At 55.9% G+C, this 57288-nt stretch carries 54 protein-coding genes, 1 tRNA gene and 2 pseudogenes (1 of these 57 only partly in view); 28 read left to right on the top strand and 29 right to left on the bottom strand.

Annotated features, from left to right (window positions below; genetic code table 11):
- The 9 genes from CU103_RS02800 to CU103_RS02840 all read left to right on the top strand — a co-directional run.
- Positions 1–243, top strand: partial view of an enoyl-CoA hydratase/isomerase family protein gene (locus tag CU103_RS02800; RefSeq protein WP_106662367.1) — the 3' end only. 537 nt of this gene lie to the left of the window's left edge; only the last 243 of its 780 coding nucleotides appear in the window; the start codon falls outside the window, past its left edge; it ends in the stop codon at positions 241–243.
- Complete coding sequence (locus tag CU103_RS02805) at positions 243–1751, top strand: aldehyde dehydrogenase family protein (protein WP_106662368.1); 1509 nt, start codon at positions 243–245, stop codon at positions 1749–1751. Before CU103_RS02800 ends, CU103_RS02805 begins: the two co-directional genes overlap by 1 nt.
- A 106-nt stretch (positions 1752–1857) precedes the next feature.
- A complete protein-coding gene (locus CU103_RS02810; protein ID WP_106662369.1) occupies positions 1858–3105 on the top strand; it encodes an ABC transporter substrate-binding protein in 1248 nt (415 codons plus the stop codon).
- Positions 3106–3203: 98 nt separating this feature from the next.
- On the top strand, positions 3204–4082 hold the full coding sequence (locus CU103_RS02815) for a carbohydrate ABC transporter permease (RefSeq protein ID WP_106662370.1): 879 nt from the start codon (positions 3204–3206) through the stop codon (positions 4080–4082).
- Positions 4079–4960, top strand: coding sequence for a carbohydrate ABC transporter permease (locus CU103_RS02820; protein WP_106662371.1), 882 nt, complete (start codon positions 4079–4081; stop codon positions 4958–4960). Before CU103_RS02815 ends, CU103_RS02820 begins: the two co-directional genes overlap by 4 nt.
- Positions 4961–4964: 4 nt before the next feature.
- A complete protein-coding gene (locus tag CU103_RS02825) occupies positions 4965–6083 on the top strand; it encodes an ABC transporter ATP-binding protein (protein WP_106662372.1) in 1119 nt (372 codons plus the stop codon).
- A 27-nt stretch (positions 6084–6110) separates the two neighbouring features.
- A complete protein-coding gene (locus tag CU103_RS02830) occupies positions 6111–7637 on the top strand; it encodes a GMC oxidoreductase (protein ID WP_106662631.1) in 1527 nt (508 codons plus the stop codon).
- Positions 7634–8398, top strand: coding sequence for a 3-ketoacyl-ACP reductase (locus CU103_RS02835; RefSeq protein WP_106662373.1), 765 nt, complete (start codon positions 7634–7636; stop codon positions 8396–8398). Before CU103_RS02830 ends, CU103_RS02835 begins: the two co-directional genes overlap by 4 nt.
- 1 nt (position 8399) lies before the next feature.
- The gene (locus CU103_RS02840) at positions 8400–10055 is read left to right on the top strand and encodes a GMC family oxidoreductase (RefSeq protein ID WP_106662374.1); all 1656 of its coding nucleotides are present in this window, start codon (positions 8400–8402) and stop codon (positions 10053–10055) included.
- Between the two features lie 40 nt (positions 10056–10095).
- On the opposite strand, the gene CU103_RS02845 is transcribed toward CU103_RS02840, so the two are convergent.
- Both CU103_RS02845 and CU103_RS02850 read right to left on the bottom strand, forming a co-directional pair.
- A complete protein-coding gene (locus CU103_RS02845) occupies positions 10096–10350 on the bottom strand; it encodes a DUF982 domain-containing protein (RefSeq protein ID WP_106662375.1) in 255 nt (84 codons plus the stop codon).
- A gap of 154 nt (positions 10351–10504) precedes the next feature.
- Positions 10505–11721: pseudogene (locus CU103_RS02850) on the bottom strand (MFS transporter).
- Positions 11722–12189: 468 nt separating this feature from the next.
- On the opposite strand from CU103_RS02850, the gene CU103_RS02855 reads away from it, so the two are divergent.
- Positions 12190–12573, top strand: a complete 384-nt coding sequence (locus tag CU103_RS02855) for a DUF4864 domain-containing protein (protein ID WP_106662632.1) — start codon at positions 12190–12192, stop codon at positions 12571–12573.
- Here the strand turns inward: CU103_RS02855 and CU103_RS02860 are convergent.
- Positions 12527–13198, bottom strand: a complete 672-nt coding sequence (locus CU103_RS02860; RefSeq protein ID WP_106662376.1) for a transglutaminase-like cysteine peptidase — start codon at positions 13196–13198, stop codon at positions 12527–12529. The two genes, CU103_RS02855 and CU103_RS02860, sit on opposite strands and share 47 nt — an antisense overlap.
- Positions 13199–13893: 695 nt before the next feature.
- Here CU103_RS02860 and CU103_RS02865 point away from each other — a divergent pair.
- The 3 genes from CU103_RS02865 to CU103_RS02875 all read left to right on the top strand — a co-directional run bounded on the left by CU103_RS02865 (position 13894) and on the right by CU103_RS02875 (position 15932).
- A complete protein-coding gene (locus CU103_RS02865) occupies positions 13894–14682 on the top strand; it encodes a hypothetical protein (RefSeq protein WP_106662377.1) in 789 nt (262 codons plus the stop codon).
- A 453-nt stretch (positions 14683–15135) separates the two neighbouring features.
- Entirely contained in the window at positions 15136–15582 is a 447-nt protein-coding gene (locus CU103_RS02870; protein ID WP_106662378.1) for a DUF1810 domain-containing protein, read from the top strand.
- A gap of 140 nt (positions 15583–15722) precedes the next feature.
- The gene (locus CU103_RS02875; protein WP_106662379.1) at positions 15723–15932 is read left to right on the top strand and encodes a cold-shock protein; all 210 of its coding nucleotides are present in this window, start codon (positions 15723–15725) and stop codon (positions 15930–15932) included.
- A gap of 42 nt (positions 15933–15974) precedes the next feature.
- Here CU103_RS02875 and CU103_RS02880 read toward each other — a convergent pair whose 3' ends face one another.
- The 14 genes from CU103_RS02880 to CU103_RS02945 all read right to left on the bottom strand — a co-directional run bounded on the left by CU103_RS02880 (position 15975) and on the right by CU103_RS02945 (position 31801).
- Complete coding sequence (locus CU103_RS02880; protein WP_106662380.1) at positions 15975–16616, bottom strand: alpha/beta hydrolase family protein; 642 nt, start codon at positions 16614–16616, stop codon at positions 15975–15977.
- Positions 16617–17155: 539 nt separating this feature from the next.
- On the bottom strand, positions 17156–18142 hold the full coding sequence (locus CU103_RS02885) for an ABC transporter permease (RefSeq protein WP_106662381.1): 987 nt from the start codon (positions 18140–18142) through the stop codon (positions 17156–17158).
- The gene (locus CU103_RS02890) at positions 18139–19119 is read right to left on the bottom strand and encodes an ABC transporter permease (RefSeq protein WP_106662382.1); all 981 of its coding nucleotides are present in this window, start codon (positions 19117–19119) and stop codon (positions 18139–18141) included. Before CU103_RS02890 ends, CU103_RS02885 begins: the two co-directional genes overlap by 4 nt.
- Positions 19116–20615, bottom strand: coding sequence for a sugar ABC transporter ATP-binding protein (locus CU103_RS02895; RefSeq protein ID WP_106662633.1), 1500 nt, complete (start codon positions 20613–20615; stop codon positions 19116–19118). Before CU103_RS02895 ends, CU103_RS02890 begins: the two co-directional genes overlap by 4 nt.
- A gap of 87 nt (positions 20616–20702) precedes the next feature.
- Positions 20703–21833: a sugar ABC transporter substrate-binding protein gene (locus tag CU103_RS02900; RefSeq protein ID WP_106662383.1), complete on the bottom strand. Its 1131-nt coding sequence runs from the start codon at positions 21831–21833 to the stop codon at positions 20703–20705.
- A gap of 42 nt (positions 21834–21875) precedes the next feature.
- On the bottom strand, positions 21876–22808 hold the full coding sequence (locus CU103_RS02905) for an SMP-30/gluconolactonase/LRE family protein (RefSeq protein ID WP_106662384.1): 933 nt from the start codon (positions 22806–22808) through the stop codon (positions 21876–21878).
- Between the two features lie 42 nt (positions 22809–22850).
- Positions 22851–23567 carry a GntR family transcriptional regulator gene (locus tag CU103_RS02910; RefSeq protein WP_162707179.1) on the bottom strand — a complete coding sequence of 239 codons (717 nt, stop codon included), beginning with the start codon at positions 23565–23567 and terminating at the stop codon, positions 22851–22853.
- 92 nt (positions 23568–23659) lie between these two features.
- Positions 23660–24376, bottom strand: a complete 717-nt coding sequence (locus CU103_RS02915) for a DUF899 family protein (protein ID WP_106662386.1) — start codon at positions 24374–24376, stop codon at positions 23660–23662.
- Positions 24377–24659: 283 nt separating this feature from the next.
- Positions 24660–26282 carry an ABC transporter ATP-binding protein gene (locus tag CU103_RS02920; RefSeq protein WP_146147742.1) on the bottom strand — a complete coding sequence of 541 codons (1623 nt, stop codon included), beginning with the start codon at positions 26280–26282 and terminating at the stop codon, positions 24660–24662.
- Positions 26279–27199: a serine hydrolase gene (locus CU103_RS02925; protein WP_162707180.1), complete on the bottom strand. Its 921-nt coding sequence runs from the start codon at positions 27197–27199 to the stop codon at positions 26279–26281. Before CU103_RS02925 ends, CU103_RS02920 begins: the two co-directional genes overlap by 4 nt.
- A 14-nt stretch (positions 27200–27213) precedes the next feature.
- On the bottom strand, positions 27214–28344 hold the full coding sequence (locus tag CU103_RS02930) for an ABC transporter permease (RefSeq protein WP_162707181.1): 1131 nt from the start codon (positions 28342–28344) through the stop codon (positions 27214–27216).
- Complete coding sequence (locus CU103_RS02935) at positions 28337–29278, bottom strand: ABC transporter permease (RefSeq protein ID WP_106662390.1); 942 nt, start codon at positions 29276–29278, stop codon at positions 28337–28339. Before CU103_RS02935 ends, CU103_RS02930 begins: the two co-directional genes overlap by 8 nt.
- 85 nt (positions 29279–29363) lie before the next feature.
- Positions 29364–30995, bottom strand: coding sequence for a peptide ABC transporter substrate-binding protein (locus tag CU103_RS02940; protein WP_106662391.1), 1632 nt, complete (start codon positions 30993–30995; stop codon positions 29364–29366).
- 2 nt (positions 30996–30997) lie between these two features.
- Positions 30998–31801: a gamma-glutamyl-gamma-aminobutyrate hydrolase family protein gene (locus CU103_RS02945; RefSeq protein ID WP_106662634.1), complete on the bottom strand. Its 804-nt coding sequence runs from the start codon at positions 31799–31801 to the stop codon at positions 30998–31000.
- A gap of 150 nt (positions 31802–31951) precedes the next feature.
- Here CU103_RS02945 and CU103_RS02950 point away from each other — a divergent pair, with 150 nt between their 5' ends.
- Positions 31952–32875: a LysR family transcriptional regulator gene (locus CU103_RS02950; RefSeq protein ID WP_170116980.1), complete on the top strand. Its 924-nt coding sequence runs from the start codon at positions 31952–31954 to the stop codon at positions 32873–32875.
- Between the two features lie 6 nt (positions 32876–32881).
- Here the strand turns inward: CU103_RS02950 and pepT (CU103_RS02955) are convergent, their stop codons facing one another.
- Together pepT (CU103_RS02955) and CU103_RS02960 are read right to left on the bottom strand one after the other, a co-directional pair.
- A complete protein-coding gene (pepT, locus tag CU103_RS02955; RefSeq protein ID WP_106662393.1) occupies positions 32882–34114 on the bottom strand; it encodes a peptidase T in 1233 nt (410 codons plus the stop codon).
- Between the two features lie 118 nt (positions 34115–34232).
- Positions 34233–35837 carry an ABC transporter substrate-binding protein gene (locus CU103_RS02960; RefSeq protein WP_106662394.1) on the bottom strand — a complete coding sequence of 535 codons (1605 nt, stop codon included), beginning with the start codon at positions 35835–35837 and terminating at the stop codon, positions 34233–34235.
- A gap of 149 nt (positions 35838–35986) precedes the next feature.
- On the opposite strand from CU103_RS02960, the gene pepT (CU103_RS02965) reads away from it, so the two are divergent.
- The gene (pepT, locus tag CU103_RS02965; protein WP_106662395.1) at positions 35987–37219 is read left to right on the top strand and encodes a peptidase T; all 1233 of its coding nucleotides are present in this window, start codon (positions 35987–35989) and stop codon (positions 37217–37219) included.
- A 41-nt stretch (positions 37220–37260) separates the two neighbouring features.
- Here the strand turns inward: pepT (CU103_RS02965) and CU103_RS02970 are convergent, their stop codons facing one another.
- A complete protein-coding gene (locus CU103_RS02970) occupies positions 37261–38130 on the bottom strand; it encodes a LysR family transcriptional regulator (RefSeq protein WP_106662396.1) in 870 nt (289 codons plus the stop codon).
- A 205-nt stretch (positions 38131–38335) separates the two neighbouring features.
- Between CU103_RS02970 and ampC the strand changes: the two genes are divergently transcribed.
- Complete coding sequence (gene ampC / locus CU103_RS02975) at positions 38336–39514, top strand: class C beta-lactamase (RefSeq protein WP_106662397.1); 1179 nt, start codon at positions 38336–38338, stop codon at positions 39512–39514.
- 94 nt (positions 39515–39608) lie between these two features.
- Here the strand turns inward: ampC and CU103_RS02980 are convergent, their stop codons facing one another.
- Complete coding sequence (locus CU103_RS02980) at positions 39609–40541, bottom strand: SDR family NAD(P)-dependent oxidoreductase (RefSeq protein ID WP_106662398.1); 933 nt, start codon at positions 40539–40541, stop codon at positions 39609–39611.
- Positions 40542–41100: 559 nt separating this feature from the next.
- On the opposite strand from CU103_RS02980, the gene CU103_RS02985 reads away from it, so the two are divergent.
- Entirely contained in the window at positions 41101–41820 is a 720-nt protein-coding gene (locus CU103_RS02985) for a hypothetical protein (protein ID WP_106662635.1), read from the top strand.
- Between the two features lie 221 nt (positions 41821–42041).
- Here the strand turns inward: CU103_RS02985 and CU103_RS02990 are convergent, their stop codons facing one another.
- Positions 42042–42200, bottom strand: a complete 159-nt coding sequence (locus CU103_RS02990) for a DUF1127 domain-containing protein (RefSeq protein WP_106662399.1) — start codon at positions 42198–42200, stop codon at positions 42042–42044.
- Between the two features lie 108 nt (positions 42201–42308).
- Positions 42309–42842 (bottom strand): YkgB family protein, encoded by a 534-nt coding sequence (locus CU103_RS02995; RefSeq protein WP_106662400.1) that lies wholly within the window; start codon positions 42840–42842, stop codon positions 42309–42311.
- Positions 42843–43358: 516 nt separating this feature from the next.
- Between CU103_RS02995 and CU103_RS03000 the strand changes: the two genes are divergently transcribed.
- The 4 genes from CU103_RS03000 (at position 43359) to CU103_RS03020 (ending at position 47224) form a co-directional block, all read left to right on the top strand.
- The gene (locus CU103_RS03000) at positions 43359–43964 is read left to right on the top strand and encodes a TetR/AcrR family transcriptional regulator (protein ID WP_106662401.1); all 606 of its coding nucleotides are present in this window, start codon (positions 43359–43361) and stop codon (positions 43962–43964) included.
- A 418-nt stretch (positions 43965–44382) separates the two neighbouring features.
- Positions 44383–44787 (top strand): VOC family protein, encoded by a 405-nt coding sequence (locus tag CU103_RS03005; RefSeq protein WP_106662402.1) that lies wholly within the window; start codon positions 44383–44385, stop codon positions 44785–44787.
- 677 nt (positions 44788–45464) lie between these two features.
- Positions 45465–45866: a cupin domain-containing protein gene (locus CU103_RS03015; RefSeq protein ID WP_106662403.1), complete on the top strand. Its 402-nt coding sequence runs from the start codon at positions 45465–45467 to the stop codon at positions 45864–45866.
- A gap of 47 nt (positions 45867–45913) precedes the next feature.
- A complete protein-coding gene (locus CU103_RS03020; RefSeq protein ID WP_106662404.1) occupies positions 45914–47224 on the top strand; it encodes an epoxide hydrolase family protein in 1311 nt (436 codons plus the stop codon).
- An 84-nt stretch (positions 47225–47308) separates the two neighbouring features.
- Here the strand turns inward: CU103_RS03020 and CU103_RS03025 are convergent, their stop codons facing one another.
- From CU103_RS03025 to CU103_RS03035, 3 genes and pseudogenes are all read right to left on the bottom strand, one after another.
- Positions 47309–48280 (bottom strand): NADP-dependent oxidoreductase, encoded by a 972-nt coding sequence (locus CU103_RS03025; protein ID WP_106662405.1) that lies wholly within the window; start codon positions 48278–48280, stop codon positions 47309–47311.
- A gap of 331 nt (positions 48281–48611) precedes the next feature.
- The gene (locus CU103_RS03030; RefSeq protein WP_106662406.1) at positions 48612–49067 is read right to left on the bottom strand and encodes a carboxymuconolactone decarboxylase family protein; all 456 of its coding nucleotides are present in this window, start codon (positions 49065–49067) and stop codon (positions 48612–48614) included.
- Positions 49068–49071: 4 nt separating this feature from the next.
- A pseudogene (locus tag CU103_RS03035) lies at positions 49072–49490 on the bottom strand (cupin domain-containing protein).
- Here CU103_RS03035 and CU103_RS31930 point away from each other — a divergent pair.
- Both CU103_RS31930 and pdxR read left to right on the top strand, forming a co-directional pair.
- Complete coding sequence (locus CU103_RS31930; RefSeq protein WP_245448590.1) at positions 49381–49605, top strand: hypothetical protein; 225 nt, start codon at positions 49381–49383, stop codon at positions 49603–49605. The pseudogene CU103_RS03035 and the gene CU103_RS31930 sit on opposite strands and share 110 nt — an antisense overlap.
- A complete protein-coding gene (gene pdxR / locus CU103_RS03040; RefSeq protein WP_106662636.1) occupies positions 49602–51023 on the top strand; it encodes a MocR-like pyridoxine biosynthesis transcription factor PdxR in 1422 nt (473 codons plus the stop codon). The genes CU103_RS31930 and pdxR overlap by 4 nt, the downstream gene beginning before the upstream one ends.
- 24 nt (positions 51024–51047) lie before the next feature.
- Here the strand turns inward: pdxR and CU103_RS03045 are convergent, their stop codons facing one another.
- The gene (locus CU103_RS03045; RefSeq protein ID WP_106662407.1) at positions 51048–52298 is read right to left on the bottom strand and encodes a bifunctional alpha/beta hydrolase/OsmC family protein; all 1251 of its coding nucleotides are present in this window, start codon (positions 52296–52298) and stop codon (positions 51048–51050) included.
- A 42-nt stretch (positions 52299–52340) separates the two neighbouring features.
- Complete coding sequence (locus CU103_RS03050; RefSeq protein ID WP_106662408.1) at positions 52341–53297, bottom strand: DMT family transporter; 957 nt, start codon at positions 53295–53297, stop codon at positions 52341–52343.
- A gap of 156 nt (positions 53298–53453) precedes the next feature.
- Here CU103_RS03050 and CU103_RS32715 point away from each other — a divergent pair, with 156 nt between their 5' ends.
- The 5 genes from CU103_RS32715 to CU103_RS03075 all read left to right on the top strand — a co-directional run bounded on the left by CU103_RS32715 (position 53454) and on the right by CU103_RS03075 (position 56918).
- Positions 53454–53642 (top strand): LysR family transcriptional regulator, encoded by a 189-nt coding sequence (locus tag CU103_RS32715; RefSeq protein ID WP_106662409.1) that lies wholly within the window; start codon positions 53454–53456, stop codon positions 53640–53642.
- A 76-nt stretch (positions 53643–53718) separates the two neighbouring features.
- Positions 53719–54594 (top strand): LysR family transcriptional regulator, encoded by an 876-nt coding sequence (locus CU103_RS03060; protein ID WP_106662410.1) that lies wholly within the window; start codon positions 53719–53721, stop codon positions 54592–54594.
- A gap of 110 nt (positions 54595–54704) precedes the next feature.
- Positions 54705–55148, top strand: a complete 444-nt coding sequence (gene msrB / locus CU103_RS03065) for a peptide-methionine (R)-S-oxide reductase MsrB (RefSeq protein ID WP_106662411.1) — start codon at positions 54705–54707, stop codon at positions 55146–55148.
- Positions 55149–55655: a peptide-methionine (S)-S-oxide reductase MsrA gene (msrA, locus tag CU103_RS03070; RefSeq protein WP_106662412.1), complete on the top strand. Its 507-nt coding sequence runs from the start codon at positions 55149–55151 to the stop codon at positions 55653–55655. It begins immediately after the preceding gene.
- A gap of 309 nt (positions 55656–55964) precedes the next feature.
- Positions 55965–56918 (top strand): YeeE/YedE thiosulfate transporter family protein, encoded by a 954-nt coding sequence (locus CU103_RS03075; RefSeq protein ID WP_106662413.1) that lies wholly within the window; start codon positions 55965–55967, stop codon positions 56916–56918.
- Positions 56919–57052: 134 nt separating this feature from the next.
- Here the strand turns inward: CU103_RS03075 and CU103_RS03080 are convergent.
- Positions 57053–57143: transfer RNA gene (locus CU103_RS03080), tRNA-Ser, on the bottom strand.
- Positions 57144–57288 lie beyond the last annotated feature (145 nt).

Consider the following 57288-nt stretch of genomic DNA (forward strand, 5'->3'; position numbering starts at 1 on the left):
GACCATGTCGTCGAGACGGGTGCCGCCGTTGCCACGGCGCAGGCCTACGCAGAGCGGATCGCCAAGCGTGGCCCGGCAGCCGTCGAAGTGGCAAAACTGATGATCGCCTCGGCCAATGGCGAAGATAATGGGACGGCGGTCGAGGCTTTGGGCTCGATCCTCGTCGCAAAAACAGCGGACCTGAAGGAAGGTGTTTCGGCCTTTGCCGAAAAGCGCGAGCCCGTGTTCAAGGGAGAATGGTAATGACAGTTCTGGTACGTCCACAAGCGCTCGATAATTTCAATGTGCGTGAATTCCAGATGCTGATCGGCGGTAAATGGGCCGACGGCGCTGAAGGTGGCGTGATCGAGCGCAAGAGCCCCGGACATGGCGTCGTGGTTTCGCGTTATCAGGCAGGAACGAAGGTCGATGCCGAGCGGGCAATCGCCGCTGCGCGCAATGCTTTCGACAACGGTCCATGGTCGCACATGACCGGTGCCGAAAGATCAAACATCATTTTGAAGGCAGCAGATCTAATCGCGGCCCGCTCCGATGAGCTCGCCTATCTCGACTGTATCGAATCCGGAAAGCCGATTTCGCAGGCGAAAGCCGAACTTGGCGGTGCCGTCGATATCTGGCGGTATGCCGCAGCTCTCGGGCGCGACCTGCACGGCGAAAGCTACAACACCCTGGGCGATGGAACGCTGGGCGTCGTGCTGCGTGAGGCAATCGGTGTTGTCTCGATTATCACGCCGTGGAATTTCCCGTTTCTCATTGTAAGTCAAAAGTTACCATTTGCGCTTGCTGCCGGTTGTACCACTGTCGTCAAGCCATCAGAACTCACGTCCGGGTCTACGCTGTTGCTCGGTGAAATTCTAATCGAAGCCGGTGTTCCGCCTGGTGTAGTCAATATTGTCGTTGGAACGGGCGCCGAGGTCGGTGCACCAATGACGACACATCCCGATGTCGACATGATATCTTTCACGGGCTCGACGCTGGTCGGCAAGCTTACCATGGCCAATGCAGCCCAGACTTTGAAAAAGGTTTCGCTCGAACTCGGGGGCAAAAACCCACAAATCGTTTTTCCCGATGCGGAGCTGGATGACTTCATCGATGCCGCCGTATTCGGGGCCTATTTCAATGCCGGTGAATGCTGCAATGCGGGGTCCCGCCTGATCGTTCACCGCGATATTGCGGACGACGTGGTTGCGCGTGTTGCGGCGCTCTCCGCCAAAGTGAAGGTTGGCGATCCGCTCGATCCCCAAACCAAGGTTGGTGCAATCATCACGCCTGAACACCTGAAGAAGATCGATACCTATGTGCGTCAGGCTGCATCGGCAGGTGCAAATGTCAGCCATGGTGGCGAACCGCTTGATCTCGGCATGGGGCAATTCATGTCGCCGACGATCCTTTCTTCGATTCAGCCGGAAATGGCTGTGGCGCGTGAAGAAGTATTCGGACCGGTGCTGTCTGTGCTAACATTCGAAACCCTGGAAGACGCCGTCCGTATCGCCAATTCCATAGATTATGGCTTGTCGGCCGGCGTGTGGAGCCGCGACTTCGACACGTGCCTGACAATCGGCAGACGGGTGCGTGCCGGAACGGTCTGGATGAATACATTCATGGACGGTGCATCAGAGTTGCCGTTCGGCGGATACAAGCAGTCCGGACTTGGCCGCGAGCTCGGCAGGCATGCAGTGGAGGACTATACCGAGACCAAGACGTTGAACATGCACATCGGTAGGAGGAAAGTAGTATGGTCAGGGAATTAAATCGATTGTAATAGCCATTCTGCATACTGTAAGAATGCTCCGGACTTGGGGAAACTTCGGTCGGATTTTGTCAAATTTTTCTCTTTTTTCACGTGGGAGGCATGAAATGAAAAAGTGGATGAATACGGTTGCTGCAGCAGCAATGTTGCTGGGTACCGCAACAATGGCGCACGCAGCCGAAAACGTCGAGGTCCTGCACTGGTGGACGTCCGGCGGTGAAGCAACGGCGCTGGAGGTTCTGAAGAAGGATCTGGAAACCAAGGGTATTACCTGGTCCGACATGCCGGTTTCTGGTGGTGGCGGCACCGAAGCAATGACCGTTTTGCGTGCTCGTGTAACCGCTGGCAACCCGCCAACGGCCGTGCAGATGCTCGGTTTCGACATTCTCGATTGGGCGAAGCAGGGTGCGCTTGGCAATCTGGACGATATTGCAGCGAAGGAAAAGTGGGATGACGTCATCCCGACAGCCTTGCAGGGTTTCTCCAAATATGATGGTCACTGGATCGCAGCGCCGGTCAATGTTCACTCGACCAACTGGATCTGGATCAACAAGGCTGCTCTCGACAAGGCTGGCGGTAAGGAGCCTGCGAACTGGGATGAGCTGATCGCCCTTCTCGACAAGTTCAAGGAGCAGGGTATTACGCCGATCGCCCATGGTGGCCAGCCGTGGCAGGATGCAACGATTTTCGACGCCGTCGTTCTGTCCCTTGGCAATGACTTCTACAAGGCGGCTTTCATCGATCTCGATCCCAAGGCTTTGGGTAGCGACAAGATGAAGGAAGCCTTCGACCGCATGACCAAGCTGCGCACTTATGTGGACGACAATTTCTCCGGTCGTGACTGGAATCTTGCCTCCGCAATGGTCATAGAGAACAAGGCTGGTTTGCAGTTCATGGGCGATTGGGCCAAGGGCGAATTCGTCAAGGCCAAGAAGGAGCCGGGCAAGGACTTCGTTTGCATGCGCTTCCCGGGCACTCAGGGCTCCGTCACGTTCAACTCTGACCAGTTCGCCATGTTCAAGGTCAGTGATGCACAACGGGCCCCACAGCTGGTCATGGCATCGGCCATTGAAAGCCCGACTTTCCAGTCGGCGTTCAATGTGGTGAAGGGCTCCGCCCCGGCACGCACGGATGTTCCGGACACCGCCTTCGATGCTTGCGGCAAGAAGGCCATCAAGGACCTTGCCGAGGCCAACAAGGCCGGCACGCTCTATGGATCCATGGCTCATGGCCATGCCAATCCGGCTGCCGTCAAGAACGCGATCTATGACGTGGTTACGCGTGAGTTCAACGGTGAGTTGAGCTCCGACGAAGCGGTGAAGGAACTCGTTTCCGCTGTTGCTGCCGCGCAGTAAGTTTCGCTTTCCTGTCCGGGGTCAAATCAGCCCCGGACAGGTTACCCGCGACACTTCGCGGCAACCATAAGAATTAAAATAGTTGGAGGGGTGAGGCTATGGATACCCGCAGCCGCATACAGGACCTGATACCAAAATTGGTGTTGGGGCCGAGCTTTCTCATCGTTCTGATCTTCGTTTATGGCTTCATCGTCTACACGGGAATCCTGTCCTTCACGGACAGCAAGATGCTGCCTTCCTACGGCTTTGTCGGTCTTGAAAATTACCGCAAGCTCTGGGCCTTGCCGCATTGGTGGCGCGCGATCACGAATCTCGGTATTTTTGCCTCGCTCTATATCATCATTTGTACGGTCATTGGCCTCGGCCTCGCTATCCTGCTCGACCAGAAGATCCGCATCGAAGGGTTTCTGCGTCCGATCTATCTCTATCCTATGGCGCTTTCCTTCATTGTAACCGGCGTGGCCTGGAAATGGTTTCTCGACCCCGGTATCGGATTGGAAAACACCATGCATCAATGGGGTTGGGAGAGTTTCACGTTCAACTGGATCAAGGATCGCAACATGGCGATCTATACGGTGGTGATCGCCGCCGTCTGGCAGTCGTCGGGCTTTGTCATGGCCATGTTTCTTGCGGGGCTCCGCGGGGTCGACAATGAGATCATCAAGGCAGCCCAGATCGACGGCGCCTCGACCGGGATGATCTACCGGCGCATCATCATCCCGCTGATGCGCCCGGTTTTCCTCTCTGCCTTTGTCGTGCTCGCCCATCTTGCTATCAAGGCCTATGACCTTGTGATTGCGCTGACCGGCGGTGGACCGGGCCAGGCAACCGAGTTGCCGGCGACCTTCATGTATTCCTATACGTTTACACGAAATTCCATGGGTATCGGCGCATCCTCGGCGATCATCATGTTGATCATGATCTTCTCGATCATCATTCCATATCTCTATTCTGAAGTCCGGGGAGACAGGAAATGAGTGCCCAGAGCCCAGACAATGCAATTTCCAGCGGCAAGCTCACGCGTGCGCTGATCTATACCGCACTCTTGTTCTTCGCGTTCTACTATCTGTTGCCGCTCTACGTAATGGTGGTCAATTCGCTGAAGACACTCGATGAGATCCGCCAAGGCGGCATGCTTTCTCCACCGCGCGAATGGACGATCGAACCCTGGCTTTCCGCGTGGTCTACGGCACAGATCGGTGTACAGCCGACCGGGCTTAGGCCTTATTTCATCAATTCGATCCTCATGGTGGTCCCGGCTGTTGCCATATCGACCATCGTCGGGGCTCTGAATGGCTATGTCCTGACCAAGTGGCGGTTCCCGGGTTCCAACCTCATGTTCGGCATGCTCTTGCTGGGCTGTTTCATTCCTTTCCAGATCGTGCTTATTCCGATGGCACGCATGCTGGGGTTATTCGGTATGGCGGGCACGATTCAGGGCCTTATCCTGGTCCATGTGATCTATGGCCTCGGATTCACGACGCTATATTTCCGCAACTATTATGAAGCGTTTCCGACGGAGCTTGTCCGTGCGGCGCAAATTGACGGCGCCAGCTTCTTCCAGATATTCCGGCGAATCCTCTTGCCTTCATCGGGCCCAATCATCGTTGTTTCCGTCATCTGGCAGTTCACCAACATCTGGAACGACTTCCTGTTTGGTGCCTCCTTCTCCGGTTTCAACAGCACGCCGATGACAGTTGCGCTCAATAATCTCGTCAACTCCTCGACGGGCGTGAAGGAATACAACGTGCATTTCGCCGGCGCGATCCTGGCCGCGCTGCCAACTCTCATCGTCTACATCGTTTCCGGACGCTATTTCGTCCGCGGCCTCATGTCCGGCGCCGTGAAGGGATAAATCAATGTCATTTCTCCAGATCAAAGACCTGCACAAATCCTACGGCAATGTGCCGATCCTCAAGGATATCAACATCGAGATCGACGAGGGCGGATTTCTCGTGCTCGTCGGACCTTCCGGTTGCGGCAAATCTACATTGCTCAACACGATTGCCGGACTGGAGCCGATCACCTCCGGCGATATCTCCATCAAGGGCAAATCGATCAGCGGACTGCACCCCTCCAAACGCGACATCGCCATGGTGTTCCAGTCTTATGCGCTCTACCCGAACATGACCGTTGGCGGGAATATTGCTTTCGGCATGGAAATCCGCGGCGTCCCGAAGCCCGAACGCGACAAGGCGATCAAACAGGTGGCGGACATGCTGCAGATCGGCCACCTGCTCGATCGTAAGCCGAGCCAGCTATCGGGCGGCCAGCGTCAGCGCGTCGCCATGGGCCGGGCACTTGTGCGCAACCCGCAAGTGTTCCTGTTCGACGAGCCGCTGTCCAATCTCGACGCCAAGCTGCGCGTCGACATGCGCACGGAAATCAAGCGCCTGCACCAGCGCATGAAGACGACGATCGTTTACGTTACGCACGATCAGATCGAGGCCATGACGCTCGCCAGCAAGATTGCGGTGCTCAAGGATGGGGTGCTGCAGCAGTTCGGCACGCCGGCTGAGATCTATAACAATCCGACCAACCTCTTCGTTGCTGATTTCATGGGCTCGCCCGCCATGAACCTGTTGAAGGCCAAGATCGATGGCGGACCGTCCGACCTGCGGGTCGTACTCGAGCGTCCCGACGCAGTGCCTCTGCACCTGCCGATCAAGAAGACCAATAGCGCGCTTGCCTTATACGCGGGCAAAGACGTGATTTTCGGCATTCGGCCCGAAGCCCTGACTGATCCCGATGGGGCAGACCGCAATGCGGGGTCGCTCGTCGAAGGCGAATGCCTGATCGAAGTGGTTGAGCCGGCGGGTTCCGACACCTTCGCCGTAACCAAGCTGGGCGGCAAGGAAGTGGTTGCCCGTTTACGTGCCGATGCACAAATCGTTGCGGGACAGAAGACCCAACTCGCCTTCAATCTGGACAAGGCCGTATTCTTCGATCCGCAGTCGCAATTGCGCATTGGCGCCTGAAACATAACTCATGAACGGTAGATGCTCATGAGCCAAGAGATACAACCGGCCACAGCAGCAGATATCGTCATCATTGGCTCAGGCATCGGCGGCGCGACGATGGCAGCAGGGCTTGCCGCCTCGGGAGCCGATATTCTCATCCTCGAGGCTGGCGATCATCTGCCTGATCGCCCGGAAAACCGCGATCCCCGGGCAATCTTCCAGCACGGCTTTTTCCGGCCAAAGGAAAACTGGTACGACGAAAACGGCAGTGCCTTCAATCCGGGCAATTATTACAATGTAGGCGGCAATTCAAAATTCTACGGAGCGGTGCTGACACGCTATCGCGCCGAGGATTTTGTGGAGATGCAGCATCTTGAGGGGGTGTCCCCTGCCTGGCCCTTTGCTTATGAGGAACTTGAACCATGGTACGGCAAAGCGGAGACCCTGTTTCAGGTTCGCGGGACGTTGGGCGAAGATCCGACGGAGCCGCACCACTCGACACCGTATAAGTTTTCGGCTGTTCCCGATGAACCGCCGATTGGTGCTTTGCGGACACGGCTGAGCGCCGTCGGTGTCCATCCATCGTCGCTGCCGCTTGGCGTCGATATCGACACGTGGCTTTCGCATGGCAAGACACCCTGGGATGCGCATCCCAATAGTTTTAGTGGCAAAATGGATGCTGAAACGACCGCACTCGCATCAGCGCTGAGGCATGGGAATGTCCGGCTCCAAATCAACTCGCGGGTTACGCGGCTTGAAACCGCGCCCGGTGGCAAGACCATCACAGCGGTGCATTACGAGAAGGACGGCGGAAGCTTTCTCATTAAGCCGAAGCTTGTCATTCTTTCGGCTGGTGCTGTGCAGTCTGCGGTTTTGCTGCTGCGCTCGGCCAATGATTCAAATCCACGCGGTCTTGCCAATCGTTCCGATCAGGTTGGCCGCAACTTCATGAACCACAATTTGTCCGCGGTCATTGGCTTCGATCCCCGCTTCAGGAACGATTCCATCTACCAGAAGACTTTCGGCTTCAACGATTTCTACCTGTCCGATGGAAATGGTGGTGCTCCGCTCGGCAATGTTCAACTGCTCGGACGCATCAGCGGACCGGTCCTTAAATCTGACCTGAAGCTGGTGCCGGAATGGGTGCTTGATCGCTTCTGCGCCCATACCGTGGATTTTCTGGCGATGAGCGAAGACATGCCGAAGCCCGAGAGCCGAGTTCGCGTCGATGGGGACAGGATCATCCTGCAATGGATCCGAAGCAACTGGCCGGCGCATCAAAAGCTGGTCGCACAGATCAAGACCGTATTGCGCGCTGCCGGATTTCCGCTGGTTCTCTCCAAGGCCTTCGATCGCAAGACGCCATCCCATCAATGCGGCACGGTCCGCATGGGTACCGATCCCGCTCAGGCGCCGCTCGATGTCTATTGCCGTGCTTTTGATCACCCTAATCTGTTTGTGGTCGATGCGGCGTTTCTGCCGACGTCCGCGGCCGTCAATCCGGCACTCACTATCGCAGCGCAGGCGTTGCGAGTCGCTGATCATATTGTGTCAAAGGACCTTGCCCAATGAAGCCGGTCGCCCTCGTCACAGGAGCCCGGCGTGGCATCGGGCTTGGTATCGCCAAAGCACTTGCCGCCAAGGGCTTTGATCTGGCGATTACCGACATCGTCCGCGATGGAGCAAGTGATGCGGCTGTTCGGACACTTGAAGCCTTGGGCGCAAAAACGTCGTTCATGCAAGCGGACATTGCCGAAGTGGCAGGTCATGAACACACCATTCAGGCAGTCATGGATGTTCATGGCCGGATTGATTGCCTAGCAAACAATGCCGGTATTGGGTCCAAAGTGCGTGGCGATTTTCTGGATCTTAAGCCAGCTAATTATGACGACATCTTCGCGATCAATTTGCGGGGAACGGTTTTTTTCACGCAGGCGGCGCTAAGAGTAATGTTAAAGCGGAAGCACGAAAAGGCGCCGCGCACGATCATCAATGTCACTTCAGTTTCTGCCGAAATGACCTCGCCGGAACGACTCGACTATTGCATGACCAAGGCAGCTCTGGCGGCCTTCACGCAAGGTCTGGCATTGCGATTGGCCGATCAGGGTATCAGTGTTTTCGATGTACGCCCGGGCATAATTCGCTCCGATATGACTTCGGCGGCTGTTGCGAAATATGACAAGCTGATCGCCGAAGGTCTTGTGCCGATGAAGCGCTGGGGTGAACCTGATGATCTCGGTCGCATCGTGGCTGCACTTGCCAGCGGCGATTTCAATTTTGCCACTGGCTCCGTCATCAATGCGGATGGCGCCCTATCGATAAGCAGGCTGTAGAATGACTTATGACTATATCATTACAGGTGCGGGACCAGCGGGCTGTGTGCTCGCAAACCGCCTGAGCGAGGATCCCAGCGTCACGGTGCTTCTGTTGGAAGCAGGCGGGAGCGACTGGAATCCTCTGTTTCACATGCCCGCTGGCTTTGCCAAGATGACCAAAGGCGTCGCCAGTTGGGGATGGGAAACGGTGCCGCAGAAACACATGAAGAACCGCATTCTCCGCTACACGCAGGCCAAGGTCATCGGTGGCGGCTCGAGCATCAATGCGCAGCTTTATACGCGCGGAAATGCAACCGATTACGATTTGTGGGCGAAGGAAGACGGATGCGCTGGCTGGAGCTACCGTGATGTCCTGCCCTATTTCAAACGCGCCGAGGACAATCAGCGTTTCGCTGACGACTACCACTCCTATGGCGGGCCTCTCGGCGTGTCGATGCCTGCCGCGACACTGCCCATTTGCGATGCCTATATCAGGGCGGGGCAGGAACTTGGAATTCCTTATAACCATGACTTCAACGGCCAGCAGCAGGCAGGTGTTGGCTTTTACCAGCTGACTCAGCGCGATCGCCGTCGGTCTTCGGCGTCGATGGCCTATCTTGCACCGATCAGGGATCGGAAGAATCTGACGGTGCGCATGGGCGCGCAGGTTTCAAAAATAGTGGTGGACGGCAGGCGCGCCACTGGTGTCGAGATCATGCATGGCAATTCGCGCGAGATTATTCGAGCGAACCGCGAAGTTCTGGTGAGTTCCGGCGCAATAGGCTCACCCAAGCTGCTGTTGCAGTCCGGCATAGGTTCTGCCGATCATCTCAGAAGCCTCGGCGTACCTGTTGTGCATGATCTGCCGGGCGTCGGCGAAAACTTGCAGGATCACCTCGATCTGTTCGTCATTTGCGAATGCACAGGCGACCATACCTATGATGGCGTCGCCAAGTTGCATCGGACCTTGTGGGCCGGTCTGCAATATGTGCTGTTCCGGTCGGGTCCTGTGGCATCAAGCCTGTTCGAAACCGGGGGCTTCTGGTATGCCGAACCAGAAGCGCGTTCGCCGGATGTCCAGTTTCATCTGGGGCTCGGCTCCGGCATCGAGGCAGGTGTTGAACGGTTGAAAAATGCCGGCGTAACGCTGAACTCCGCCTATCTGCATCCGCGCTCGCGCGGCACTGTCCGCCTCCGTTCAAATGATCCCGCCGCGGCGCCCCTGATCGATCCGAACTACTGGAGCGATCCGCACGATCGCAAGATGTCGATAGAAGGTTTGAAAATTGCACGGGAGATCATGGGCCAGGCGGCCCTGAAGCCTTTTGTGATGGCCGAGCGGCTACCCGGACCAAAGTATAATTCCGATGAGGAACTGTTCGACTATGGCTGCGCCAATGCCAAGACTGACCACCATCCGGTGGGAACGTGCAAGATGGGCACGGACGCCATGGCAGTCGTTGACCTTGAATTGAAAGTTCGCGGACTTGAAGGGTTACGCGTATGCGACAGCTCAGTGATGCCCCGCGTGCCATCGTGCAATACAAATGCGCCAACGGTCATGATGGGCGAAAAGGGTGCAGACATAATCCGTCAGGTGGCACCTTTGCCGCCGACGATCTTCAGCCATGAAATGAATGAGAGGCGTCCGCGGGCACGCGCTTATATCCGCTGAACCGAACGAGAGGGCGGCGACCGTCGCCGCCCGATTCCTGTTAATGCAATCTTGTGTCGAGAAAGACGCCTGCTTCACGCGCGGCGCTGATAAAGGCATGCCGCGCCTTGTGCGCGGGTTTCCAGCCGTCAAGTGCATCGAGACAAGTCTGCAAGGCTCGCCTGTAGCTTGGGCCCTTCTTTGAAGGCCAGTACGTTCGCAGGCATTCTATCGCTTCCCACACACTGGAGACCGCTCGTTGGCCGGTAGCTCCAAGAGTAACCATAACCGGAATGGGAAAACGCTTGTCGTTCATTACTTCCTCCATGAATGTCGGACAGTTCAGTTTCGCTCGGTCGCTCCGCTGAGCTGATCACAGTAATGCGTCGGGAGTCAGTCTGGTTCCATGACAATTTGGCGAAATATTCTTGATCATCGCTGTTGCGAATCACCTGCTGTCTTGAAGGTTATCACCGATCCCGCGGACGCACCAACCAGCCATAGGCGGCGCCACAGGCGAGCAGCACGCAGGTGCCCAGAAACACCGCGCGCATACCGAAATGGCCGCCGACAAATCCGCCCGCCAATGGCCCGACAACCTGTCCGATATATTGGGACGACGTTGCATATCCGAGAATGTTGCCAGCGATATTATCCGGAACATTGTGCCGGATCACGGCGGTGATGCAGGGCAGGAGTCCTCCGAGCGAAAGTCCCATCAGGAAACGCAGGACGATCAGCTGCCAGCTTTGTGTTACGAAAGCCTGTGGGATAAGAAGCAAGGCCGAGATCAAGAGCGCGACAATAATGACGTTCCAGTGACCGATCCGGTCTGCCAGCTTGCCGAGGCGCGAAGCAGAAAGGATGCTGCCAAGCGCCGCCGCGGACATGACGATACCGGAAACAAGCGTCACCTTGGTCGCATCGCCAACAATCTGTGCCACGTAGACGGTGATGATTGGTTCGATTGACATATTGGCGAGCATCAGCAGCATACCTGCGAGCAACATGACGATCACAGGACGTTTGTCGGGAATGGATGCCCATCCGCTCGCTTGGCTGCCGGCCTTGGTCTTGGGTGTACGCCGCTCTTCTTTGATGAAAAAGCTGGTTGCCAGAAAAGTGATGAAGATGACGCCTCCAGCCAGCCAGAACGTCTCGCGAATTCCGATCAATGGTGGCAATGCACCGCCGACGAGCGGTCCGACCAGATTGCCGGCCATAATGCCCGAAGACAGTGTTCCAAGCGCCCAGGCTATGCGTGCCTTTGGCGTCTGCGTTGCAACGAGTAGGGTTGAGCCCGATGCATACCCCCCAGCAACCCTGTGAGCAGACGCAAGAAGACCAACTGCCAGACGTCGGTTGCCATGCCGATAAGAGACATAGCGATCGCCATGCCAAGGCTGGCCCGTATCAGCATCAGCTTCCGCCCGTAGACGTCGGCAAGCCGTCCCCAGAGCGGGGCAACAAGCGCTGCTGTGAAAAAAGTGGCACCATAAGCGACGCCTGACCATTGCACGATCGCGGCATGATCCGTGATGCCCAATTGCTCCACATAGAGCGGCAGGAAGGGTAGAATGAGTGTCATCGCCACAATAGTAGTGAACGAACCAAGCAGGCAGACAATCAGGTTTTGTCGCCAGTAGGGCGATTGCGCCGAATTATCGGGTTGGTAAGCTGCGCTCATGTTCGTCCCGCCCGCCGGCTCTCGCCGCGCTGTGTCATGTTCATGGAAAGCCGGATTTCCGCATCCGCGATGCCGATGCGTCTCTCATTGCAAGGGCGTGGGTAAGGCGATATTTTTTCACCACTCTGCGGCAATAGCAATCTAGAGCAAAGTTTGTCTATAGAGAGTCGTTCCGACGGAGGGAATGGTTCAGGATCAAGGGATTGGCAAGGCCGGTGTCGATCCATCGGACGAAGGTAAGGCCCGCGGGATTTGGGCCAACTTCATCGGGCAATCCGGGAAACAGGATTTGGCATGGAGACGAAATTTGCTTTTGCCTCCGGGGAAAGCGGCAACGAGTCGTAAGGACATTGCCGGCCGTCCCATGACGATGAGTGGGCCGTTGATTGGTGAGCAGAGTTTCCATCACGGCGCGAGGACGACATCATGTTCAAGACTTCCTATGGATTGGCGGCGACCCTCTATTTGATGTTCGCGATCATTGCGCTTGGGCGTGCCGAGGAACCGGTGGACACTGCGCAAATAATCATCAGAAAACAGATCATGGCTTTCCTCAACGACGATGCGGCAGCCGCATACTCTTTTGCCTCACCTGAAATACAGGGCAAGTTTCGCAACGAGGATCTGTTTTTCGAAATGGTCAAGCGAACCTATCAGCCCGTTTACCGGCCCGGAAATTTTGCCTTTGGCCGCAACAAGGTGGTCGGTGATCAGGTGATCCAGGAAGTGTTGATTACCGGCCCGGACGGCAAAGACTGGACGGCCATCTATCAATTGGTGAAGCAGCCGGACGGCACATACAGGATCAACGGAGTGCGGATACTTCAATCAGCCCCTGGTCCGGCAATCTGACGCTGGCGGTTCGCTGGGCGGCATTCTTCAGCTTGGCGGTATTATTGACCGGAATAGCCTTACCGATACGGTCCCAACCCGCGGAATTCTGTGACTGCCGTGCATAATAGCGATACGAGGTGCTCGACCAGTCTTTCACAGAATTGCTGCGGCTGTCGAGAATGAGGTCGCCGGCAGATGTGCGGGCGGTCAGCACGACGTGCCCTTCATTGCTGAACGGCAACCGCGCCACCGTGAGGAGAAGCGACGCCGCCGGCCAGCCGCGCTTCATGAGTTCGCGCTTTTTCAGAATGGCAAAATCTTCACAGTCGCCAGTTTTTGTGGGGATCGTCCAGAGGTCTTCTACGCCGTTGGTCTGCATATCGCTTTGCTGCTTGATGCTCGAATTTACGCTGACATTGACCGATTGCAGCTGCTTGCGCCTGTCTTCCGTCAGTTGAACCACCTTGGCCCCGGAGCGAGTATTGCAAAGGCCAGCCAAGCGTCCGCAGAACGAACGAAAAGCTGGAGGACCGAAACCCTTGCCCTTGAGTTGCATTTCGGTCCCATCTGCAAAGGCTGGAACTGACACCATGGCTGTCACGAACAATGCCGTGAGAGCCAGCAGGGAATATTTGCGCAACATAGGGTGTTCTCCAAAGTCGAGGGGACGAACTGGCGCTTCAACTGGGTAAAATCGTGTCCAGAATCCTGAATTTATGAATCAATCGTTAACATGCTGTTACGGGCATTGAACATTGCGACACCGATGCCGTCGTTTCTGAGTTTTACTTATTTAGGGTTACGAAAGTATCTACTGGAACACACGGCGCCTCATTACCCGGCGCTTACTCTCGAATTAGATAATAGGGTATATCGGCAAATATTGCATCAATCTTTTTATATCAATTCTAAGCAGTATTGTGGCGTAGAAAACAAATAATCTTAAGTTTACATATTACGCAAGCAATAAAGCCATCAATGGCTAAGTGAAAAAATAGAACATTTTCCTGATGTGTGGAGTTGCTTAACAACCATAACATTTGGGGAAATGTAACATGCGTAAAATAACCAACAATAAAAATGGGAGCGGACGCAACGTTTTATTCGCCGTTTTGACGATTTCAACCTTGGGGCTAATATCAACAATCGTCCAAAGCGAGCCGGCATACGCCCAGACCAAGCGCTCGCTGTTTGCCAGTGCCGCCCAATGTAAGAGGCTAACTGAAGAAAATGCTGCACAGTGCTGTTTTGCGTTGAACAAAAGATTCGTCCTGACGCGCGCACAACTTGAGATGTGTCCGCCGCTGACAACTGCGGCAATCAGTCCGGCGTCGAGCGGTGATCGCGAAGCAGGTAGTGCTCGTTCTGGCCGCAGTGGTGGCCGCTCCAGCAATGGCAACTCAGGCGGCAGCACCGCTGGTGGCAGCACAGGCGGAACTTCCAGTGCTGACAATTCCGGTGGTGCCACGGGCGGCAATGGCGGTGCCCCAGGAGGTGGCGGCAGTCCTGGTGGTGGCAATCCTGGTGGCGGCAGTCCCGGTGGTGGCAATCCTGGTGGCGGCAGTCCCGGTGGTGGCAGTCCTGGTGGTGGTGGCAATCCCGGTGGCGGCAATCCCGGCGGTGGTGATCCAGGTGGCGGCAATCCCGGCGGCGGTGATCCTGGTGGCGGCAATCCCGGCGGTGGTGATCCCGGTGGCGGCAATCCCGGTGGCGGTGATCCTGGTGGCGGCAATCCCGGCGGTGGTGATCCCGGTGGCGGCAATCCCGGCGGTGGTGATCCCGGTGGCGGCAATCCCGGCGGTGGTGATCCCGGTGGCGGCAATCCCGGTGGCGGTGATCCAGGGAATTGCGGGCCTGGCGATGGAGGTCCAAAAGGCGGCGGTCACCATGGACACGGTCATGGCAAGGGTGATCATGGCAAAGGTGGCCATGGCAAGGGTGGCCATGGCAAGGGTGGCCACGGTAAGGGTGGTCAAGGCAATAACGGCCATGGGAATGATCCAGACGGAAACGACAGCTCCAACCCCGGTCAGAGTAACAATGGCGATGGAACTGACCATGATGGAAGTCCCGGAAATGGCAAAGGTGGCAAAGGCGGCGGCGACAAGAAATAACATGGTTTTCTGATCACTCGCTCGAAACACAAACAAGAAGAGGCTCCGCCTTCAAGAGGCGGGGCCTTTTTCGCATATCGATTTCCTAACTGTATGAGGAGCCTTTGCTATCGACAGTCAAGGCAAGCACACCACGATGTCGTGATGACGTGAACCGTCCAGGCGCATCGAAGTGAGGTACTTCCTGCGTCTGGAATTGCAGTGGACTTAGTTCATCCGATTGTTTTTGTGAGTGGTAAAGAGGCCCGGCCGGGCTTGGGGGTGGATGGGATAGCCGGGCCCCTGCTGGGGTCAATCAGCCTCTCCAGTCTGCACGGATGCGAGCCACCGTTCAATTAGCCGCTGGCTCGCTATAATTTCTTAGTGGGAGCTAACTTAGCGTCTGCAGAACGATTCCATTTGGATGTTCTCCGATCTAAGATATGGAGCGGGCACGGACGAGTCGGCCGCGTAGGAGAGTTCAGATATGTCTCCGGATGATCCCTTCGACCTCCAGCGTTTTGTGGTTGCGCAGGCGCCCGTTTACGAGAACGTGATAGAAGAGCTGCAAGGCGGGCGGAAGCAGAGCCATTGGATGTGGTTTATCTTTCCGCAGTTGCGTGGTCTCGGCCATTCGCCGAGAGCGAAGTTCTACGGCATTGCCTCATTGGACGAGGCGCGCGCGTATCTGGCGCATCCCCTGCTTGGATCACGTCTGGTTCTATGCACAAGCACGGTCCTCGAGATTAAGGGAGCTTCGCTGTATTCGATCTTCGGCTCACCCGATGACATGAAGTTCAGATCTTGTATGACATTGTTTTCGATGGTTGTACCGGAAACATATAATCCGTTCCGCGACGCATTGGATCATTGGTGCGGCGGAAACGCCGACCAACACACGCTCGCTCTGCTATCGCCCTCTACTCGGGGGTGACGATAGGTAAAAACCCGTGCTTTGTTCAGGGGTTCTACTGATTGACAATTCTGCCGCAGGCCATGAACTTGCAACCAGATTTGCAACGTCGACCGTTTGCAAATTTGCAAATGAGGCAGTTCTTACGAAGAAGGTTAAATATGGCCATCGGCACTGTTAAATGGTTTAATTCGACGAAGGGTTTTGGTTTCATTCAACCCCAGGATGGCGGCGCTGATGTGTTCGTGCATATCTCGGCGGTTGAGCGCGCCGGTATGCGCACCTTGGCTGAAAATCAAACGATCAACTACGAGCTGGTTCGCGACAAAAGATCCGGTAAAATGTCAGCCGATCAATTGAGCGCTGGCTGATCCCTAACGGAGAGCTCTAATAGCTCTGCAATTGCAGCGCTGTTAGAGTGCCAATCTGTCTGTCCACGCTTTGACCGTTTCGGCCATGGTTCTTAAGTGATCGGCAGGCGAAAGGCCGGATATCCTCTTGCGAGGCTTGAGGTCGTGATCGCCATCGTCAAGCCAGAGAATTTCGATCTTGTCCGAGAGTGTATAACCTGGAACTTCTTCCCGGGTACCGAACTCGTCACGTGTACCCTGACAAACCAACGTCGGCGTCATCAACCCTGCGAGATGCTTTGTACGAAGCTGCTCCGGCTTTCCGGGTGGATGAAATGGATAGCCCAGGCAGAGAAGCCCGGCGATTCTTTTGGCAGAATAAAGATCGTCGGCAATCATGCTGGCGACCCGTCCGCCCATTGACTTGCCGCCGATGACAAGGGCCCCTGTAGCACCAAGTTCAGCGACTGCCTTCATGTACTCCGGTTTGAGCACCTCGGCGCGGGGTGGCGGCTTGCGGCTATCGGATGTGCGACGTGCCGCCATATAACCGAATTCGAAACGCACGACGCGGAAATTGGCGGTGACAAGCGCCTTGGCTGTCGCTTCCATCGACATGGAATCCATCGGCGCGCCTGCACCATGAGCAAGAAGGATAGTGACGGGTGCATTATCCGCTCCGTCAAACAGAAAGCCTTCACGCATCAGCCTGCCTTCAAATGCGTTAGTAATTGACGAACTGCGAGAGGCACACGGCGGTTCGCCGGTTCCCAGCCTCTTTGTATGGCGAATCTGCTGTCAGTTACAAGTGCCGCATCTCGGAAGGGGACCGGATGTCAATAGCATTGGCCAGATTGCGCCTAACTCTAATTGGTTATCTATTTTTTTAGAAATTTGCTCACCAGCAGCGACTGAGTCACGCTGACGTAACGCTCTGTAACATAATTTTATGAAGTGGTCGTAAGTTTCAGCGCATGAAAAAACAACTTAAGAAGCATTCAAGCATGTGTGAGGGCGAGCGAGCGGCAGTGGGGGACCTAGGCCGAAATTCTATAGTTAGCTGAGTTAGAATATGGGCCTAGCACTGTGGTTTAAAGGGATGATGTCAAAAAGAGTCTAGAAAACGACAGGCGAAAGCCCATCTAATACGCGCTCCTCCGGGGCGCGTTTTGTTTTGGCGCCGCGATGAATTGATATACCCGCGGCCTGCGAAGGCTTCAATGTTTGCGACAGACTGTGCCGATCTACTTTCTGTCGATTTCACTTCGTCCATAGGAAAGCAGCATGGCCAGAATGACAACGCCATATATGATCTGGCGTCCGGCTTCCGGCATTTGCATGACCGCGAGAATAGACTGCAGCAGAGTGATCAGGATCACACCGGCGATCGTACCAAGATAGTTGCCGCGCCCACCAAGAATATTGGTTCCGCCCAGCACAACCGCTGCGATGGCAGGTAGCAAATAGGGGTCGCCCATGGCCTGATAGGCCTTGGTGGAATAGCCTGCCAGCAGCACGCCAGCAAAGGCGGCAGCTGCGCCCGAAAGAATGAAACACCAGATGATTACTGCATTGGTGTTAATTCCAGAGAGATAGGCGGCGGTTTCCCGGTTGCCGACAGCATAGACGCGGCGGCCAAACACTGTGCGAGTCAGGAGAAAAGTCGTGAATGCTCCGATAAGGATCCAAATAAACAGCGCATTGGGAAAACCAAAAATCGGACGGCCAACCGCCAGGAAATGCATTGCATCGGTAGCATGATCCTGTGGTGCGAAGCCGCCGGTGTGCAACACCATCAACCCTTGCACCACTGCATTCATGCCTAACGTGAAAATCATCGATGGCAAGCGCAGATAGGCGACACCGAGCCCGTTCAGAAGCCCCACCAGTGCGCCGCAAAGCACACCCGCCGGTATTGCAAACACGGCGCCGGCATCGCCATACCAGCCAGCCACTGCGGTTGCCATCATCGCTCCGAGGGTCACGGTCCAGGGAATGGACAGATCAATATGCCCAATTAGGATGACCATCATGGCGCCCGAGGCAATGATACCGAGGAACGCGCTGATCTGCAGCTGTTGCAACAGATATTCGGGGGACAGGAATTCGCGGGAATAAAGTGCTCCACCAAGGAGCATCAAAATGATGCAGCCGAATGCCGTCGCGACGGATCGGTCGAGTGAAAAACGAACCACGGGAATGGTGCTGACCTGCAGCTTGGGATCATTCATACGAAAAGTTCCAGGCGATTACGGATGCGCAAGACGCGAAGGGCTCCAAGACTGACAGCAGCAAGCAGCACCACTCCTTGAAACAACGGCTGCCAGAGCGGATCGAGATTGAATACAAACAGCAAATCCTCGATGGTGCGCAATACGAACGCACCAAAGATTGATCCGATCGCTGAGCCCCAACCGCCGAAGAGTGACGTTCCGCCGATCACGACAGCTGCGATCGAGTTGAGGGTGTAGTTTCCTGCGATTGGTGCGGAGGCCTCACCGGAATAGGTGTTGAAGGTCAGCATCAGGCCGCCGAAGGCGGCGAGAAATCCAGCAAGCGTATAGGCCAGCAGTTTGGCACGGTGCACCGGAACGCCCGACATATAAGCGGCCTGTTCGTTCGAACCCACGGCATAGGCCGCACGCCCCAGTACGCTGTTCCGGTAAGGCAACCAGACAAGCACGACGACCCCGAGGAGAATGATCAGCGCTGTGGGTACGACGCCGAATAGCTGACCGGTGGCAAGATCGGCGATATCGGATTGCACGTCGCCGCCGGGGCCCGGCCGGATGTAGAGCGCGATGCCATAGTAGATGGCGCCAGTAGCGAGTGTCGTGATGATCGGCTGAAGCCGGCCCCAGACGACAATTGCGCCGTTGAGAAATCCGGCCAGCGCACCCGCGCCCAGAACAGCGGCAATGCCAAGAAGACCTTCGCCGATGGTGCCAACCACGATTGCAGATGCCATGCAATTGGCGAGAATGAACACCATGCCGACCGAGAGATCGAGGCCGCGGGTCAGCACCGGTAACGTCTGCGCCATGGCGACAAGCGCCAATAGCACCGCCTTGTTCGCGGCAGTCGCCGCTACAGCTGCCGTAAGTCCCACGGGGTGATTGGCAACGTAGATGGTGAACATCAAGCCAAAAAGCCCGATCGCGGCGAGCAGGCCGCCATTGTGATAAAGACGATGGCGAAGATCACTCATGCCGCTTGCCCCTTGTCATCGACGTTGAGGGCAGTCTCGATCATCGTACGCTCATTGAGATCCGTCCCCGAGAGTTCACGTGCGATGCTGCCGCCATACATGACGAGCACGCGATCGCAACAGCCAATCAATTCGGCATAGTCTGTCGAGTAGAAGAGCACAGCTACTCCACTGTCCGCGAGGTCTCGTAGCAACCGGTAGACTTCCTGTTTGGTACCAACATCAATGCCGCGCGTGGGATCATTGAGAAGGATGATGCCCGGATCCGTCATCAACCATTTGGCCAGCACCACCTTTTGCTGATTGCCTCCCGAGAGCGTGGACACTGCCGCCGCGAGGTCGGAGATCTTTATACTCAGGCTTTCGATCATTCTTTCGACCGCGAAGTGTTCGCGGCCCCTGTCGAACCGCAATCCCTTTTGAAAACGGGACAGCGAGGCCAGGCTGATATTGTCCCGAATGTTCATTGACAACAAAAGCCCCTCAGTTTTCCGATCCTCGGGGATCAACGCCATGGGCAAGGCCGCACGCATCGCTGAACGCGGGCCCGACAGGCGAAGCGGTTTGCCAAGAACTTCAACAGTACCCGAAATCCCTTTAAGTACGCCAAAAAGTGCAAACAGCAAGGACCGCTGTCCCTGACCGTCGAGCCCGCCAAGTCCGACAATTTCACCCTTGCGGACATCAAACGAGATATCCCGCAATTGCTGGCCCCATGAGAGGTTTTTCACGGACAGGGCTACCCGCGCTCCGGAGTCAGGGGTTGGCTTCTCGGGGTAGTGGTGGATCAGCTCGCGGCCGATCATCATCTGGACGATTGCGCTGACCGATCGCTCACCTTTTCGGAAGGTCTCTATGCGCCGCCCGTTGCGAAAGACGGTTGCGCAATCGGCGAGAGCTTCGATTTCATGCATCCGGTGTGAGACGTAAAGTATGCCGGCCCCTTCTGAACGAAGCCGGCGGATGATGGCGTAGACGCGCTCGACATCGGCAGCGGTCAGCGCCGATGTCGCCTCGTCCAAAATGAGCAGCTTTGGTCGCTTTGCCAAGGCTTTGGCGATTTCTACCATTTGCCGCCGCGAGAGGGGGAGGTTACGCACGAGCTCGAGCGGATGGATATCCTCGCACCCGATCATTGCCAGGAGTTCGCGCGCGCGCTCGCGCTGTGCACGGCTATCGATCAGGCCGCCGCGGAGCGGTGGTGCGACAATTGAAAGGTTATCGGCAACGGTCATGTCGGGCAGGAGCGACAATTCCTGAAACACGCACACGACTCCCGCCGCCATCGCCTCGGTCGGATTGCGAAAATTGACGCGTTTGCCTGCAACGTAGAGTTCACCGGCACTCGGATCGGTGACCCCGGCCGCAATTTTGATCAACGTCGATTTGCCGGCACCGTTTTCGCCCAGAACAGCGTGGATCTCGCCCGGAAAGGCGACAAAATCGACGTCGCTCAGCGCGGCGATGCCTCCATAGTGTTTCGAAATGTGTTTCATTTCCAGAATTGGCGCGACGTCGGACACTAAAACTCCCTCCAAAAGCCCAAGACCGGGGCGAGGATTTTCGCCCCGGTCAAGCCAGGCTTACTGGTCAGCTTTGGTTTGGCCCATGATTTCCTGCGCACTGAAATTGATGCCACATGTGGGGAAGGAATTGCCGACGAAGAAGTTGTCGGTTTCCTTCGAATAGAAGCTATCGCCGTCCTTGAAATTGGGATCTTCCACAATTGAAAGGGGCAGCGTTATAGATTGCGGGACAACCTCGCCTTCAAGCGCAGCAATAGCGGTCTTTATGGCAACGGCAACCTGGGCAGGACCAGTGCCGGCAGAGGTGCATTTCAGTCCTTCCTTGGAGTACTCCGCACAGAGTTTGCGAAAGCCATTCTCCGTTTCGCCGCCCACGGGGACAAAGGGATGCTTGGCATCGATCATGGCGCGGATCGTTCCGGTCGACCCACCCTGTACTGATACCCCATCGAAATGCTTGTGCACCGCAATCGCATCAGCCACGACCTTTTGCGCGGTGCCGTCATCCCAGCGGCCGACGACTTCCACGGATTCCCAATTACCTCCCGATTTTTTCAGGACTTCCTGAATGCCTTCGTGACGGTCGCGATCGACCGATGTTCCGGTAACGCCCCGCACCTCAAGCAGTTTGCCCTTGTTACCGGGTATATTCTTGACCAGCCAGTTGCCCCAAAGCTCGCCAAGGCCTTTCTGGTCTACGTTCACATTGATAGCTTCGTCGGTGTCAAGCGTGTTGTCGAACGCCACCAGCACGATGCCGGCAGCGTTGGCACGCTTGATGACGGGTTTGAAAGCGGTCGGATTTTGCGCATTGACGACGATGGCATCGTAACCGGAATTGATGAAATTGTCGACCGCTGCAATCTGTGCGGCGACGTCGTCACCCGTCGAGACCACCTTGAATTCCTTGAGTTTCGCCTTCACTTCCGGCAGCGCAGCATATGCTTTTGCAGTCTGAATCATCTGGATACGCCAGGTGTTGCCGATGAAGCCGTTGGCAAGGGCTATCCGGTAGGGTCCTTCCTTCTTTGGCCACTGGAAAAACTTCGTTTCCGCCGCCAGCGGCTTGAAGCATTCAGCATCTTTGCTTGGGCCTTTCACAATTTCTGGTCCCGCCGCGTACGCGGCAACAGACATGGCTAGACTGGCAGCGGTAGCGACCAGCATGCTCCTGAGTGGCGTGTTCATTTCTGTTCCTCCTCCTTGTCTAGTTGTTATGCTTTTATGTCTCTAGGGGTGCCGTGCACCTTGCCTCGTGGTTTCGAGCGCGTAGATCGAGCTTGTCGCGCTTATGAAGAGACGCGATCTTTGCGGGCCTCCGAAAGTGAGATTGGCAACCACTTCCGGCACGAGGATCCGGCCGAGCCTCGTCCCGGAAGGTGTATAGCAGTGGACGCCGTCCTCCGCGGATATCCAGAGCAAGCCCTCAGTGTCGACACGCAGCCCATCAGGCACCATGTCGATTTCAGCAACGACACGGCTCTCGCCGAGTTTGCGTCCATCAATCACGTCGAGTGCGCGCACGTGATGAGGGCGTGTGTCGTCAAAGCCAAAGCTATGGCCGCGCGCCCTGCCGGAATCGGCGATGTAAAGCACCGATTCGTCGGGGGAAAATGCGAGGCCATTTGGTCTGTCGAAATCATTGGCAACCATGTCGACCCGCCGGGTTTCAGGGTCGATCCGGTAAATGTTATTGCTGCCGATCTCGCTTTCGGCGCGGATGCCTTCATAATCTGAAATGATGCCGTAGGGCGGGTCGGTGAACCAGATGGAACCATCGCCTTTCACCACGACATCATTGGGCGAATTCAATCGCCTGCCATTCCAGTGCGTGGCAAGAACCTCGTAGCTTCCATCGCTTGCGGTGCGGCTGATACAGCGCCCCCCGTGCTCGCAGGAGATCATCGCCCCCGTGCGGTCAAGGGTATTGCCGTTGGTACGCTGGGATGGTTGCCGGAAAACCCGAAGCCCTTTGTCTTGCGACCAGCTCATCATCCGGTTGTTGGGAATATCGGAAAAACGCAGTTCCCCTATGTCGTCGAGCCAGACTGGCCCCTCTGCCCAGATGAACCCCGTCGCGATCTGCTCCAGTATGGCGCTTTGAGGAAAGAACGACGCGAAACGTCGATCATCACCAACAAGAAAATCCTGACCTGCTCCCATGATCCGGCCCTCCCATGCCGATCGTGATTTTCTGCCCAATCCCTATGTTTTGCCCACCCTCTGGCGCCGTTCATAATTACGTGCCGTGATATCGTCGGCCACGGATACTTGCAGGAACTTGATATAGCGCTCGCGCGTCCATTCGATGTGCCAAACGAGCAACTTGATCGCCTCGTCCTTCTCACCGCGGCCGACATGCTTCAAAAGCCGTTGATGCTCGTCATAGGATGTTAGGTTCAGCTCCGGATTGAGCGACAGACGATTGCGAAGCGCCTGAATGCGGAATGCGACAACGGAGAAAGTCTCGGACAGAAACTGGTTTTCGGCAACATCGAACATCGCCTGGTGAAACGAGCCGTCGAGAACCCGGTAGTCTTCGGTGTTTCCTTTCGCCAAAGCGACGCCCATTGCGCGGACAATTTCGGACCAGCGGTGGCGCAAAGCGTCGCGATTGCGATCCATGGCCAGGCTCAGAGCGGCGAGTTCAAGAATGGATCGAACTTCAGCGAGTTGAACCACCTGATCGGCGCTCATTTCGAAAACAAATGTTCCGCGTTGGGGGTGGACCTCAACGAGGCCCTGTCGCTTCAACTCGAGGAGGGCCTCCCGCACGGGCGTCTTGCTGACCCCGAGTTCTTCCGCCAATGCCAGCTCGGAAAGGGATTCCCCACACTGCAATGCGCCATGAACGATACGGCCGCGAATATAGGCGGCAGCCTGTTCCGTCAATGAGGGTCCTCTTGCAACGGCCAGTGTCAAAATGCACCTCCCCGGCGTTATATCTAAGATATCATATATTGCGCGGGCCGTGCGATCTTTGTTGCCGGCAGGGATCTCGGTTTCTCTAAGCGTCACCCAGCCGTTTGGTACTCCAGTTTTGGATACCAGTCTGTCCCGCGGCCATCGGGAGTGGAATCGAGGATTGTCCAAAGCGGCATCAGATCCGGCGCCCCGCGCGGATCCTGTCCTGGATCAGACGTCGGTGAGCCCATCTCGGCGCTCCAGAAATGGCGGATGATTCCGTCGCGGCGCATGAAAACATTAAATGCTGCATCGTCTCCGCCCTCGGGCGGCAGCGCGTGATAGTCTCGGCTGAAGTCCCCGCTTGGATCGGAATATAGCCTGAGATTGCGCCAGCCGCGTTCCTTCTTGAAGGCGATCAGCCGCTGGATAGGCGAGCGCGCGATCACCGCAAGCGCGATGCGCTGTTCGACGTCACGAGCCTCGCCGTCCCAGGCACTCAGAAGCGAGGTGCACATTGGGCATGGCCGCTCGCGCTCTGGCCCGAACATGTAGCTATAGGCGGCAAGCGTTTGTTTGCCGCAGAACAGGTCGGAGAAACTAACGGGCCCATCCTCACTCTCAAACCGGTAGTTTTTGATAACTTCTCCCCCTGGCGGCAACGCCCGTCTTTGCGCCGCGACCCGTTCGATTTGGCGCCTCAATTCGATCTCTTCGGCCAGCAGCGCATCGCGTGCTTGCCGATATTCGCTACTCTCGTTTGGAAACCGAACTCCGTTTCGCTCTGCCAGCTCTGTAGCCGGCGTCAGGGAGACAGTAGTGTTCATGACCGGGTCCTCTCTTTGTTGCAGTTCTCACATGTGATGTCGGCTTCTCAAGCGTCTGCCGTTCACCCTTCTCTTGCCCCTTCAACTAACGTTGATATCAACATATTGTGCATATGGCAAACGGCGAAACGGCCAAATCGTTCCATTTCTTGGGACCTTCCAGTGCGATCATTCCTTTGGTGATCAATCCGCGGCGGCCCCGCCAGTGTGCCGTCGGCAACCAGACCTTTCGACAAACTATTCTTAGCCAAGCACGGAAAATGCTACTCCAGATAACGAGCGATCAAACGGCCATAGCTGCGCTGACCAGCCGACGCGTGTATTCCTGCTGAGGATCGTCCATGATTTGGCGAGTTGCACCCCGTTCGACTTCCCTGCCATCCTTGAGGACAAGTACTTCATCGGCCATCGCCGAAACCACCGCGAGATCATGCGTGATCAGGAGATAAGTCAGATTGTGCTGCTCCTGAAGGCGGCGCAGCAATTTCAGTACCTGTAGCTGCACCGAGACGTCGAGCGCTGACGTGGGCTCGTCCAGTATCAACATTTGCGGGTTCATAACCAAAGCTCGGGCAATTGCGATCCGCTGCCTTTGCCCGCCTGAAAAGGAATGCGGATATCGATGCATGTCCGCGCGGCCAAGACCTATCTCTTCAAGAAGTTCCGCAACCCTATGGCGACGTTCGTTTTGGCTCAGTTCCGGAAAGTGCGCGCGCAGGGGTTCTGCTATGAATTCACCGATGGTCATACGCGGCGAGAGAGCGCCGTAGGGATCCTGAAATACAACCTGCACCTGCTTTCGGAAAGCGATGAATCCCGGTGACGCCACCTTGCAGACGGGTTGACCAGCGAAGCGAATCTGCCCGTCATATGAGACGAGTTGCAGGATCGCACGTGCAAGGGTTGATTTCCCTGAACCTGATTCTCCGACGATACCCAGCGTCTGACCTGCCTTGACGCTCAGGTTCACGCCTTCCAAGGCGGTCGTCTTCGATCGCTTCGAAAACAAGCTCGATGATCGCGTGTAGTTTACTGTGAGGTTCTTGACGCCTAGCAATTCCGGACTACCGGAAGGAATTGGCTGTTTCGATCCGCTAGGCCTGCACGCGAGGAGGTATCGCGTATAGTCATGCTTTGGCGTCTGCATGACTTCGTTGGCGGGGCCCTGTTCGACCACCGCTCCGTTTTGCATCACCAGGACACGGTCAGCAATGCTTCGCACCAAAGTCAGGTCGTGCGTAACAAAGAGCAGTGCCATGCCTGTGTCATTGCGCAGCTGCTTCAACAACGTAATTATCTCGGCCTGAATGGTAACATCGAGCGCCGTTGTAGGTTCATCGGCAATGAGGAGATCGGGACTGTTGGACAGTGCCATGGCAATCATCACGCGCTGCCGTTGACCGCCAGAAAGCTGCCCGGGATAGGCATACATTTTTGCCTCCGGATCAGGTATCCTCACCCTTTTCAGGAGAGCCAATGCTTCATCCCATGCTGCAGCCTTGCTCATGAGCCGGTGCACGCGGATTGCTTCGACGATCTGCTTTCCGATTGGCATCACAGGGTTGAGCGAGGTCATTGGCTCTTGGAAGATTATTGAAATGCGAGCGCCACGGAGCCTGCGCCAGGAAGGTTCATCGAGGCCGATGAGGTTGGTCCTATCAAAAATGATCTCGCCATCGACGAAGGGAACAAGTCCCTTGGGCAGCAGACCGAGCAGGCAAAGGCCCAAGGTGGATTTGCCCGAGCCCGATTCTCCGACAACGGCAAGCGTCTCACCCCGCTCCATGGTGAAGCTTACCTCGTTGAGAATTGCCTTCGCGGCCGTATCGGGGCCGTTGGACGGAAGGCGAAGCGTCAAGCTGGAGCACATCAACAGCGGCTGGCGATCTGTTTTGGAAATTTTCACGGGGTTACCAGCAGGCTATGTACGTCATCGGCCAGACTGGGCAGCAATCGTTGGTTGTCGGCGCTCCATCGGCCGCTGCTGAAGACACTGACGATTGCGCTGCGCCCGTTCTGATGCTCGCAATAGAGGACGTCGTGGCGGGTGGTAGAGGTATGCCCGGCCTTGCTCCAGCAGCGCACAATTGCGGGAAGCCGCTCGGAAAGAAAACCCTTGACCTGATCTTCATTGGCAATAGCGGCATGGTGTGGGGCACGCTGCCAATCGCGCGCTAGCAAAGTCATCATGGAGGCGGATGCTGTTGCCGAAACAGCTTTACCTGCTGCAATATCGTGCATGAGGCTGGCCGAGGCGAGAGGCGTGAGCAGGTTTCCTCCTTCGCGCAACCGGGACGCGTATTCGCGGCCATAGGGCCCTTCTTCGAAGGTGCTGTGGCGCAGGCGGATGCCTCGATGGACTGAGGGGTTTGACCACGTATAAAACCATTCTTCGATACAGCGGCGTTTGGCGCACCAGGTGCCCATATCGATATCATCGAGAATTTCGCCGCCACTGCTGCCGGTAAGCCGATTGAAGAGGTATGTGGTGGCGTCATTTGACGAGACGCGGATCATCGCATCAAGAGCACGGTAATCTTCTCCGGTTGGGAAAAATCTGCCTGCCTCGGCGAAACCGAAGAAGCTGGCCATGAAAAAAAGCTTCGATACGCTCGCAGGGTAAAAGCTTTGTTCTGCGCGGTGGCCATACCAGGGACCGTCATCGAATTTGTCTTGCGATCGGCCTGAGGTGAGGGATGTCTCGTAAAGACGAATGGCAAGGCCAAATTCTTCGGGGTCAAGATGATCCCCGAAGTTCCGGAAAGTGCGAGCTACGATTTCCGGACCAGCATTGACAATACGTTCTGCAAATGGCGAATTCATTTCCATCCTGTCGGTTAGTCCAAGTTCTTGGGATCAATGGCACGATGCAAAGCTTCACCCACCCAGGTCACCGAAAGGAGCGTCACCACGAGAGCGATGCCCGGGTAGATGAGGAGCCAGGGAGACGTTTCCATATGGCCGGCGCCGTCCGCGACCAGTACTCCCCAGCTGGCCATCGGTTCCTGGACGCCGAGGCCCAGAAAAGAGAGGAAACTTTCAGCCAATACGACAGCGGGAAGATTGAGCGCGGCGTAGACAACTACGGGACCCAGAATATTGGGCAGAACGTGACGCAACAATATCGTGCGCCCGGGCAGGGCGGCGACGCGCGCGCTCAGGATATATTCCTGCGCCTTGACCTGCATGGTCTGGCCGCGAACAATTCGCGACATGGTCAGCCATTCGATCGCACCGATGGCGATGAACATCAGCAGGATATTCCGGCCAAGAAACGTTACCAGTATGATGACGAAGAACAGCAAGGGAATACCATAGAGCACGTCAACCGCCCGCATCATGAAAGCGTCGGTGCGGCCACCGACATAGCCGGCAATTGCCCCATATATGACGCCGATGCCGAGGCTGACCGCAGTTGCCGTCAAGCCGATCAGGAGCGACAGCCGTCCGCCCACCATGATCCGTGCCAACAGGTCCCGGCCATTGGCATCCGTTCCAAGGGGAAACACGATCGTGTTGGTTGCTACAGTCAAGGCCGCCCGGCTGGTACCGGGTTCGGCTGTCATGTGAGGCGGTGCAAAGAGACCGCGGATCGCCAACGACTTTTTCATCAGGTCGAGATCGAGATTGCGGCGCGCTTCCACGACAGCCGTCACCACGCGTGTATCATCTATCCTGTATTCGACAACCTTCGCGCCCGCGTCGCGCACTGCCTTGGCGAACCCTTTCTCAATGGTCGTGGGGTCCGGCCGGGGCGTCAGGCCGGGTGGAACAAGGATATAGTCCCGGTAAACCTGGTTATATGGATGCGGATACAATAGCGGGCCAATCACACAGATACCGACGACAAGAAGCAGCAGCGCCGCACTGCCAACGGCGGATCTGCGCTTGAGGAAACGGCCGGCAGCCTGATGCCATAGGCCGGGTTCGTGGGGTATGACGTCGCGAAGCGCAGCCGGGTCAGTCATTGCTGACTCCCACCTGCACGCGCGGATCAGCGAGCACATACACGAGGTCAGTAAGCATGTTGAACAGCACGATGAAGCTCGTATAGACAATCACGGTGCCCATGACTGTCGTATAATCCCGGTTGAGAGCACCTTGTACGAAATAGCGGCCAATGCCATCAATTGCGAAGACTTGCTCCACGACCACGGAGCCCGTCAGTATGTTTGCCATGGCAGGTGCCATGTAGGAAATGACCGGAAAGAGCGCCGGTCTCAGCGCATGTTTCACGAGCACTGTCGCCGGCGGCAAGCCTTTGGCGATTGCTGTGCGCACATGCATCTGACCCAGGACATCCATAAGCGAGGCCCGCATGAGCTTGGCGATAATTCCAACTTGCGGCAATGCCACGGCGATCACCGGAAGCGTAAGATAGTACCAGCTTCCATCGCCCCATCCGGCTATGGCAAACCACCGCAATTGAAACGCGAGAATCAGGGATAGCAGTGGCGCCAGAATGAAGGACGGAACGAGCACGCCGATCATCGACAGATTGACGATCAGGCGTGACAGGAGACCATTTGGACTGACGGCGGCCAGCATCCCGACTGCTATGCCCAGCACAAGCGCCAGCAAAATCGCACAGATGCCGATCTGCAGCGTTGCAACCAGACCCGAAGCGAGAATGCTTGAGACCGATCGGTCGACGTATACCATGCTTGGCCCAAGGTCCGCATGCAGAAGATCCCGCATGTAAATCAGATATTGATCAAAGATGGGCAGATCCAGATGAAAATGCCGCTTGAGGTTAGCTTGGACCTGCGGCGGCATGATTCTGCCAAGATCGAACGGGCCGCCTGGCGCCAGTCGCATCAGGAAGAATGAGACGGTGATTGTCACGGCGATGGTGATGATCGCTGCGAGAATGCGTTTGCACAGAAAATAGATGAATCCCATAGACGCATACACTTTCAATCAACGGTGTCGCTGGGCGTATGCGATGGGCGCTGGGGATGCTCCGCAACGCCATCGCAAAGCACGATCAACGGTTAATCGCAAGATAGCGGGAAGGGTGCAACGCAAAACCGTTCTTGTTCCATCCGGTGATCTTCGGGTTCACAAGGCGTATGGAGTTGTAATAGTACAAGGGCACGATTGCGCCGTCCGTCAGTAGCATTCTTTCTGCCTCGGCAAGGAGCGCAAAGCGCTTGCTCTTATCGAGCTCCAGCGCTGCGGCATCCAGCGTCTTGTCATATTCGGCATTTGAATAACCTGTCGTGGAGCCCTCCTTGCCTGCATAATACAAGTTCAGGAAGTTCACCGGATCGGGAAAGTTGGCGATCCAGCTGTCGCGCGCCAGATCAAACTTTCCGCGGGCATTGCCGAGCCACTCCCAATACGCCGAGCCATCTCGATTGACGGGACTGAGATCGATCCAGATATCCTTCAACATATCGCTGAGTGCAACCGCCGTGCGATTATGCAGGTCGCTTGAATTGAAGTTCACCTCTAACTTTAGATGCTTATTTGGACCAAAACCGGCTTTCTGCATGAGTTTTTGTGCTTCCTCGACGCGCTGCATCAGCGGCTTGTCGGCAAAATCCATGGGTGGACTTTCATAGCCGTCCAGACCAGGAGGGACGAGGCTGTAGGCGTTCACTTCGTTGGTACCCAGAATATCCTCGGTCAGTGCAGCACGATCGATCGCCATATTGATTGCAAGGCGCACATCGGGATCTTTCACCTTGTCGCCGCTAAGACCGAAGTCGTAGTACTCGGTGCCCATGATCACTTCGACTCGTACCGAGTCGGGCATTTCCTTTACCGCCAGCGCATTTCCGTCGCTTTTGCTGCCGGGAGTGATATCCAGCTCGCCGGCTCGAAACAGGCGGACTGCCGTCCCGCCATCAAGAATTTGATTGTAGACGACTCCATCGAGCGAGACGGCCGATGCGTCGAAGAATTCGGGGTTTTTCTTCAGGACGATTTTGCCGTGCGGCTCGGAGGACTCAAGCATGAAAGCTCCGTTCGAGACGAGCTTGCCTGGGCTGGCGTAACCGCTGCCGAGCTTTTCGACACTTGCTGCGTGTAGCGGAAAGGCCGCGGTATTGGCCATCAAGTCAGGGAAATAAGGTGTCGGAGACGCTAGCGTAATCTCAAGCGTATGGTCGTCGACCGCCTTCACACCAATGGTCGCCGCATCTTTTATTTCGCCCTTGTTATAGGCTTTTGCATTTGCAATCGGATAGAGCAGGCTCGCATATTCGGCACCGAGCGAAGGTTCGAGAATGCGCCGGAAGGCAAACACGAAATCCTTGGCCGTTAGTGGATCGCCGTTGCTCCATTTCGTATCGTTCAATGTGAACGTATAGGTCTTGCCGTCGTCGCTGACCGTCCATTCCTTCGCGACACCTGGCTTCAGCACACCATCCTTGTCCCGGGTGGTAAGTCCCTCGAAGAGATCATGTCCGAGGTCCTCTTCGGCCAAGAGATGAAACTTCTGCACATCGAGTGTTCTCAGCTCCAGACTGAGGTCACGATTTATCGTCCCGGCAGCAAATGCGGGGCTTAGAAAGGTGCCCATAAGCATTACGGAAAAACCGGTGCTTGCCAGGGAAAGTGGACGGCACTTGCGGGTGGCCGCTGATATCGCATTGTGAAGAATGGTGTTCATGGCTAATCCTGTAAAAGGGTTGCTGAGGACTTCGGTGCGACTTTCGAATGATAGCTTTCAGTCTGGAATTGAGCGGACGCCTCCACGAAGGCGCTTAATAATTTCCTGTCGGCGTCATGCTGTAGATATTCAGGATGCCACTGCACGCCGAGGCAGAAGCGGTAACCAGTGCATTCAATACCTTCGATCACACCGTCGGCAGCAGCGGCATTGATGCGGCAGCCGGCTCCAACGGACTTGATCGCCTGGTGATGCGAACTGTTGACATGAATACTCGGCGCTTCCACGCTTTGGCGAAGCAAGGTCCCTTCGTAAACCTGAACATCATGGCTGGCGCGCTTCCGGCCGGCCGCGTTCTCGGTGTCGACGCTTGAACTGTGTTGAAGCGCTTCGGAAACTTCGTCCGGAATATGCTGGATCAGCGTACCACCGGTCACGACGGCAAGCAGTTGTTCGCCGCCGCATATCCCAAGAACCGGGATGTCACGCCCAAGTGCGCCAGCGACCAAAGCGGTTTCAAATTTAGTTCGTGCGGGTTTCAAACGGATCGCAGCACTGCGCATTTCCTCGTTGAACATCTGTGGGGGGACGTCGAAGGCGCCGCCGGTTACGACAATACCATCACATAGATCAAGGTAGGGGCCGACGAGATCCGGATGGTGCGGCAAGGCGATCGGCACTGCACCTAGCCCTGCAAGACTGGACATATAATTCTGTCGCAATGCGTACCAGGGTTGGTCGGAATAGCCGCCCGGATTTTCGCTGTCGAGAGTAACTCCGATGATTGGATTCGGCTTTGGTGGCACTGTGGTCTCGCTGTATTGTTTTGCATTCGTCTGTTTGATTGAAAATCCAGCAGACAGGTTGTCGCAGCAGTGCACAACAAAAACATCTTCGGGATTCTATTCACTTTTGATATGGTGCAGGCCAAACGTCCGCGCCGAGCAATAATCCTTTTGCAAATCACCCTTCGCCATATCGAGATATTTCACGCGGTCATGGCGTCGCGGACGGTTACTGGCGCCGCCATCTTGTTGAAGACCTCGCAACCGACCGTCAGCAGGGAACTCAAACGGCTGGAAACGCTCGCAGGCTTCACGCTATTCGATCGAAATTATCAGCAGCTGGTTCCAACAGCGCGCGGGCTGATGCTTTATGAAGAGGTCAAGCGCAGTTTTTTGGGACTCCACGAAATCGTGCGAACCGTTGAAGCATTGCGCCTTTCAAAGGGGGAGAGGATTGCGGTCACCTGCCAGCCTGCACTCAGCCAGTCACTTCTGCCAAGAGCGACGGCGAAGCTGCTTTCGCGGTATCCGGATGCGCGGGTCGAGGTCGATGGGAAAGATCCCAGGCACGATGACGGATTGGGAATCCACCAGTATGACCTTGGCTTGATCGAACTCATTCAGGGAATTCCAGGTACGCATTGCAGGAGGCTGGGAATCTTCCCTATGGTCTGCATTCTTCCTGAACGTCACGCGCTGGCGGCAAAAACATGCCTCGAGCCGTCGGACTTCACCGGCCAACCGGTGGTTTGTTTTTCGCAGAACGATCCCTACCGCAAAGTTCTCGACGGCATTTTCGAAGAACGGGGTGTCAATCGCAACATATGTGTGGAAACGAAAACGGCCGCGTCGGCCTGCAGTCTGGTACGGGAAAACATCGGCATCGCGATTATTAATCCGCTGACAGCGTTGGATTTTGCCAATCAGGGTTTGGCGGTGCGGCGATTTTCGATCGAAGTGCCCTTTCAGGTGGCTGCCGTCCGACCCAGTTACAAGCCGACATCCGTGCTGGTCGATGCCATGGCGGATGCTCTGGCGGATGTCGCTGACGAATACAGTGCCAGACTTATGGCAGCCGGCCTGTCGGTTCGCTAAGCGATGCTAGCTGCGCTCCTCCCAGATTCTCGCCAGTTCGACGAGCGTCTCAACACCCTTTTCCATGTCCTGACGGCTTACCCATTCGAGCGGCGAATGAAATGCGTGGCCGCCAGCAAAGATGTTGGCACAAGGCAGGCCCATGAACGATAGCAGCGAACCATCGGTGCCGCCTCGGATGCTGCCGCGCACAGGCACCATTCCGGCGCGCCGAACGGCTTCAATTGCATATTCGACGATCTCCGGATGACCGTCGAGGATGGTCTTCATGTTGCGATATTGCTCCTTGACCTCGAAGGTAAAGGATGAGCCGGGATAGTCGGTCATCACGTCCTTCACGATGTTCTCGAGCATAGTTTCCTTGGTTGTGAGGCCCTCATCGTTGAAGTCCCGGACAATAAGGCTGACAACGGCCTTCTCCATCGAACCTGTCACGCCTGTCGGGTGCACAAAGCCCTCCCGGCCCGCGGTGGTCTCTGGCGCAGCGCTGATCGGCAAGCGGTTGATGATCGCACCGGCGATTTTGATCGCGTTTTCCATCTTTCCCTTGGCAAAGCCGGGATGGATGGCGACGCCTCGAATGGTGATCTCGACGCCATCGGCCGAGAATGTCTCGTCTTCGATATGGCCGGCAGTTTCGCCGTCGATGGTGTAGGCGAACTGTGCGCCCAGCTTCTTGAGATCGACCTTATCTACCCCTCGGCCTATTTCCTCGTCCGTCGTGAAGAGGAGCTTGATCGTTCCATGCCTGATATCGGGATTGCCGACCAGGAATTGCGCTGCGGTCATGATCTCGGCAATGCCGGCCTTGTCGTCAGCGCCCAAGAGCGTCGTGCCGTCGGTGGTGACGATATCGTTGCCGATCTGGTCACGCAGCGACGGATTATCGCTAACACGAATGACCTGTTGCGGATCACCCGAAAGCTGTATGTCTCCTCCTCCGTAGTTCCGCACCATTTGCGGCTTAACGTTCATTCCGGTGAAGTCGGGCGCGGTATCCATGTGTGAGCAAAAGCAAATGACCGGAACGGGCTTGTCGACATTCGATGCAATGGTCGCATAGACGTAGCCGTGCTCGTCCATATGCGCATCGGACAGGCCCAGACCCAGAAGTTCCTCGACCAGCATGCGGCCCAGATTCTTCTGCTTTTCGGTAGAGGGCTGTGTCGGCGACTTGGGATCAGATTGGGTGTCGATGACGACATAACGGAGGAATCGATCGATAACAGTGTCAGTCATGGGGTTGATCCAATGTTCGTCAGGGATGAATTGCTGTAGCCTTTGATGCCGCCGCCGTGAATAAAATTTCGCTTTTCCGGTGTGTTTTCTTCGCGGCACATGCGTGCAAATTTGCTTCCTATTCGTCTATATCCACACCCTCAAACAAGTTGCCTCCAAACGGGTCAACCCGGAAATCTTTGACCTTGGTACTGACCGGCTGCGCCACAACCTGATGTGCAATTGTCAACCATGGCGCCTGTTGCTTGAATATGGCTTGTGCCTGCTCGTACAGCGTCGATCTTTCGGCCTGGTCCGTAGTGAGTTTGGCCGCCTGAATAAGTTTTTCAAAATCCTGATTGCACCAGTTTGCCCGGTTGCCGCTGCCGATCGCCTTGCACCCGAGCATGGCTGCAAGAAAATTATCCGGATCCGCAATTCCTCCAGTCCAGCCAAGAATGACAGCGCCATCCCGATTTTTATCCTGGGATCTTTTTAGATACTCGGCCCAATCGTACGAAACGATTTCAGCCTTGATTCCGACCTTCGCCAAATCAGACTGCATCAATTCAGCCGTACGGCGTGCGTTTGGCATGTAGGGACGCTGGACCGGCATCGCCCAGATATTCATGACGAGGTCTTTTACGCCAGCGTCAGCAAGCAGCTTTCGCGATTGTTCCAAATCGTAGGGATCGTCCTTGATGTCTTTGTTATAAGACCAGACCCCTGGAGGCATGGCATTGATGGCAGCAATACCTGTTGAACCGTAGACGGCATCGATAATCGCCTGCTTGTTGACCGCCATATTTATGGCTTTGCGCACCCTGACATCGTCAAAAGGAGCAACCATTGTGTTGTAGGCCAGATAGGCGATGTTTAAACCTTCCTTTTGCAGAAGATTAATGGCGGGGTCGGACTTCATTTTCGCGAGGTCGGCGGGATTCGGGTATGCCATTACATTGCATTCGCCTGCCTTCAGTTTCTGATACCGGACAGACGCATCAGGCGTGATTACGAAGATCAGATCATCAATCTTTTGCTTGCCTCCCCAATATTCGGGGTTGGCGTGGTAACGAATAACCGCATCTGGCTGGTAGTCGACAAACTGATATGGACCCGTTCCTATCGGCTTTGCATTGAGCTGCTCCCGCTTGCCCTCCGCCAGGAGCTTGTCTGCATACTCTTTGGACTGGATAGCGGCAAATGTCAGGGAGAGAGAGGCGATAAACGTTGCCTCCGGCCGCGTAAGGACGAATTTAACGGTATGGCCGTCAACTTTCTCGAGTTTGTCGATAAGACTTGGAAATGAATACGTATCGTATTGTGGCCAGATGCCCTTGCCGTAGTCGTAGTAGGGGTTGGCCTTGTCGCCCTGACGATCGAACGTGAAGATCACATCATCAGCGTTGAATTCGCGTGTTGGCGTGAAATAGCTAGTTTTCTGGAATTTCACCCCCTTGCGCAGCTGGAATGTATATTCTTTCCCATCGCCGGAGATGCTCCAGCTTTCGGCAAGGCCCGGCTCCAATTCAGTTGAACCTCGTTTGATCTTGATAAGGCCATCGGAAACGTTGCGCGCCGACGCATCGTAAGTGGTGCCCGATATGGAGAGCGCCGCATCAAACCCTTCTGGCGAGGCCTCCGAACAATAGACAAGTGTCTTGGCCGATGCGCCAGCCGCTGCAATTCCGCTCAGCGCAAGAGCGAGCATCGTAGCTGAAAGGATTTTCCCGCAGATTTTCATTCCCTTTGACCCCTGTTGCATCAATAAGCCAGTAGTTGCAGGTTTAGGGTTTATTGACGAGAGCCTTGGTCAATGCAACACAAACAAATCTACCGCTATGTTACAAGCAGCGAAATCAAACCGGCACCTCGTCGAAGGCAACAAGCTCAATGGATATTGTTGAACGTTTTCTGAACTATACCCGCATCAATAGCACTGCCGTAATCGGAGCGGGACATCTGCCCTCGAGCCCGGGTCAGACAGCGCTGGCGAAGTTGTTAGCTGGCGAATTGCGCAGTTTAGGACTCAACGTCGAGGAGCGGGAGCATTCCATTGTAGTTGGTACGCTGCCGTCCAATCTGGACGATGCGACCCGCAAAGCCCCTACGATCGCCTGGGTCGCTCACTTGGATACCAGTAATGAGTATGCCACCGATACCAACGCCCGGATTATCGATTACAGAGGCGGAGATATTGTGCTGAACGAAGCGCTTGAGGTAGTCATGCGCGAGAGTGCCTTCCCCGAGCTAAAGCGTTATGTGGGCGATCGAATCATTGTCACTGATGGTACAAGTCTGCTGGGAGCGGACAACAAGTCAGCTATCGCCGAGATCATGCACGCGATAGAGACCCTACAGGCGAACCTGCAAATCCAGCATGGCGAGGTGAAAGTTGTCTTTGTGCCCGATGAGGAGATCGGCCTCCTGGGTGCTAAGGCACTGAATGTGGAGACCCTCAATGCTGACTTCGCCTATACGTTGGATTGCTGCGCGATTGGCGAGATTGTCTTTGAAAATTGGAACGCTGGGGAATTCCAGGTAAAGTTCCGCGGACAGAGCGCCCACCCCATGTCTGCCAAGGGTAAACTCCGCAATGCAGTACTTTATGCGCAACAGTTTATCTCGATGCTGCCCGGAGGCGAACGCCCCGAATATACTGAGAACCGGGAAGGGTATTACTGGGTCACAACCATCCACGGCACAGTTTCGGAGGCGCAGCTGAATCTCCACATCCGCGACTTTACCCAAGTTGGATTCGAGCAGCGACGTCGTTTTGTCGAAACGCTTGTCGAAAGCTTCAACCAACTCCATGGTGCCGAAACGGTGACGGCCGCATATCAACCGGTCTATCGCAATGTAGCCGAGCATCTACAGGGAGAAAACCGCTATCCGGTGGAACTCGCGCTGGAGTCCATGAAGGCGATTGGCGTGGAGCCATTTCCCATTGCCATGCGTGGCGGGTATGACGGAGCAGTACTTTCCGAAAAGGGTCTACCTTGCCCCAACCTCTTTTGCGGAGCGCACAATTTCCATTCGGTATATGAGTTCTTGCCGGTGGGTTCCCTCACTAAAGCATCCGAAATGATCCTTGAAATCCTGCGTCGAGCCGTGGCTGATCGCTGAAGGCGTGTCGATAAATCCCGTGCATGCATTTCGGCCGCGTACTACACCTGTGAAGCAATCCATTGGGAGAATGCGATCATTGCTGACGTCAAGGATCGGGATTGAAGTCGTGTAAGCCAGTAGCTTCCCAACGATATGGCAGTCGGGAAGGGCTGTTCGATAGCGCCAGATGCAAGGTGGCGGGAAAACATGGAAGGCGGTGCTAGCGCGACACCCATTCCCTGGAGGGCGGCTTCCATCATGCCGAGGGATGAATCAAACACGATACCTCTGCTCAATGGGGGGGATGCAGCAACACCAGCCGCCGCGAACCAACTGCTCCACTCGTCTTTCCGGTAGCTTCTCAGGAGTGGTTGATTGGTGAGGTCGGCAGGCTCTCGCAACATTTCTGCCAGTTCGGGGATGCAGAGGGGAGAAAGGGGGGCGTCGAAAAGCCGGATCGCCTCGGTGCCATGCCAGGATCCGTTCCCAAATCGAATGGCGAAGTCGAGCCCTTCTGCTGCCATGTCCACACGATTGTTATTTGTCGATAATCGGATGTCGACAAACGGGAATTGCCGTTGGAAATCGGGCAACCTTGGAAGCAGCCACCCAACAGCAAAGGTTCCAACCGTACCCAAAAACAGCAGTTCGCGAACGTGGCCGCCCTCGATGCGTTCCAGGCTGAGCGCCAACTGATCAAAGGAACCAGTCACGACGGGCAGCAGCGCTTCGCCTTCGGCGGTTATCTTGAGGCCCCTGGGAAGGCGCTGGAACAGCCGTACTCCCAATCGTGTTTCGAGGCTTTTTACCTGTTGACTCACTGCGGCCTGCGTAACGCACAGCTCAATGGCTGCTCGCGTGAAACTCAAATGCCGTGCAGACGCCTCAAAAGCCCTTAGGCCATTCAGTGGGAGGTACGGTCGAACCATGGATAGCCTAGTTTTTCTTATGCCTCTCCCCAGATATCATCGTTTGTCATGCAAATACAGCGTCCATAGATACGATAATGCCAAGATTTGCTGTGTTTGCAAAAGTTTGCATTATACCACGCCGAATTGGAGCAACCATGGTGCGGGGCAATATTGAAAGCTGGCAAGAGCCAGAATCGTTAATTGAGACAGGGGAAGTCCTCGTATGAAATTCAAAGCAGCCGCCACCATGACGGTAACTTTCGCCATCATCTGTACCTCAACGGTGGCCGGCCATGCCGCTGACCACCGCGCCCGTGTTAAAACTGTCGTGGACGCGGCGATCGAGCCAATTATGCAAAAGTACAACATCCCTGGAATGGCGATCGGCATAACTGCCGGCGGAAAGCCTTACATGTTCGGTTATGGCGTAGCCTCCAAGGAAACCCGGAAACCTGTCACACCCTCCACCATTTTCGAAGTTGGATCGATCAGCAAGACATTCACCGTGACACTGGCATCCTATGCGCGGGTAAGCGGTCATCTCTCATTGTCGGACAAGACCAGCAAGTATCTGCCATCGCTTGAGAGGACCGAGTTCGGCAAAGTCGAACTTCTCCATCTTGGCACCCACACCCCCGGCGGCTTCCCGTTGCAGGTGCCAGACGATGTCACCAACGACGATCAGTTGATGGCGTATCTGCGGAGCTGGAAACCGGCTTACAAGGTTGGCACGCACAGGACCTATGCCAATCCGAGCATTGGAATGCTCGGGGTCATAACGGCGAAAAGCATGAACGGGGACTTCGCCCCGTTGATGGAAGGCCAATTGTTTCCGGCACTTGGATTGACGAGCACCTACATCAATGTGCCGAAGGGCAAAATGCCATACTATGCCCAAGGTTATACGAAGAAAGATGATCCCGTGCGGGTAAGCAAGGCCGTGCTGTCCTCGGAAGCCTATGGCGTGAAAACCACCGCCACCGACATGATCCGCTTCCTGGAGGCGAATATGAACATGATCAAACTGGACGAAAAACTCCAGCAAGCAATCACGGATACGCACACCGGCTACTTCCAGGTTGGCGCGATGACCCAGGATTTGCTATGGGAGCAGTACGCCTATCCGGTCGATCTGAGGACGCTGCTGCGAGGCAATTCCAGAGAGATTTCCTCCAATCCAACGCCGGTCACGCAACTGACCCCGCCGCAGCAGCCGCGTGACGATGTGTTGATCAACAAGACCGGTTCGACCAATGGCTTCGGGGCGTATGTCGCATTCGTTCCGGAGAAACAGCTGGGCATCGTTATTCTGGCAAACAAGTACTATCCCAACGAGGACCGGATTACCGCGGCCCACCAAATATTGACGCAACTTGCTGCTGAAAGCGGTTCAAAAGACTGACAGAGTGATCATGAAAATCCCTCGCGAGACACTTTCGCGAGGGATTTTGTGTCTCGTTGGGATGCAGACATAATTTCCTTCTTCTTAGTTACGCTCAGGTGGTTTGGCTGGGCGAGAACTCGTTGGCGTGTCGCTTCACGAAGTCGAACACGGTCATCGGCCGCAGGCCGGTGATCCTGAATACATCGTCGGTCATCCGGTCGTACCGGCCCTGCTTGTGAAGGTCGGCCATAACCGCAAGGTGGCTTGCCAGATGCTGGGGAACTCCGAGTTCCTTCAGTTTCTCGACCCAAGGCGATACTGGTACGTCCACATAGGTGATCGCGCGTCCGAGTGCGTCGGAGAAGGCGTTGGCGTATTGTTTCATATCCCTCGATTCTGGTCCGGTGAGATTGTAAATTTTTCCGATATGTGGAGCTGGATCGTCGAGGATGACCGAGACGACGCGGGCGACGTCGAGCGAGGAAATCGGCGATGTCTTGCTCTGTCCAAGGGGCAGTACGAGCTGGTTGCTCACTTTCACGCCATGCGCGGCAAGCCGTAGGAAGAAGCCTTCCAGAAACACCGTTGGACGCACTATAACGACAGGTAGCCCCGACCATTCCAAAGCCTGCTCGGAAAGCCAGTGCAACTTGTGTTGCGGACTGTCAGTCGTCTCTGTTACGCTCATCTGCGTCACCGTCATCTGGGACATATTGACGAACGCCTCAACGCCGTGATGCCGCGCAACAGCAGCGGTATTAACGGTTGCTTCCAGATAGTTCGGAGAGACCGACATGCCGAAATAGACGCGTTCGACGCCTTCCATTGCACGATGCATCGAGGCGAGGTCGGTCAGATCGCCAACGACGACTTCAGCGCCGAGCTTGCGCAGAGCCTCGGCCCGCTCATCTTCCCGGCGCACGAGGGCGCGGACTTTATTTCCGCGCTCGATAAGCATCGCCGTGACGTTGCGTCCTATGGCACCAAGATCCCCGGCCGCCCCGGTGACGAGGATCGGCTTCTCGGATTTGGGGTTGATGTTCATTTTCCGCATCCTTTCATGGTTAGGGCTTAAACGTTGCAGGACATCCTCGATCTTCCGGACCGCTCGCTGGCGAAGCCGGGGCCGATCAACAGCCGCCGAAATTCCGGACGGCTGTAGTGGCCGCGTGAATCCGACGGCCTCTTGCGAGTAGCCATCTGCGGAAAGCCGAAATCAGCGATGACCCCGCCTTTGCCAACCCGGAGGCTTCGCCGGCGATCTCTCCATTGAGCGATATTACAACGAGTTTTCAGATAGTCGCATAAAGTTGAACCAAAGACAGTTGTGATAAAGCGCTCCACCACCTTTTTTAGGGTACTATTGATCCCCAATGGTGATGGACACGAATAGCCTTTTAGGCTGTTTGGTGCGCGCTACTGGCGGCGGGCCGCGCGGTAAATCATGGCCGCGATCGAGTTCAGATTCGTCCGCAATCGCTTATCCGGCATATCGCAGCGAACTTGCGCCCATCGCTAATTTTGCATTGCTCATGAGGGGCATGACGGCAGCGAAAGCGGTTGAGTCAGACCCTCCAACAGTTCGCGTTTTAGAGGGACCGAGGATGGCACATCTATTAGACGAAGTTCTGGCAGCACATGGTGGCCTTGAACATTGGAACTCTTTTGAGAAAGCCAACGTGACGATTATCTCAGGCGGTGAATTGTGGGGGATGAAAGGGATAGAGGCTGATGCAACGCCTCGTCGTGTAACCGCGGCCATACATCATGAATGGGCGACCATAATGCCCTACGGCAATCCCGACTGGCGTATGACTTTCGTACCCGAACGCGTTGTGATTGAGACGACAGATGGAATGGTCATCGCCGATAGGGACAATCCGCGTACTGCCTTCGCCAGTCACACGCTAAACACGCCGTGGGATGCGCTCCACCGAGCTTATTTCAATGGCTATGCCATGTGGACTTACCTGAATACTCCTTTTTTACTGGCTCTGCCGGGTTTCAAGACGGAGGAAGTCGCGCCATGGAACGAAGAAGGAGAGACGTGGCGCGTGCTGCGGGCAACGTTTCCCGCAGGGATCGAAAGTCATTGCCCGGTACAGGATTTCTATTTTGGACCAGATTTCTTACTTCGTCGCCATGACTACCAAGTCGATATCTCCGGCAGCTTTCCGGCGGCGCAATATGTCCACGACTTGGTAACGGCCAATGGCATTCGGTTTCCGACGAAACGACGGGCTCACCCCCTGGGTGCTGATGGTCGCCCCGAACGTGACAGGACTTATGTCTGGATTGACCTTAGCGAATACACCATGAGTTGAGGCCGTTCACCACCTTGGTTGTGTCTCATCGCAACAGCGAACAAGACCATCATGGTGCGTGCGTCGGAATTAGCGATCATGCTGTAGCCGCTTTCGATTGGCGGTCGACGTTGATCCGGGCAGTTCAATGCAGCTCTGGTTCGCGTCGCGCAGCCTCAAGAGGTGAGAGGTATTCATTGGTTATTTCGTTCTCCAAGCGGGAGATGTTTTCGGGATCTTGCTTACGAGATCGTATTCTGACGCGATGCGACGACATCGATCTCATAGCGGGAGATGCCAATATCCTCGAGCTCGCGATCGGTAAGTTGCATGAGTTCGCGGGTGATCTGGCGATAGCGCTGATGGGCGCGGATTTTCGACAGTATATATGCCACATACATGGGGCGTTCCTTTATGTTGAAGTGACCGGCACAGCCGGTTTTGGGTGGTTGCTATCATCGAAATATCGGGGGCGAGGGCGAAGCCGAGGGGCCCCGCCCTCATTTTGGTCAGGTACGGGCCGAGCGGAGCGCTGCGAGCGAGTCGATGGCGATCCAGAGAGAAATGGCGAGCAGGCCAACGTCCTTAAGCAGGAACTGCCCAGGAGCGACCGAGATCGCTGGAAGGCTGAACTCCGGTAAGAACACGCCGGGAGTCGTCACCATGAAACTAAGCGTCGTCACGAACAGCCCGGCAGAGAGCAGGCCACCGGCGAGCGAGTACGCCGGGTTGACGAGCCGAGCCGCAATCAAGGCACCGATGCTGAGTTCGAGGACACCGAGGAGGCTCGAGAAGCCTCGCACGCTAAACAGGGAATAGGTCCAGCTCAACAGCGGATTGTTGCCGACCAGGCCTGTAAGACCTTCCGCTTCATAGGCGGTGAATTTCATACCACCGAACCAGGCGTAAATCACAACCAGCGAGGCATAGAGGCCCACTGCTGCGATGGTCCGGCCGTGTCGTTCGATTAATTCGAAGGGCAAAGGGGTGTGGGCCGGGGCGCTCTGATACGCCGCGACGCCGTGGATAGAAACACGAGGCATGGTCTTCTCCTTGGGTTGTCCGCGGTGGGCGACTTGCCCGTTTGACGCGGAATAAACAATACCGATCTGTATCGATAACCCTTGATATACCGATCTGTATCGTTTGGCAAGATTTCTTTCAAAGAATTGTCGCCTCTCATTAAGCGCGTTCCTGCTTTTGATGCAGTCGCGGCGCGACGAGCGGGTCGTAATACCATAAGAAAAGGCATAGATGGGTACAGAGTCGTCTTGTATTTGAGCGTGTGTCCGGTGCTTCGTCATGAACAAGGCGGCTCGCTCCAGAGCCAGTACACATGGTGTTGCATGTTGACGGCGTTGCGGGAGAAGGTAGGCAGGGCACACTGTTTAATCAAAAAAGAAACATTTCTGTATCTTTTGAACGCAAAGGTGCCGCCCTTCGGCTGATTTCCTGGTGCTCTCTCCAAAAATAGTCACGTCCGGCTCAGTCGCCTCTTGTCTTTGTTTTGAGTCGCCGCTAAATAAAGATACAGATCTGTTACTTATTGTGAGGATGAGATGCGCCGTTCGGAAATCCGGGATCACCTGCTCGACACCGCGCTGCGGCTGTTCAACCAGCGCGGCTATCACGCAACGGGCATCGATCTGATCATCGCCGAGGGTGGAGTGGCCAAGACGACGCTATACCGGCACTTCGAAACCAAGGAGGACCTGATACTGGCCGCTCTCGAACGGCGCGACGAGGAAGACCGCGCCGCCATGCGTGCCTTTGTCGAGCAGAATGCGAGCGATCCGGTAGAACGCCTTCTGATTACGTTCGATTACCTCGAAACCTCGTTCAACGATAAACAGTTCCGCGGCTGCATTTTCGTGAGCGCGGCCGGTGAGCACAAGGACCCCACCAATCCCGTATTCCGTGCTGCCGAAATGCATAAGCGCCTTGTACTCGCATATTTTGAGGAACTCGCCCACGCCGCTCGGTTCGCCGAGCCGAAGAGGATCGCAGCCGAGATTAACCTGTTGCACGAGGGAGCGTTCGCTGTCGCGCAGATAACCCGCATCGCCGAGCCCGCACGGCAGGCCAAACGCATGGCGAGCCAGCTGCTTGCGGCGGAACAGCATTCCCGGTTGGCATCTTTAACCCCGGAGCGTGGGCCAGCTTAGCGCGGACATCTTCATTTAAGGCTCTGAAGGCAAGCGGGCCGGCTGAACTGTCGGCACCACCGGTCGCTCATCAGCCACGACGATCTCGTAATCATCGTAGGCCGTGCGGGTGGATGCGCCGGGGCGGGGTATCCAATTCCACGAACGTGCCTGCGCGCCCGAACCCGACCGGAGGCTGGGCCTGGCTGCGTTGGACGGGCGTTCTTATGCTGCCTTTCATCAATCATTGAGCGCGATGTTTGCATCACACTTGGCACCCCATGGTATCAAACTGTATCTCGCCTGGTAGATTGCCGGATTTGCTTACAATCCGACGGGCTGGAAGAAACAATCCATACACGAACAGCGCGCATTTATCCTGCAAGCCGGAAGAGCAACGAGCCACGGCGAAAATTGCACCAATCACAAAGGATGAGATATGACCGCTGAAGCCACACATCAATTGTTGGGACACGCCGTTGTGGGAACCAACAACTTAGATGCTGCCACAAACTTCTATGACAAATTGTTCGAACTGTTCGGCGTGGGCCGCATTCTCGAACAGCCTGGCCGGGCAGTATACTTTGGAACGACGATGCTCGAGTTCGGTGTGATCAACCCCCACAATGGCGACCGCGCCACCGTAGGCAACGGTAACATGGTTGCGTTGAGCGCCCGTTCGCGTGCTCATGTGGATGAAGTATATGCCCTTGCACTACAACTCGGTGGCACCGATGAGGGGCGTCCAGGTCCGCGCGGCCCAAATCAGGACGGCCCGTACTGCGCGTACTTCCGTGATCTCGACGGCAACAAGCTTTTGGTCTTCCGCGCTGGTCAGGACTGACCCTCAGGCGTAGAATACCGATCGCTCGATCCTGAGATCGAGCGATCGGAATCTCTTCTCAACGAACGCTAAACAAACGGGAGATGAGCGATGATGGAGCCGCTCCACATACACAAGCGCGACAAGTCTACGGGCCTTAAGCGTCATCAGTCTGTTCCCAGGCCAGCTTGCGGCATCAGGCGGTAAAGAATCAATTCGACCCTTCAGCATTCACAATTCCAGAGGAGCAACTGGTTGAACTTCGCCAGCGCATAGCAGCTACACGCTGGCCCGAAAACGAAGCCGTCGAAGATAGCTCGCAAGGCGTTCCGCTAGCAGGTGCGCCGGCTTCAATTCGCTTCGATAATGCGCCGAGGATCACCGTATGGCTACTCCCTCTCGGGGTATCGTATCGACACGAACACATTGAGATACAAAACGCCGTATAGCCAGACACATTCTCAATACAACACTTTGGTCAAATGAGGTCGCTGACTTCGGTTAGGGCTTGAATATCAGAGACCATCCCCGAAGCGCACCAGAGTTAGTTGCTACGCGCCGTCGAGAGGCGCCGACATGCAGCCGGAAGGCGACCTACGCCACTCATGCGCAGGCGGCTGCGGCCTTGGCGACGCGCTGGAAACATTCGTCACCCGATTAAGCACCTTCTACTATCGAACGAGGAAAAGGATTACCAAATGAAACGTACCCCGATAATTTTGACCGCGATGTTTCTCGTAGGCAGCGGATTCACAATGAATGTCGCCACGGCACAGCAGAATGGAATTTCGCGCACCGACCTTTTGCAGGAATCCATCAGCGCGGAGGGCCGCGAGGCGGTACAGGTTCGCGTTGACTTTGAGCCAGGCGCAGTGTCAATCAAACATTCGCACCCTGGCGAAGAAATCGCGTATGTCCTCGAAGGCACTCTCGAGTATACGCTCGAGGGCCGGCAGCCGGTCACACTTAAGGCCGGTGAGGCCTTGTTTATTCCGTCTGGTGTCGATCACCTTGCCAAGAACGTCGGTGACGCAAAGGCCTCGGAGCTTGCGACTTACATCGTCGAAACGGGAAAAACGCTTGTCGCGCCGGCTAAGTGACCGTTCTTTGGCGCTCGGACAATCTGCAGTACATTTAGGGGTCAGAGATGATTGATCAGCAAACGAATAAGCCAACCGCTTTCACCCGCCGGGCATTGCTCGTCAGCGGAGCGGCAGTAGCAACTCTAGCGGCTTTCGGATCCCAAATCGCAGTTGTCGAGGCGAGTGCCCAAGCTCTTGCGGCAAACGGCGTCCGGCCGTTCCGCATCAATGTGCCAGCAGAAGCGTTGGCCGACCTGCAACGGCGCCTCGGCGCAACGCGTTGGCCCGAAGCGGAAACCGTTGGTGACCGCTCTCAGGGTGTCCAATTGTCCAAACTTCAGGCGCTCGTACGCTATTGGGAGAGCGATTACGACTGGCGCAGAGCGGAGCAAAAGCTCAACGCACTGCCACAGTTCCTGACGGAGATAGACGGAGTGGACATCCACTTCATCCATGTGCGCTCGCGCCACGCGGATGCGATGCCGCTCATCATGACGCACGGGTGGCCGGGATCGATGTTTGAGTTATTGAAGGTGATCGAGCCGCTTACCAACCCCACAGCGCATGGTGGCAGCGCCCGGGACGCCTTCCATCTTGTCCTTCCGTCCATTCCAGGCTTCGGCTTCTCGCAGAAGCCTCAGGGCACCGGATGGAATCCCGATCGGATCGCTCGAGCCTGGGACGTTCTGATGAAGCGTATTGGATATAGTCAGTACGTATCACAGGGCGGAGATTGGGGCGCTATCATTTCCGACAGCATGGGCCGACAGGCACCCAAAGGGCTCCTCGGCATTCACGTCAACAGGATCGAGCGTTCAACGACGATCCCGCCGGAAGTCGGAAAAGCGCTGATGAATGGGGATCCAGCTCCGGATAATCTCAACGAAGAAGAGCGAGCGGTTTTCAATGAGGCCAGAGAGTTTCTGAGCAAGGGGTTTGGCTACGCCGCCATCATGGGGACGCGCCCCCAGACTATCGGATATAGCCTCGCTGACTCGCCCGTTGGACTGGCCGCCTGGTTTTATGACAAGCTCGCCGACTGGGTATTTTTCCGCGGAGAACCGGAACGGGCGTTCACCCGAGACGAAATCCTTGATAACATTACTCTCTATTGGCTGACAAATACGGGGCCCTCAAGCGCCCGGATTTATTGGGAGAATGCCGCAAACGCTGCAATGCCCGGCATCATCACCGTTCCGGTCGCGGTGACGATTTTCCCTGGAGAGGTCTATAGGCCACCTGAACACTGGGTTGAGCAGGCGTACCCAAATCTGATCTACTACAACAAGGTCGATAAGGGCGGGCATTTTGCGGCATGGGAAGAGCCCGAACTCTTCAGCGCCGAGGTGCGGACGGCCTTCAAATCACTTCGCTGAATGGATTGGCAAGTGCATTGACCAATCTGCAAACGGCTCGAGAGCTCGAGCCGTTTGGGCGTCTCAAACTGTAGCGAAGTTTCGCTAATGCTTGAGGATCTCGTCCATTACAAGCACGATTTTTCCCTTGGGGCGCGGCAGCTTGCCCTCAAGCATCAGGTGTGCGTCCCGCGCTTGTTCGAACCGCAATGTTGTTCCGACATTCATCTTGAGGGCACCTTTGGAGATCAGTGCCGAAATGCGGCCCAGGCTTTCTGTGGATACGTCAACGAGAAAGAACCTAGCCAGGATTTCGTGCTTTGCCGCCAGGGTCTGGTCCGGGGCGGAAACTGCCGAAACCAACGTTCCCCCCTTTTTCAGCACTTGAAATGACCGCGTTTGCGCTTCTCCACCTACCAAATCTATCACCGCATCCACCTCGCGAACTTCATCTTCAAAACGAGTTGTTGTGTAGTCGATGACCTTGTCCCCGCCGAGACCAACAACACCGTCGATGTCGTCTGGCGAGGCAGTGCACACGGTCCGGAGACCCGCCTCTCTGGCAAATTGCACGGCATATGCGCCCACGTTTCCTGCCGCCCCGTGGATCAATACCGTCTGGCCGCTTTCCAGGCCGGCCTGATCGAAAAGCGCTTGCCACGCTGTGACCGCTATCACTGGCAGCGATGCTGCTGCGATATGGTCTATGGAATCTGGTTTGCGATCAAGCATGGAAGCACTGGCGACCGCGTATTGCGCATAACCGCCGCAGAATCGCTTATTGGTCACTCCATACACTTGGTCCCCAGCCTTGAATTGGGTCACGCCAGCGCCGACAGCCACGACCTCACCCGAAATGTCTGAACCCAGGATAAGGGGCAGGGGTTGGGGCAGCGCACTATTGCCCGAGCGAATCCAGCCGTCCCAAGGGCCGACACCCGCTGCATGTACTTTAACGATGACTTCGTTCGTGCCTGGATCGGGTGTGTCCGATAACTCCAGTTGCATTACATCCGGAGACCCAAATTCATGGATGCGCCACACCAATCCTGAGAAACTCGTTGAACCTCCCGACATTTGCTTTCCTTTCGATACTGGCAACGGATCGCTCCTGGCAAAGCTCTGCCCAGATTGGCTTTCAATGGAAATGAGGGGCGAACCAGATTGGCTTGTTTCAAGCGTTATGTCGTCTCTTGTCGGTGTACGGAGCCAAGTCTTTAGGACGATGACCAAATCGTACGCACGGACACAATCTGACTTTGATGACGTATTTTAACAGCGCGACTATGCAATGAAAACGGCGCCCACGATCAAGTCGTTGTGTCGTCTTGCACAGTGAACCTGCTCAGATGGAATTCGCGCTGCGGATGCGCGACTACCGCCCACCCGCGAACGCGGTGCTTCCAGGCTATTTTTCGATCGCTGCGTGAGGTGTATTTCTGAAGCTGATAGCCATTCGATTGTAGCTGTTCATCAAGCTGATCGCGATTGTGAGATCGACGAGTTCGCGCTCGTTGAACACTGCACGTGCAGCTGCGTAGGCGTTGTTCGGCACACCTGTCTCTGCTACACGCGTCACTGTTTCAGCCCATGCAAGGGCAGTACGTTCGCGCTCGTCAAAGAGATTGCCGGCTTCCGGCCACGCCTGAAGCAATGCTAACTTCTCGATCGACTGCCCCTTCTTCAAAAGATCCCTGGTATGCATGTCGAGGCAATAAGCACAATTATTGATCTGCGAGACACGCAGATAAACCAGATCAAGCAAAACGGGGGGAAGACCGCTTTGCATGACGTAACCGTAGACGCCCCCTAGCGCTTTTGCTCCAGCAGGAGCGACTTGATTGTAATCCAGACGGCTGGTCATTTTCTCACTCCTTAGTGTTTAAGTTGGTCGTCAGTTCCTTGTCGCCGGTGTCAACGATAAACACGGCAAGCAGCTTCGCCGGGTCTTTCTTGCTGGCGTTGCGGCTTACAAGATGTGTCGAGCCCGGCGTCTCGTAAAAGCTTTCACCGGCACGATAGACCCGCTTGGGTTCATTATTCACCTGCGACTCGATTTCTCCAGACAGGACATAGGCAAAAATGAAAGCTGATTTTGCGTGCTCGTGCGGGAGTGATGCTCCTGCCGGTGGATAATCCACAACCAGGGCCCGACTGACTTGCCAGGAATGTTAGGGATGGTCTGTTCGAAGCTTGGCGTAACTGTTTCAGCGGGTTCATGCGCTGCCGCAGGTATTGCGGTCGCTATGGCGATGGCGGTGAACGCTCCGCCAATGAAGGATCTTATGTTCATGATGGTATTCTCCTTTGTGAGTGTTTTCCTTTCCCACTATAAATACCCTTTGAATGGTCCTATAAAAAGCACCAAGAATGCTCAAAAATCATGTACCATGGTGGAATGACCAAACCGCTTGAGTTGCACCTCGACCGAACAACGAAGACCCCACTGGCCGACCAGATTTGCATGGGCATAACCGCTGCCATCGAGAGCGGTGTGTTGGCAGCAGGTGCGCGCCTTCCTTCCTGGGTGGACCTGGCAATCCAACTGGGCGTCGCACGTGGCACTGTTCGTTCCGCATACGATAAGTTGTCAGCAGCTCAGCTTATTGTTGCGTCGCGGGCGGCCGGTACCCGCGTAACGGAAAGACCAATTTTATCCTTGCCACGGGATCCCGCACCTGAGCCAGGCTCCTTCATGGAGATGTATCAGGAGCTGACCTTGGGTCCGGCAATCTTCCAGATGGGGGTGCCGGCGAAGGAGACTTTTCCGGCCAAGCTTTTCGCCAGAATTCGCTCGCATGCCGTGCGCGCCGAAGCAAGTGCGGCGCCACTCTATCCGGATCCACGTGGAGAACTCGAGTTGAGGCGAGAGATCGCTGCCTATCTCGCCATCGCTCGGGGAATAGAGTGCTCGCCCTCTCAAATCCTTGTTACCGGTGGCTTTGGAAGCGGCCTCGGATTGACGCTTCGCGTGCTCGGCCTTGAGGGGAGCAAGGCGTGGATCGAGGACCCGGGGTTCCCGTTCACGCGACGCGGGCTCGAGCTCGCGAGACTGTTGCCAGTCCCTATCCCCGTCGACTCCGAGGGTATCGATGTTGACTACGGCTTGAGATATGCGCCGGATGCGGGGCTCGCTGTGGTGACCCCAGGACAGCAAGCCCCATTGGGGGCCACCCTGTCGCTATCGCGCCGATTGCGTCTTCTGGAGTGGGCGGCTCAGGAAGGCGCGTGGGTCATCGAGGATGACTATTTAAGCGAGTTACAGTTGAAAGGGCGTGCCGCGCCGGCACTCGCCTCGGTCGATCGTACAGGAAGGGTCATTCATATCGGCTCGTTCAGCAAGACCATAAGCCCTGCTTTGCGCCTTGGCTTTGTGCTTGTTCCCCAGCGTCTGGCATCCCGTTTTGCGGAGGTGGCCGCATGCTTGGCACCTTCACCTGGGCCATCCATACAGCTTGCGGCCGCAGAATTTATCAGTGAAGGCCATTATTTACGTCATCTCCGGCGCACCAAGCGTGCATATGCTGCGCAACGCGACGGAGTGTTGCAATATCTTGAACCGCGGACAAACAAGATTGCTGTGACCACACCCGGATTGGCTGTCCTGCTCCGGTTTACTGATGGGGCGCCAGACGTAGCGATCGTACGCGAAACGCTGGCCTTCGGCCTGGCGCCCTCGCCGCTATCGGTTTGGTACGCATCGCCTGCATCCGCGCAATCCGGTCTTCTGTTGGGAATTGCAACGTGCCCCCAACAGCACGTCGCGAAGTCTTGTGACCGCCTTCTTGAGATCCTTCAACGTCGTACGTCCTCGAGTTGAATCAACACACGGCTGCCGTTGAACCTAACGCAACTCTGCTTGGGATCCTGATTTAACGACGGTTCTTATCTTTGCCACAGCTTCGAGCGTCCGATGGACCGGGCATTTGTCGGCAATTTCGGCAATCTTGGCGCGAAGCTCCTCGGCGACTTCGCCATCCACGGAAATGACCCGCTCGAAACGATCAATCCTGCTGCTACCGCTGCGTTCCGATTCGGTGCACTCTTCGCAATCCTTGGCATGGATTTTGGCATGGGAGACATCAACACTGACACGTCCGAGCGTCAGATTTTTGTAATCGGCATATTGGCGCAGCGTCATTGAGGTGCAAGCGCCAAGCGCGATTGACAGGAAGTCGTATGGTGACGGCCCAGAATCGAACCCGCCTGCGTTTTCTGGTTCATCAGCGAAAAGGCGATGGCTGCCGGCCTGAACTGAGTTCTGAAACTTGCCCTCGCCCGTTTCCGTCACTCGGACATGTTCGATCAGGTCGTTGCCCTGCGGGGCGTCGGCGGCAATATAACGCGCCAGCCATCCCGATATGATCCGTCCTGCAAAGGCCGCGTCCTCAAGGTTGGTGAGCAGGTGGTCAGCCTTGTCAAGCGAAACAAAGCTTTTGGGATGTCTCGCCGCAAGGAAGATTTCGTTGGCATTCTCGATACCGACCGTCTGGTCCAGTGGTGAATGAAGGATAAGAAGTGGCTTTTTCAGGGATGCGACAGCGTCTTTGATAGACTGCGCGCGCACGTCCTCGACAAATTGCTTTCGAATAAGGAACTTGCGTCCGGCGAGATCGACTTCAGCGGCACCCTCCTTCTCTATTTCCTCGAGTCTCGCTCCGAAGTTCTTCAAGACGTGACCGACATCGGCCGGCGCACCGATCGTGGCGACGGCGCGCACTTCAGGTATGTCCTTGGCCACAGCCAGGACAGCTGCACCCCCAAGAGAGTGACCGATCAGCAACGCGGGTGCCTGGTAATGATGGCGTAAATAGTCGGCCGCCGAAATCAGGTCGGCGACATTCGAGGTGAAATTCGTCGAGGCAAATTCGCCTTCGCTCGACCCCAGGCCAGTGAAATCGAAGCGCAGGACCGCGATGCCCTCGCGGGTAAGCTCCGCTGCAATGCGGCGCGCCGCGGCCAAGTCCTTAGAGCAGGTGAAGCAATGGGCAAACAATGCGTAGGCGCGTAAATGCCCGTTGGGCAGGTCGAGGCGGGCGGAAAGAGTTGCGCCGGAATGCCCGGGAAATTGAAGCCGTTGCGTATTGAAAGCCATAATTACGCTCCTTCGTTGTCACGAATATCCAGTGAGCCTCACTCACCTTACAATGCTCTGGTCTTGCCGTTGAGAGTGGAAGGCATTGATCGCCATCACAACGCCGAGAACGAGCAGCATTATTCCAATCGACTCCGCAAGGGTTGGCCAACGATGGCGGACCATCAGCCCAAAACAGGTAGCAAAAACAATTTCCGTCATCAGCAACTGGCCCGTGAGCGCCACTGGCAGGCGCTGCGATGCTATTGTCCAAGCCCACGCTCCCCCGATTGAGGCTACAGCTGCCAACATGAAAGCTGGTAGGTAGAGATTGTTGATGGCGCCAAAGCCAAGACCGATTTCCGGGGCTCTGAACAAGCTCATACCGTAGCCGATCGGGAGAAATGCCAATGTCTGGATGCTGCCTCCAATCATCATCAGCGCCGTCCAGACGCGCGCATCCATGTGGGGCCTTTTCAGTAGTGCACTCTGGTTTGCGATTCCGAACCAAGTCCACAGAGCTACCGCCGCAATGGCAAACGCGATACCAATAACAAGCGATTTTTCCCGCTGCACTTCCGCCTGCACTATACTGCTACCATTGACCAGCAGCAGCCCTGTCGCCGCCAGCGCAAGGGGGATCAGAAGAGGCAGCCACGATATACTCCGCCCGCGATAATTGCCGGCGATCGCCAAGACGACAGGCACCAGACCGAGAAAGGCGGGAGGGATCACGGGGCCTGCATATACGGCGGCGATCATGACAGTCAGGAAGTAGCCCACATATCCGATGAAGGCGAGGCCGGCCGCAGCAAACCAATCTTGTAGCGTGAGCTGGCGACATTGGTCTGCGCTGGCAATGAGGATCGCGATCCCGATCAAACCAGATAGCAGAAATCGGCAAGCGGCAAGGTCGAAGATCGAATAATCTCCGATCACAAAGGGTGCGACAAAATTCATCGACCATGTGAGAGAAGCAAATATAGCTGCCGCGATGCCTGCAGTTGATACATTTTTCATAAGAGAGTTTGGCCATTCAGTTTCGATCAAAACGGTCTTAAGTATGGAACTACGTCAAAGAGCGATTTTGTGGTCCAGCGCTTGGACCAGTCTATTTCATTTCAATTGTGAATGCATGCGGCTATCATCAGCCTATGGCCTACTGAAAGTAGAAAAATGAATTGGAGTGACATCCGCTATTTCCTTGCCGTTGCCCGACATGGCGGCTTGATGAGCGCGGCCAAGCAACTCGGCGTTAGCCGGCGTGCAAAACGTAGCCGCGTCGTTTCCGACTTGCTCGCTCAGGTCATTCAGGGCCAACAGGGAATCTTGACCGCTTCGCCTACCCGGAGAAAAGCGGCTTAGTGGGAGCAGCGATCGGGGAAGGTTGCGTATCTCAGGTACCGCCAAGCATCCGGCTAACAAAAGTGGGACGTCATCCATGGACATCAATCAGGTCAGGTATTTCCTCAATCTGGCCGAAACATTGAATTTCACCGAAGCCGCGCGTCGTAGCCGTGTTTCGCAGCCCAGTTTAACGCGGGCAATTCAGCGTCTCGAGGAACAACTGGGCAGTCCACTGATCTATCGCGACGGTAAGGACAGCCGCCTTACGGCGCTTGGTCGTGACGTACAAGCCGAGTTCATGCGGATCGAGCTCGCCCTCCGGAATGTGCGTGAGCATTCCGAGAGCACCGTTCTGGGCCGGCGCCGGATTCTCGACATCGCCGTGGCTCCGACCATTGGTCCCGCCAGGTTCACCGCATTTTTTTTCGACGTGCTTGGCCAGCTTCCTTCCGTGAAGATCAACATGCATCAGCTATTGTCCGGGGAGAGTGCGGACGAGGTGCTTTCGGGCAAGTACCACGCCTGTATCCTGCCGGGAATGCCGCGTCCCAATCCCAAGCTCAATGTCGTGCCGTTGTTTCGTGAGCGATTCCTCCTGGCTTGCGCAAAAGACCATCCACTGGCCGGAAATGACGTCATCACCACCGAGGCTCTGGCCACCTACCCGTATGTTGACCGGCTGGCCTGCGAGTTCCACTCCCAGATCACCGAGCACCTGATGGACCACGACGCGGTTATGCAACCGCGGTTCAGTGCCGAGCGAGAGGATTGGGTTCAGCAAATAGTGGCAGAAGGCCGCGCGATCTGCATTATGCCCGAGCATTCCGCGGTCGTGCAGGGATTAGTAACCCGCCCAATTCAAGGCATGTCACTGGAACGCGAGCTGGTATTTGTAACGGTTTCCGGTTCCGGCACACCGCGTGAGGTCCGCAGGATCGCGCAGATGGCTGCTAGGCACGACTGGACTTGACCTTGCGGGACTGCCGTGTCGCGCAGCTATCGAATCTATGCACATCCTCTATTGGGAATCTTCCCGACCATTCGCCATATTAAGGCAAGACCAACAATGGAGTTGTGGCAATGAAGTACGCAAAGACTGACGAAGCGGTCGGCAAGCTTACGTCCGTGCAGTATCGCGTGACCCAGGAAAACGGCACCGAACGGCCGTTCACCGGCGAGTATCACGACAACAAGGAGCCGGGGATTTATGTCGACGTCGTTTCTGGAGAACCACTGTTCGCCTCAGCCGACAAGTTCGATTCCGGCTGTGGCTGGCCGAGCTTCACCAGGCCGATCGTACCGGCGAATGTCAACGAACTGCGGGACGACACGCATGGCATGACCCGCACGGAGGTACGCTCGGTGTATGGTGACAGTCACCTCGGCCATGTGTTTCCCGACGGCCCGCAAGATCAGGGCGGGCTACGCTACTGCATCAATTCCGCTTCACTTCGTTTCATTCCGCGCGACGAAATGGAGGCTGAGGGCTATGGTGCGTATCTCAATCAGGTGGAGGATATTTAAATGACCGAGAGAGCTGTTTTGGCTGGTGGTTGTTTCTGGGGCATGCAGGACTTGATCCGCAAGCTTCCCGGGGTGATTGGCACCCGTGTAGGCTACACTGGCGGCGACATACCGAATGCGACCTACCGCAATCACGGTACCCACGCCGAGGGAATCGAGATCACCTTTGATCCGGAGATCACGAGCTATCGGCGGATTCTGGAGTATTTCTTCCAGATCCACGATCCCACGACGAAAAACCGGCAGGGCAATGATATCGGCAGCTCATACCGATCGGCGATCTACTACATCGGCGACGAGCAGAAGCGAATAGCCGAGGAAACCATCGCCGACGTGGACGCTTCGGGGTTGTGGCCGGGCAAAGCCGTGACCGAGGTCGAGCCGGTGACGGATTTCTGGCAAGCAGAGCCGGAGCACCAGGACTACCTGGCGCGTTACCCAACCGGCTATACCTGCCATTTCCCTCGCGCCAACTGGGTGCTGCCCCACCGGAAAGCGGCCGAATAGCTGCCCAATCCAGCGGCGGATATTGTTCTAGCCAACTCTTCACGCCTGGCGCATATGCCAGGCGTGAAGAGCGATGCTGCTCGGCGGCATGCCCAGGATCTCTCGCGTGCCAACCAAAGCAAACTGTTCTCCTGGCGGCCGGGCCGAATAGGCCGCACTGGCCTACCGTAAGGAATTGGCCTACTATCAGCTTGCGGGATTGCACCCCTGCACTTGAGGAGCATTTCTCCCGGAAGCAAGTCGCGTGAATCGCAGCGATAGTGATCAGTGTGAAATTTCTGGACGTGTCTGGAACTGGAGCAGGGCGCGGTGGACGAATTCCTCGTGAGCGTATCTGGGTCAGGCTTCGCAAGTATGGAGATCTGGGCGGGTGTGGCTTTGCTCGGCACACTGGGATTTGTCCTCGGTTTCGCCCTCAATTATGGATCGATCTGCACAGTTATCGCCACGAGGGAATTGGTTTCGGAGAAGAGACCGGCGCGATTTATTGCGATCGTCGAATGCGCCGTCTGGGCGGCCCTTGTCTATGCCATAGTCGAAACGTCACCGACGATGCAGCGGGGTTGGTCGTCGCTCGGATATATCGTTCCCGCAGCCATATTGTTCGGAATCGGACTTCATGTGAACGGCGCGTGTGTGTTTGGGTCCGTTGGACATTTCGGAAATGGCGACTCTGAGTTTGTGTTCACGTTTTTTGGTATCTTTGCGGTGTTCTACTTTGAATCTCTGTTTGGACTGCTTCCGGAGCGGTCACCGGCAAGTGCGCCCGTGCCATTTGAGCCGGTCCTTCTCATAACCGCATTGTTGGCAACGCTGGTATTGAGGCTTGGTGTGTCTTTCAAATCCGAGTCCAACTTCTGGCGGCTGACGGTGTCGATGGTAGCGATCGGAACGACCTTTACGATCCTGGCAATTATTGCACCCGGATTCTCGATCACGGCATCATTTGGATCGGTCATTTCGATCCCTCTTGCAGGCCCCATGACTTTAGGCTGCATGTTCGCCGGCAGTCTTGTCTCAGCAAGGTTCAGGAGGCGTCGATTCGAGTTGAAATGGCCTACAGTTAACACCATAGTTTGGAGAACAGTCGGCGGCACACTTATGGGAATGGGTGCGCTGCTCATTCCAGGTGGTAATGATACGCTGCTGCTGATTGGTTTTCCCATGGGGGCATGGCAGGCTGCGCTTGCCTACACGCTGTTCGTTGCAACGCTTGCAGCACTCATTGCCAGATTTGGTTCGATGGCAAAATCCTGGTCATGATGTTCTCTTGGTCAGGCGATTGGCTATCTCCTGTCCGGCCCGCTCTTTCAAAACGTTCTCATATGGCAGACCTCAAGGTGGATCAAAGCAAATCCAGCACCGTAGCTATGTGAAAGGAAACAATCAGCATAAAATGGCGGAGAGAGCGGGATTCGAACCCGCGTTACGCTTTTGACGTAAACACACTTTCCAGGCGTGCGCCTTCAACCACTCGGCCACCTCTCCACTCAACGTCCGGCATCTGGCCGGGCGGGTGAATTTTTCTCAGCCGGAACGCCCGGCTTCGAGAGCACCGTCAACCATCGGTCACTCAATCTTTGGATGCGCACGCAACGCCTGCCGGTGGTTAGCCGACAGTGACCCGTGCGGC

This window comes from Phyllobacterium sophorae (assembly GCF_003010965.1).
In the GTDB taxonomy this organism is placed as follows: domain Bacteria; phylum Pseudomonadota; class Alphaproteobacteria; order Rhizobiales; family Rhizobiaceae; genus Phyllobacterium; species Phyllobacterium sophorae.

What these genes read in the sequence shown, in the direction of transcription:
- CU103_RS02805 (WP_106662368.1), top strand. Translation starts at nt 243, where the DNA reads ATGACAGTTCTGGTACGTCCACAAGCGCTCGATAATTTCAATGTGCGT.
- CU103_RS02810 (WP_106662369.1), top strand. Translation starts at nt 1,858, where the DNA reads ATGAAAAAGTGGATGAATACGGTTGCTGCAGCAGCAATGTTGCTGGGT.
- CU103_RS02815 (WP_106662370.1), top strand. Translation starts at nt 3,204, where the DNA reads ATGGATACCCGCAGCCGCATACAGGACCTGATACCAAAATTGGTGTTG.
- CU103_RS02820 (WP_106662371.1), top strand. Translation starts at nt 4,079, where the DNA reads ATGAGTGCCCAGAGCCCAGACAATGCAATTTCCAGCGGCAAGCTCACG.
- CU103_RS02825 (WP_106662372.1), top strand. Translation starts at nt 4,965, where the DNA reads ATGTCATTTCTCCAGATCAAAGACCTGCACAAATCCTACGGCAATGTG.
- CU103_RS02830 (WP_106662631.1), top strand. Translation starts at nt 6,111, where the DNA reads ATGAGCCAAGAGATACAACCGGCCACAGCAGCAGATATCGTCATCATT.
- CU103_RS02835 (WP_106662373.1), top strand. Translation starts at nt 7,634, where the DNA reads ATGAAGCCGGTCGCCCTCGTCACAGGAGCCCGGCGTGGCATCGGGCTT.
- CU103_RS02840 (WP_106662374.1), top strand. Translation starts at nt 8,400, where the DNA reads ATGACTTATGACTATATCATTACAGGTGCGGGACCAGCGGGCTGTGTG.
- CU103_RS02845 (WP_106662375.1), bottom strand. Translation starts at nt 10,350, where the DNA reads ATGAACGACAAGCGTTTTCCCATTCCGGTTATGGTTACTCTTGGAGCT.
- CU103_RS02855 (WP_106662632.1), top strand. Translation starts at nt 12,190, where the DNA reads ATGTTCGCGATCATTGCGCTTGGGCGTGCCGAGGAACCGGTGGACACT.
- CU103_RS02860 (WP_106662376.1), bottom strand. Translation starts at nt 13,198, where the DNA reads ATGTTGCGCAAATATTCCCTGCTGGCTCTCACGGCATTGTTCGTGACA.
- CU103_RS02870 (WP_106662378.1), top strand. Translation starts at nt 15,136, where the DNA reads ATGTCTCCGGATGATCCCTTCGACCTCCAGCGTTTTGTGGTTGCGCAG.
- CU103_RS02875 (WP_106662379.1), top strand. Translation starts at nt 15,723, where the DNA reads ATGGCCATCGGCACTGTTAAATGGTTTAATTCGACGAAGGGTTTTGGT.
- CU103_RS02880 (WP_106662380.1), bottom strand. Translation starts at nt 16,616, where the DNA reads ATGCGTGAAGGCTTTCTGTTTGACGGAGCGGATAATGCACCCGTCACT.
- CU103_RS02885 (WP_106662381.1), bottom strand. Translation starts at nt 18,142, where the DNA reads ATGAATGATCCCAAGCTGCAGGTCAGCACCATTCCCGTGGTTCGTTTT.
- CU103_RS02890 (WP_106662382.1), bottom strand. Translation starts at nt 19,119, where the DNA reads ATGAGTGATCTTCGCCATCGTCTTTATCACAATGGCGGCCTGCTCGCC.
- CU103_RS02895 (WP_106662633.1), bottom strand. Translation starts at nt 20,615, where the DNA reads ATGAAACACATTTCGAAACACTATGGAGGCATCGCCGCGCTGAGCGAC.
- CU103_RS02900 (WP_106662383.1), bottom strand. Translation starts at nt 21,833, where the DNA reads ATGAACACGCCACTCAGGAGCATGCTGGTCGCTACCGCTGCCAGTCTA.
- CU103_RS02905 (WP_106662384.1), bottom strand. Translation starts at nt 22,808, where the DNA reads ATGGGAGCAGGTCAGGATTTTCTTGTTGGTGATGATCGACGTTTCGCG.
- CU103_RS02915 (WP_106662386.1), bottom strand. Translation starts at nt 24,376, where the DNA reads ATGAACACTACTGTCTCCCTGACGCCGGCTACAGAGCTGGCAGAGCGA.
- CU103_RS02925 (WP_162707180.1), bottom strand. Translation starts at nt 27,199, where the DNA reads ATGAATTCGCCATTTGCAGAACGTATTGTCAATGCTGGTCCGGAAATC.
- CU103_RS02930 (WP_162707181.1), bottom strand. Translation starts at nt 28,344, where the DNA reads ATGACTGACCCGGCTGCGCTTCGCGACGTCATACCCCACGAACCCGGC.
- CU103_RS02935 (WP_106662390.1), bottom strand. Translation starts at nt 29,278, where the DNA reads ATGGGATTCATCTATTTTCTGTGCAAACGCATTCTCGCAGCGATCATC.
- CU103_RS02940 (WP_106662391.1), bottom strand. Translation starts at nt 30,995, where the DNA reads ATGAACACCATTCTTCACAATGCGATATCAGCGGCCACCCGCAAGTGC.
- pepT (WP_106662393.1), bottom strand. Translation starts at nt 34,114, where the DNA reads ATGACTGACACTGTTATCGATCGATTCCTCCGTTATGTCGTCATCGAC.
- CU103_RS02960 (WP_106662394.1), bottom strand. Translation starts at nt 35,837, where the DNA reads ATGAAAATCTGCGGGAAAATCCTTTCAGCTACGATGCTCGCTCTTGCG.
- pepT (WP_106662395.1), top strand. Translation starts at nt 35,987, where the DNA reads ATGGATATTGTTGAACGTTTTCTGAACTATACCCGCATCAATAGCACT.
- CU103_RS02970 (WP_106662396.1), bottom strand. Translation starts at nt 38,130, where the DNA reads ATGGTTCGACCGTACCTCCCACTGAATGGCCTAAGGGCTTTTGAGGCG.
- ampC (WP_106662397.1), top strand. Translation starts at nt 38,336, where the DNA reads ATGAAATTCAAAGCAGCCGCCACCATGACGGTAACTTTCGCCATCATC.
- CU103_RS02980 (WP_106662398.1), bottom strand. Translation starts at nt 40,541, where the DNA reads ATGAACATCAACCCCAAATCCGAGAAGCCGATCCTCGTCACCGGGGCG.
- CU103_RS02985 (WP_106662635.1), top strand. Translation starts at nt 41,101, where the DNA reads ATGGCACATCTATTAGACGAAGTTCTGGCAGCACATGGTGGCCTTGAA.
- CU103_RS02990 (WP_106662399.1), bottom strand. Translation starts at nt 42,200, where the DNA reads ATGTATGTGGCATATATACTGTCGAAAATCCGCGCCCATCAGCGCTAT.
- CU103_RS02995 (WP_106662400.1), bottom strand. Translation starts at nt 42,842, where the DNA reads ATGCCTCGTGTTTCTATCCACGGCGTCGCGGCGTATCAGAGCGCCCCG.
- CU103_RS03000 (WP_106662401.1), top strand. Translation starts at nt 43,359, where the DNA reads ATGCGCCGTTCGGAAATCCGGGATCACCTGCTCGACACCGCGCTGCGG.
- CU103_RS03005 (WP_106662402.1), top strand. Translation starts at nt 44,383, where the DNA reads ATGACCGCTGAAGCCACACATCAATTGTTGGGACACGCCGTTGTGGGA.
- CU103_RS03015 (WP_106662403.1), top strand. Translation starts at nt 45,465, where the DNA reads ATGAAACGTACCCCGATAATTTTGACCGCGATGTTTCTCGTAGGCAGC.
- CU103_RS03020 (WP_106662404.1), top strand. Translation starts at nt 45,914, where the DNA reads ATGATTGATCAGCAAACGAATAAGCCAACCGCTTTCACCCGCCGGGCA.
- CU103_RS03025 (WP_106662405.1), bottom strand. Translation starts at nt 48,280, where the DNA reads ATGTCGGGAGGTTCAACGAGTTTCTCAGGATTGGTGTGGCGCATCCAT.
- CU103_RS03030 (WP_106662406.1), bottom strand. Translation starts at nt 49,067, where the DNA reads ATGACCAGCCGTCTGGATTACAATCAAGTCGCTCCTGCTGGAGCAAAA.
- CU103_RS31930 (WP_245448590.1), top strand. Translation starts at nt 49,381, where the DNA reads ATGGTCTGTTCGAAGCTTGGCGTAACTGTTTCAGCGGGTTCATGCGCT.
- pdxR (WP_106662636.1), top strand. Translation starts at nt 49,602, where the DNA reads ATGACCAAACCGCTTGAGTTGCACCTCGACCGAACAACGAAGACCCCA.
- CU103_RS03045 (WP_106662407.1), bottom strand. Translation starts at nt 52,298, where the DNA reads ATGGCTTTCAATACGCAACGGCTTCAATTTCCCGGGCATTCCGGCGCA.
- CU103_RS03050 (WP_106662408.1), bottom strand. Translation starts at nt 53,297, where the DNA reads ATGAAAAATGTATCAACTGCAGGCATCGCGGCAGCTATATTTGCTTCT.
- CU103_RS32715 (WP_106662409.1), top strand. Translation starts at nt 53,454, where the DNA reads ATGAATTGGAGTGACATCCGCTATTTCCTTGCCGTTGCCCGACATGGC.
- CU103_RS03060 (WP_106662410.1), top strand. Translation starts at nt 53,719, where the DNA reads ATGGACATCAATCAGGTCAGGTATTTCCTCAATCTGGCCGAAACATTG.
- msrB (WP_106662411.1), top strand. Translation starts at nt 54,705, where the DNA reads ATGAAGTACGCAAAGACTGACGAAGCGGTCGGCAAGCTTACGTCCGTG.
- msrA (WP_106662412.1), top strand. Translation starts at nt 55,149, where the DNA reads ATGACCGAGAGAGCTGTTTTGGCTGGTGGTTGTTTCTGGGGCATGCAG.